Below are 57,671 nucleotides of genomic sequence, written 5' to 3'. Positions count from 1 at the left end.
AGTAATTCATGAATAACTATAAATATGCGAAACCGCTATGTTTGATACCCCGCTTTGTTGGAGCAGATCAGCTTGAAATTAGGAGATAACCATCTTACTCAAGCGCTCGTGAATGAAACGGGAACTGCAGGTCTCCATCACTATTGTTCTCCCTCCGCGATCCAGTCGCCCTGAAGTTGTTTCTCCATCAAGCATCTGGCATCAACCATGTTGGCAGGCACATTTGAGAGCGGGAAAGCACGCGGCCAGACACCGCCTCGGTAAGTTCCACCCTCTACCCTGCCGTAGGTTTCTTGGTAGGTTGTTGGTAGCGCAGGACTGCTTTCATACGCTAACCATAGCCGGAGCAGCAACCTCTTGTCTTCAGCAGTACTCGATGTGTCAGTAAATTCAGAACGCGCGTGTAGCAGGCGATGATTGTCCATCAGCAGCAAATCACCCGTTTCAAGCGACAGGTCCAATGATTGGCCTTTTTGCTCTAAGTAACGGTCCAACATGTTCATCGCTTGGCGTTGGTCAGCGGTGAGTCGGGGTGCATCGGGAAATCGCTGAGAGCCTTCAATGAAGCGTCGCACATAACGCGAAACGAAATTTCCATTCGAAGAGGAAAAAGGGGCCAGCATCGTCCACCCTCGCTCACCCTCTTGAGCGTCATCTCGCTTGTCAAACGGATACGGCTGGGTAAGAAGACGCGCTAGATTGGGATGAGAGCGTTGTAACTGATCAAACGCGGAAACCGCGCTGACCAACCGAGTTTCTCCACCATGACGGGCTGGATGGATACACAACAAAGCCAATAAGTCACACCGATCGGAATGGAAGGGTAACGCCGCGCGACTTTCATACCCTCGTTGTGTGGGTTGCGAGATATCACTGTGTTTATCGGTCACGTGTCCAATGAAGTCAAATTTATTACTTTGTGACACGGGTGCCCCAAATAAAAAGCCAACATTCAGCATCTCTTTTTCACATTGATTTAAACAAACGCGATCGACAGGGAGCCCTTTAATTAATATGAATCCGCGACCTTTTAAAACATCATCAATATATTTCTTATGATACTTTAATGAAGAGAACCCGTCCTTATCGTCTTTAATAGTTAGAATCCAATCTTCTACTTCACGGAGTTCCACCCCTTTCCAATTTAGGCCCTTTAGTCTATTCACTTTATATCCTTATAACTTTGTAGCTGTAACGCACTGTTTTAAAGGAATATTTATCACTTAATTCTCATGTATAACATTAGACTAAAGTCTATATTTTTAATTATTAATATGCTCATTAGCAATTAATCACCAAATAATTTATCAACTTAGTGAATTTGATATTTCTATCACTCCTTTAAATGTTTTATTTATTAATAATAAATAATCCTTAAAAATAAGGGGAAGATCAAATTTTCATATTTGATTGTTATTTATTTCAGTTTTCTGTGTAGCACTTTTTATTAATTATGTTATTTGTAAAAGAACAGTGACGTTTGTTAATTCGTTATTAATAAAGGGAGTGAGCAAGTGGCAAATGAAATAGATTTCGGCAAAACAGCAAGTGACTATGTGCAGCATCGTGAAGGATTCCCACCGGCATTACTTTCTCGTTTACAGCCTTATGCAATAGGCCAATCGGGCCAATCAATTCTGGACATTGGGACTGGGACCGGAACGTTAGCCCGTCAATTCGCATTGCAAGGAGCACACGTTTGCGGACTCGATGTGGCTTCAGAATTGATTGAGCAAGCGAAGACTCTGGATCAACAAGCTGGAACGCGGGTGGATTACCACGTAGGCAGCGCGGAAGAATTGCCGTTTGCAGACCAGTCGATGGACGTCATCTCGGCTGGTCAATGCTGGCATTGGTTTAACGCAGCTCAGGTCGCGCGTGAATGTCGCCGCGTTTTGAAGCCAGGTGGCGCCTTGGTCATTTGTCATTTTGATTGGCTCCCACTCACCGGCAACATGGTCGAGCTGACCGAATCGTTGATCCTCAAACACAACCCAAATTGGTCGATGTCAGGCGGTTCGGGACTCTACCCGCGTTGGTTATCTGATGTCGCAACAGAGGGGTTTGAACATTTAGAGACATTCAGCTTTGACTGCACGATTCCATATTCGCATGAGCGTTGGCGTGGCCGGATCCGAGCGAGCGCAGGTATCTCGGCCAGTCTTTCCCCTACCCAAGTGGATGCGTTTGATGAAGAGCATCAAACGGCACTGGCCGCTAAGTTTGCCAACGACCCTATGGAAATCCCTCATCGTGTTTGGGCGCTGATAGCGCGTAAAGCGTGGAGTTAAGATTGTGGCAATGAAACACTTCCCCAAATTGATCGATGCAACATTGCGAGAAGGTTTTCAAGCCCCTGATGTGCATTTTTCTACACAGCAAGTCTGCGAGATAGCCCAACGCCTAGTAAACGCAGGTGCGGATATGCTCGAAGTCGGCCACCCCTTGATCTCCGAGGAAGCGATGGCGCATGTCAGCGCAGTCGTTGGCATGGATTTGGGGGTCCCCATCTTGTCCCATGCACGCGCTCACCCTGACGATATCAATGCCGTTGCGCGTTCGGGGGCTGCTTGGGTCGGGATATTTCTTGGGGTTAATCCAATGACTGAACGAACGCGGCTTACCGGCAGTAACTTTCCTGCGCTGCTGGATAAGATCGCCGCATCAGTCCACGAGGCGAGGCAACATGGCCTACGAGTACGCTACACCATTGAAGACGCCAGCCGAACACCACTCGACCGCTTGCTGACCTCATATCGAACAGCAGTGGAAGCGGGAGCCCAAAGACTGTGTTTTGCGGACAGTGTTGGCTTACTGGAACCGAAACAGACTGGCTTATTCATGAGTACGTTACGTTGTGAATTTCCTGACATTGAGCTGGAAGCCCATTTCCATGATGACCGCGGCTTGGCGATGGCCAACGCCATTCAAGCTGTCGAGTCTGGGGTGGACTGGATCTCAGTGTCAACAAATGGGCTGGGTGAGCGCTGTGGTATCACCGACCACGGGGTGCTGGCAGTGAACTTACATCACCGAGGTGAGCGCACATTGGAACAGGGGCAAGGAGAACAGCTGCATGCGCTGTCAAACTATGTCGCGCACTGCAGTGGGCAACCCATTTCTCCTGCCTCTCCTATTTTTGGCGATCACGCTTTCACTCATACGGCGCGATTGCATGTGAAGGCCGTAAAACGCGATCCAAACAGCTATCAATGGATTGACCCTGTGCAATTTGGTCAAGCCTGCAAAATTTCTAAACAAAACGTAAGGAGCAACATAGTGACAGAGACAGTAGTCAACGAAAAAACCGCCGGTTGGGACATTGTAGGGGGATTGTTTTGGGAAAAAGGCCGCAAGTCTGCAAAGCCGAGTGAATCAGAGCTCGAACTGTTCACCGCTGGGATCAAAGCGGGCGATAAAGTCGCAGTGATTGGCGCGTCAACCAAAGATTTGGTCGAGCACCTGATGGCTAAAAACGTCGACGTGACCGTTTACGATTTTTCCAAAGGCATGTGCGAGTCATTGCAAGAAGCCCTTGCGCCGAATGCCCCACCTATTCATGTGTTAGATATTACAGCGCCATTAAACAGCGACTTAATCGGATACCACGACTATGTCCTGAATGACCGTTTAGTCAATCGATTTACCACTCAGGAAGCAGAAAAAGCGCTAATGAATATGGTGGCCTTGGCCAAACAAGGAGAAGTTCGAGCTTCCGTCAAACTGGGCTTGTATGCCATGGATGAAAAGATGATTGAGTTGGGCAAGGGACGCCAAGTGCTCGATCGTTTTTATTGTGAGAAAACCCAAACCATCGATTTTTCGAAAGCGGGAGATATTTTGGAAGAGTCTCTGGTTCCCCATGGAAACATTGATCGCGAGGTACTGTTGCAATGGTACCGAAGCCGCGGAATGGAAACGCGTTTCTCCGATGAATCGCTTAAGCAATTGATACAAAGTTTGACGTTCGACGATGGTTCGCAAGTCGCAGTGAAAAACCAGTGTCATTTCCCAGACGCTCAAGAAACCATCATGTACAGCTTAAAGTCGGTGTGATCCATGTGTGGAATTGCGGCCGTTAGTCTTAAAAAAGGGCGAGAGGATCTCGCCTTGGATCTTCTCAAAACCATCAATCAACATCAGCACATGCGGGGGCCTGATGGTCAAGGATTCGTGCTTGATGCCAATGCAGGCGTCGGCATGGTGCGATTGAGAGTGAGAGCAGACCAATCAGAAGCTGAACCAATCCGCCTCACCTCTCAATTGACGGCGGCCTACAATGGTGAAGTTTATTGGCACAATGGGCAGGTCCCGTCGGGAGGTAAAGGGGAAGTGAGCGCGCTCATTGACCCCCATGGCGAAGAGGTCGATGGTATGTACGCCCTTGCCTGCTTGTCTCATCCGGATGGCCAATTGACCCTACAACGTGATCCCTTGGGCATAAAGCCGTTGTGGATGCGTGAAACGGAGATCGGTATATTGGCGGCGTCTCATCCCGAGCCCCTTTATACCGCGGCCCCGGTGGACATCGCCCCCATCAATGTCCAACAGTTTCTAGCGTTCGGTAAACCCTTGCATCAGCAGGGCTTAGTCAGTGGGGTGACACAATTGGAGCGTGGGCATTCGGTGACGATACGCTCAGGTGAGGTCGTGAACAAACGCCCACCTCAGGCCAAGTCTGCACCTAAGTCGCCCGTGACAGCCCAACAGCTGCGTCGAGCCCTATCCGAATCCATCGAACGAACATTGGTGTCCGATCGGCCGTTAGGTCTTGCAATCAGTGGCGGGCTTGATTCCACTATTCTGGCCTACGAGCTTGCTCAACGGGGCGTCGAAGATCTCAAGACGGTCAGTGTCCGCGTTGAAGGCTGCGAGGACGGCATTGAAGATCTGAGCGCGCTGCGGGGTTTCTCCAAGGTGGTGTCGACTTGGCAACACCACTGCGTGACGGTCACTCCGAGCGATTTCGCCACTGGGCTGGAAGCCGCTTCCCACATCCTAGGGGAGCCGACTGCCATGTCCTCGGTCCCCTTATACATGGGACTCGCTGATGCGGCTCAGCAACAAGGCATCGTGGTACTGCTGCTGGGTGAAGGCGCCGATGAGCTGTTCATGGGGTACCAAAGTTACCAAAGCGTGGATTTTACCTCGCCCGATCCCCTTGTGACTTTTATGTGTTCGGCGCAAAAAGAACACTACTTGACGCGTTTACTGGGTACACCTCAAGTCGACGCACTCAAGGCGCAGTTACAACGCGCGTACCCAAGCGAGTCAACGCTCTCTGCACTGGAGCGACTGCGTGAAGCCGAACTCGATTTGAGTCTGGGGCCGCTGTTACATCGAGCGGACCAGATTTTAATGTCACGCTCAATAGAAGGTCGAACGCCGTTTCTCCACGGTGAGGTCCCTTACCTCGCGATGTCGTGCCCACCTCAAGCAAACCTCAGCTCAGGACAAGGCAAGATGTTATTGAGACAAGCCTACCCTGAATTGATGGCGCAGTCGGGTCCCTGGCAAGTCAAGCGGGCATTTCGTGCTCCAGTACACGACTGGCTGTGCGGCGTATTACGACCTTGGGCCACCGAGGTCTTAATGGACTCCCGCCAGGCTTTATCTGTCTCAGGGATCCGCCCAGACGGTATTGCCACGGTGTGTCGGGGGCTCAAAGGGCGTGACTCTGGCGCCGCAGCCATCGCTGTGCCGCTGCTTAGCTTAGCCTTCTGGCTCAACAAGGTTCATCGCTAATGGAGGCGAGCATGCAGGATTGGTTACGACGGGCGAATACCGACGAGCTCTCAACCATCGAACAACAAATGCGAGGCGTTGGAATCCAACGTCATGAGATCCCATGGAGAAAAACGGCGCTGACTGCGTTTCAGTGCGGTCCAATGACGGGCCCTCAAGTGCTCTTGCTGCATGGGGTCACGTATTCATCGGCAAGCGTTTTTCATCTCACGATCCCGGGCCATTCCGCCAACGAGTATTCCTTGATCTTACAGCTGAGTGAGTCGCTAGGTTGCTGGTGTCTGGATTTTTCTGGCTATGGGTTTTCCCCCTCCCCATCGTATTCCGCCGCGGAAACCATCGACGATTATGTTGAACAAGTCGGCGAAGCTGTGCGCTATCTCCATCAAACCACGGGCCACAAGCCCGTGCTGGTAGGTTGGTCATGGGGCGGCCAAGTCGCCAGTCGATATGCAGGGCGTCACGGAGACAGTTTAGCGGGCTTTGTCTATTGGGGCGCGATCTGGGGAGGAACGGGTCAAGCAGAGTTTGTTAAATCGACCCCCAAACCCACGGCCCCACGTCGGGTTAACACCCGCCAGCATGCAGGGGCCGATTTTAAAACGCCCAATACGTTTGATCCTGAGGTGCGTACCCAGTTTATTGATTGTGCGTTACGTCTCGATCCGACCAGCCCCACAACGGGTTTGACGGAGTCATTGTACAACTTACCTTTGCATGAGCCTCGGGATATTAAAGTCCCCACCTTGGTCATTCACGGCGAGCACGATTTTGTCGCGCAATTTGACGATGTGCGTGACTATTTTGATGCACTGGCAAGTCCTATCAAACAACATCGGATCATCGCCCAAGCCGATCACAACGTTCAATACAGTAAAAAGCGTCACACCTTGGTTCGTGAGCTGAGGGACTTCAGCCACCAGTGTGACCCGCTCAGCTTGAATGCATAAGGAGATCACCATGTCTATTTTAATCTTAAATCGTTCAGCGATGTCCTACTCGGCTTACCATGAGTGGTTACCTGAACGCTCACTGCATTATTACACCGCGCCAGGAAGACGAGACCTCGCACCCGCTCAGCAAGCCTTAGCCGACGCCCACTACGCATCAATCAAGGAATTTGAGGACTACGACACCTCTGACGCACTTGAATTGGCCGTACTCAAGCAACATGAGCAACAGGCGTTTACCGCCATTGTGGCCATGTCAGAATGGGACCAAATTCGTGCGGGGCGCTTACGCGCACGGCTGGGCTTGGCGGGGACAACGGAGCAACAGGCGCTCTATTACCGTGATAAATGGCTGATGAAGCAGACGTTGAGCGAGCAAGGCGTGCCGGTGACTCCGTTTAGTGCCATCAGCAATGTCATAGAAGTATTACGCTTTGTTGAGCAAGTCGGTTATCCCATTGTCGTGAAGCCGCGGCTGTTGGCCGCGTCGATGGGGCTAACGGTTTTGCAGGATGAACAGCAACTGCGTGAATTTGCTCAGTCAGGATTCGGTCCCAGCATGGAGGCGCAGAAACACCTGCTCGCTGAGCAGTGGGTGGATTTTGACACTGAGTATCATGTCGATGGTCTGATCGAAAATGGGGAACTGAAGGTCATCTGGCCATCGCGCTACATTGGCGATGTATCCGTCTATGATGATGGTGAAAGCCTGTTCGGTGGTGTGCTCTTATCACCCGATGATCCCATACGTAAGCCATTACAAGCCCTGATCGAACAGACGTTAAGCGCGTTACCACCGCTCTCGACCACCACGTTTCATGCCGAGGTATTTCGTACTCGAGATGGGCAGCTTTTGGTCAATGAAATTGCCGCACGAACTGGCGGATTTCGTATCAACGATTTGCTCAAGGCCAGTTTTGGGGTCTGGCTCAATCGAGAGTGGGCTAAGGCCATGGCAGGGGGAAGCGGTGACTTCCCGATTGGCCATAACCTCACTCGTCATCCGGAACGATTATCAGGGTACCTCATGCTCAGGCCGAAACAAGGCACGATCGTCGCTATCCCTCAAACATGCCCACTTGATGACATCTATGATTACCGCACAGCGGCATCGGTCGGCGATCACTTTAACGCGACAGACTCTTCCGGTGAGCATGTAGCATCGGTGGTGGTCACAGGCGACGACAGTCACGCGGTGATGGCACGCCTTCAAGCCGTACATCAGTGGTTCTATTCAAACTTGGTTGTTGAAAACAAATAGCAGGAGTCAACAGATGGCAATAGTGATTTTACATCGAGCCGCCCTCGCCTCATCCCCTTACCACGAATGGCTAAAAGACAGCCAGGAGCCGCTGTTTCTCATCACTTCGCAAGAGAAACTGGACGCCTTTTCAGAAAGCTTGGAGATGCTGCCACAACACGCTTACCAGTCAGTACACGCGGTAAAACACTACGACACGAACGGTGAGGTGGAACTGGCGGTGCTAGATATCGCCAAAACTCATACCATTCGGGCGATTGTCGCTCAAGCGGAATTCGATGTTGAGCGGGCGGCGCGACTGCGAGCCTATCTGAATATCCCCGGTCAAGACGAACACAGTGCGCGCTGCTTCCGCAACAAGGTGACGATGAAAGCCGTGCTCCAGCGTGCCAACGTGCCTGTTGCTCCCTTTTCGGCGGTGCAGAGTGTGCATACTTTACTCGATTTCGCACAGCAGTACGGTTTCCCGCTCGTGGTCAAACCGCAAAATGGGGCGGGCTCGTATGGCGTCACGTTGCTGCGTGATCAATCTGAGTTAGACCATTTCATCGCCCAAGGCTTTACTCCCGCGTTGGATGTCGTGCCCAACCTGATGGTTGAGCAGTTTGTGCCAGGCCGGACCTACCACATTGATGGGATTGTCGTGCAAGGGAAATCCTACACGATCATTCCATCCTGTTATCACACCGAATCGCTGGATTTTCAACACAACGACGGCGAAGCCACTGCAAGTTATACTTTGGCCAAAGACAACCCGTTGACTGAACGTTTACAACAATTTGTTCAATCGGTGTTGGATGCCTTATCCACGCCGGACACGACCACTTTTCATGCTGAAGTGTTCCATACGCCAGACGATCAGCTGGTTCTGTGCGAGATTGCCAGCCGGACTGGAGGCGCTCGAATTGGCGACGGTCTCGAAGCCGCCCTTGGGTGCAACCTCAACGAGTTGTGGGCAAGACAGGAGTGTGGCCTTGCGACACAAAACTTGCTGCGCCAGATCAAGGACAAAGAAGCGACGCGGCCGATCACAGGCTGGGCATTGATTTCCCCTAAGCCTGGCTTGGTCAAACAGATCCCAAGTGAATGTGGCTTAGCGGAAGTGGTTGATTATACGGTTAATATCTCTGCTGGGTGCACCTTACAAGCACCTAAGGCGGCGACCGAGAGCATCGCCAGCTTTGTCTTTGTCGCAGACGATGAGCAGCACGCGTGCCATATCATCGACAAGGGGCGAGCGTGGTTTCATCAGTACAGTGAGATAGAGGGGTTGGCAGAACATGGTGTTGGCTGACTCTAAGCGTCCCTTTGAATGGTTTCTTGCGATTCGAAGTCTGGGGTTATTGGCGGATCAAATCGCCTTGTTGGCGATACCCGTCGCCATTTACATGATCACCGAAGACGTCGCTTGGTCAGGGATGGCGGTGATGGTGCAATGGCTGCCACGTATCATCGGCTTGCCTTTCCTCGGCGGATGGATCGATCGCTGGAAACTGCGTTCCCAGTACGTCGCCATTGATGCAGTGCGCGCCGCTGGCGCGTTTGTCTTGATCTGGATCGAGCAGCCCATCTTGCTGATGAGTATGGCCGGGTTATTGTCCCTGCTTAATGGCTACGCTTTTCTGGTCCTTGAATATTCCGTTGCGACCCAACTGGATAAAGCGCAGCTGGCGCGTAATCAGAGTTGGCTTCAAGTGATCGAAAACACGACTCGAGTCGCGGGCCCCGCCGCCGGGGGCTTATTGTTGGCATGGGGCAGCATTGAAGGGGTCATGGCGATGTGCACCCTTTTATTTGCCCTAGCGGCTGGCATGACTTTGGTCCGCTTTCCGGAACAAGAGGCACGTGCCAAGCCGGACTCTGTTTCTGGCGTGATCGAGAGTTTTCGTTGGATCTGGGCCTCAAAACCACTGACAAGGCTCACGGTGCTGACCATGGGCACCAATTTCATTGAAGGGGCGGTGTACGCGCTTCTTCCTGGCCTCATCCTCACGCAATACGGGCAAGGCCCTGACATGGTAGGGTATTTAAACGGTGGCAGTGCGTTGTGTGTGATTGTCTTCATGGCGCTAATCACACGCTGGGTGAGCCACTGGGATTTAGTTTGGGTCGGTCATCTGTCGTTGGTGATGTCATCATTGCTCGTCGTATGGATGGGATTATCGCCCAGTTTCGTCGCTTTTTGTCTGTTGTACACCGGATTCATCGTCATGCGGTCTTTGTTTGTGCTCTACCTGCGAACGGAACGGGTTAAATACATTCCCACTGAGAATTTAGGTCAGGTGCTGGGGGCGATGGTCGCGATCATTTTGTGCACCATTCCGATTTCGGGTGGCGTGGTCGGGGTGCTAGCGAACTGGCTGAGTATGAATCAGGTGTTGTTGTTGTCGGTTGCCGGCTCGATGACCATTTATGTGTTGGCTTGGTGGTTGACGCGAGAGCATCACACCGTCAAGAACGTTCAAAACGAACCGCAGGATTGATATGGAAATCAGGACAAAAATTATCCGAGGAGGGTCCTCGAAAGGGGTGTTCCTCGACGCCTCAGAAGTCCCACCAGCTGGCCCGACACGAGATGCGATGATATTGCGTCTTTTTGGCACCCCAGATCGGCGCCAAATAGATGGTCTTGGGGGAGCAGATAAGCTCACCAGCAAAGTCGCGATCATCGGCCCATCAAGCCGAACGGATTGCGATGTCGCCTACTTGTTCGGTCAGGTGGGCACGGAGCATCCCACGGTCGATTGGCAATCGAACTGTGGCAATATTAGCGCGGGTGCCGCCCTTTACGCGGCTCATCAAGGTTTGGGAAACGCCTCAGAAAACCATCGCTTGATCCGTATTGAGCAGAGCAATACGGGCCGAGTACTTGAAGCCATGGTACCCGTGACAAATGGTACCCCACTCAAAACCGGCGACTTTGCAATCGGCGGGGTACCGGGACAGGGACCTAAAATTGATCTTGATTTTCGTGACTTCTCTGGCTCGTGTTTAAATCGCGGCTTGTTTCCCACTGGAGAGCGTCGCTCGCTTGTTGCCGTTCCTGGGATTGGCCAACTCGAAGTAACAGTCGTGGACATGGCCAATTTGCATATCTTTGTACACGCAAATGAGTTAAACATCCGCCCCTCAGACAGTCTAGACACCTTGCAAGCCAATTGCGGCTTACTTGAACGCCTCGACAGTCTAAGAGCGACAGTTGCATTAGAACTGGGGTTCTTCTCTAATGCCGAGTTAGCATTGAGTTTATCGCGTAATATGAACCCGTTAGTGCACATCATTGATAGTGCCCACACTTATCGCGCTGGCAGTGGCCAGCCAATTCCTCAAGGTGATATGGATTTATTGGTTCGCTCGTATTCACGTGGTCAATTTTCCAAAGCGTTTCCAGGCACAGGAGCGGTCGGAACTGCGGTCGCGGCGTGTATCGAACATACTGTGCCCTATTTAGCTCGAATTGCGTCTGGATCCGAGACGCCTTGTCAACGTGTCTCGCTGGGCCATCCAGGGGGCACGATGTCCATTGATGTAGGTGTCAACGAGAGTAATGGAGAGCACCACGTTACGCGAGCTCAATTGGGGCGAACAGCGCGTCTTCTAATGTCAGGGATCGCATACTTGGATTAGTAGATGGGATTGAGGGAGCGTTTGCGAACACGAGATTTTGCGCCGATTGAATCAAATGCAAGATAGATGCTGCATTGATATCTTTTATGATCGCGCAATCGTACTCGATCTGGTTATCAACCTTGAAGGCAGAGCCGCCAACAATGCCCTTGGGAGAGCAAAGACTAAAATTTGACTAGGGCGTGTTGATCTTTGCTGTAGATTTCTTATTCAGCAATACATCGGTAGCCACATTAACATGAATGCCAGCGATAACATGCTGGCATAATTCCTTTCTAGCTTGTCATCTCTACTTGAAATAGCTCGGTAATGCTTAATTCTCGCAAAGGCATTTTCAACCAGGTGACGATACTTGTATAGACACCAATCCATATTGGCTTTGTCTATATCCTGCCCGTAATTGCGTTTAGCAATTACCGTTTCTCCGCCATATTCCTTAACAAAAGTACGGAAAGGTTCGCTGTCATACCCTTTATCACAAACGATGGTATTAACTTCATCGAGTTGTTCAACTAAGCTTTTGGCATGCACTATATCGTGGCGTTGGCCTTCTGATAAATCAAAGCAAATCGGCAGGCCACCACTATCCACAGCTAAGTGAATTTTGGTTGAGTTGCCTCCGCGAGTTTTTCCTATTTGCTCAGAGCTTTCAGTAGCTGAACCTGTACTATGTTGTTCAAAAAACACTCACGAAAGATCAACATGCCCTAGTCATAAGTATTGCGCAGCTCTTATCCTAAGTAACAAATCCATATTTGAGTTTCAAGATTGTTTTGGTGACCACTTTGATGTCCACTACATTATCGCATGTTGATATTGGAGCTACTGTAAACCTAACCTCATTTAAGGTTGAATCTGAATTTCCCAGAAAAATGGTATGAATGGCGGTAAGATTAACCGAAAATTTAATAAATTTTACGGTTGCATCAAGTGGTTAGTGCGTGGGTATTTTTTCTTCAGCTTTTTTAGCTCTTCTGGATTGTTTTTCTCTAGCTCTTCCTCATATTCATCCATATGTTTCGAGAGCCAAATGTGAATTTTTTGCGCATAGAGAGCAAAAACACCAATAGCTAAACTCAATGCGGATACAACACTTAAAAGCAACATCCTAGTCCTCTCATTGTTTATATAGACGCGCTAATTATTACTAGCGAACAATCCTATCAGTTCCTCTATTGTAGCTGTCTTCCATGAACCACTGCTCGTTTATAGCATTTACAAAAATACGATGCTTGGATTAGTTTTAGTGAAACAAAGCCAGCTTGCCATTAATTGAAAAGATTATGCAACTAGCAAACGTCGAAACATTTCCGTGTTAAAGTTATCAAACTACGTCATTTGTCACCTATTGTGTAAATGTAGTTAGATTCGGAGGTACTTTAATGTTCAGTGTTGCTTATGCAATGCTCGGGGGTGAAAAGAGTAAAGCTCAGAGCGTAATCGATTGTCTAAAAATTATTCGTCAAGGACTTCCTGTTGAAACGCTGGATAGAGGAATGTTAACTCTTGGTTTGACTAAGACAGATTACGCGAAAATTATTGGCGTTAATCTGCGTACTCTCCAGCGAAAAATGAAAGAGCCGAACGCAAAGTTAAGCCCAACTGCCAGTGAACATGCTCTTATGCTTGCTGCAGATATGGTCAAAGAAGCAGATGAGTATTTTGGTGATCGTGATGCGGCATTACGCTGGTTAAATAAACCCAGTTTGGTGTTTGAAAACGAAGCACCACTTTCACTCTGTGACACAAAAACTGGTATCATTCTGGTGACAGAAGAGATCAATAAGTTGAAGTTCGGATATATGGCTTAACTGGAAACCTACCGATGGTCTGGTCATTCTGACATAGCAGGGAAAGTTGGTCTGTTTGGTTCTGCGACATAGCTCCTTAGATACACTATGATTGGGTACAAGCGTGTTAGTTACAGTCCATGTAGCGTATCTCTGCCTTACAAAGTAGGCTTCATCCGGAAAGAGATGGCCAATGACTCAACATATCAACCTGATTTTATGAGATAAAAGTATCTCAAGAAAAATCACCATACTTGATACGATTTAATGCATCTAAATCGCGTTTTAAATCACCTTTAAGCACAACTTCTAGCGGAGTTAGACCAGATAGCGCTGGAATTGCGGAAGTTAACCATTCTGCTTTCAAACCAGAGTCCTCAAACACATCCTCCATTTGCTCTTTTAAAGTAGGGTCTTGTGAAAGAATGTACTCTATAGACTTCGACTGGGTATCATCTTCAAGTTCAACTTTGCGTAAAGTCCATGAGCCATCGTTATTGTCGAGCCATTCGATTTGATCGCCTTCTTCCCATTGCAATTCTTCTTGCAGTATTTCTGGAATGTTGAAGAAAGCTTTACCATCACAGGTCTTCTCAATTTTAACTTTCATTGCTGCTTGGAACCTTATTCTATTCACATGGTGATTTTATGACACGCTTACTCTAGTTTAGCAAAAACAGATTGCCACTAATTGGAACGAACATGCAACTTGCACAATTATGGGCTAGAGTTTGTCCAAAAGGCTGTTGCCCAATTGGATTGCAACCAAGAACATTACTCTTTCTTATCTAAAAGTGAGCAGACTCTAAAAAGGTTTGGGGCAGAGGCGATTTACGAAATAATCAATTTTTGGCTACTTCCTCTCGACTGAGCTTGCCATTGAGTAGTACTTGCGTGAAGTTGTCAGGTTTTCTTTTGCATTCTGCTGTCCATTAGTCATTGTACTCTCCCGCTTTTAGAAGTCTAAATTCAGCGCTTTCTTGACGGGTAGTGATAAAATTACGCGTATACCTTCTAGGCTAATTTCGCTCAGTTTGTTATTTAGTGCTTCATTCTCTTTTCTAAGTAACCGGACTAGTGCATCGACTTCATCTCGTTTTTTTGCAGCGAGCCCATTAGTCTTGTTTTTCCGGTAGGTTTCGACCCGGTTCTCCTTGTTTTTGGCTAGTCCTTTATTGCATTTATCCAGTGCTTCACGAAAATTAGACGACCACTTCACGCCGCGATTTAGATCGAGGTAGGAAGGTTGCACTGCAATTGCCTTCGCCACCGCACTAATCCTGATTTGCCAAAGACTAGTCTTCTTGAAATCCTCTGGTTTTCGGTGGCTCTTGATGTATGCTTGGCGCGCTTTTTCAAGCGTCTGTAGTGCTTGCCAAGCTTCTAGTGATTTGTTTTCGGCTGAGACCCAGTTAGGTAGCTCTTCGGGCTGTTGCTCGAACTGGGCTTGCAGGTGCATTAGATCTAGACTCATGCTGTATTTTCCTTAGTGTTTAACGTCGCCTGTAAGGCGTCAATAATGCGTTGGTCCACGGACAGTTTTTTCAGGTGCTTGAGGGCATTTTTAACTGTTGTGAATGCAGGCTCACGCCATGCTGCTGGAGCCTCTGGTGTCTCTAGAAGTTTGATGTCATTGGCTATTCCAAACAAAATACCTTGAACATTACCCTCTTGAGATAGGTTGTTCACACAGTCAAGGCACAATCCTACGCAGGCATTTTGTCTCTGAGGAGAACCCTCTACGGCGCATTTAGCACGGTGTTGGTTATGCTTGAGTAGAATGCAGAACCCCCATGGATTTGATTTGATGTCTTTGATTTCTTGCTCGGCAAATTGTGCTACCAAACCATCAATCTGCTCAGTGGCAACGACCTGAGTTTTGGCAAACGTCCTGCGAAGCAGGGTGTTGAGCTTACCCGCGAAGCCTCTGCCTTTCTTCTTCATATAATTACTCAGCAGAGTATTGATGACGCGCCTCTTAACGGCATCATGCTGTCGGCGGTTGTCTTTATTTCGAATGTAAGCGAGCCACATGTTTTGACTAACATGTTTAAATTGTGAACGTATCATCCAGCCTACGTCACCGTCGAAGCGACGGTATACCGCCTCTGCCCAGATGTGTCGCAATGCATGCGGGGTTGGATAGAGGCACTCCTCCACTATTTCGTTTTTCACTGCTCTGGTATAGCTTGCAGGGAAATCTATTGATGCTGCGCGAGATCGGATATCTTGTTTTGTGGCAACGCATAAGTGTTTGTCGAGCAGTTGTTGCATCGAGCTTGGCAATTCACCGCAGCAATAGCGCTCAAGTAGTTTTTTCGAAGCGTTCTTGTCAAGAAAGAAAATGACACGGTCTCGCTCTTCACGAGCTCTGCGATGCGCTTAGATAAGCAGACGGTCTTGAAGTAGGCGAGCCCAACCTTCTCTTTCACTTTCCTTGGACAATTGGGTGAGTTGTTGTTTTTTCTCATGAGTTAATACTTGAGCCTTTGCTTGTGCTTGTAGTTTGTTGAGGGCTTGTGCTTTGTCTAATTGAACAAAGGGCGTGTAGTAATCAACGAAGTGGCGCCACAGGTTTGCAACACGATTCTTGATCGTCTCACCAGATTTTTCCGGTGCTTTGAGGTTGTGGCTCGGGTAGAGGGCGGGACTTCCGGAGGAAGCCATAGTCAACTGCACCAATTGTTGCGTAGCCTGATAGGTGCTTTGGGTGATTTCGCGGTTTAGCTTAGCCTCACCATGCGTCTTTGGTACTACCCATTTTACACTATAACGAAAAGGTATGGTGTGTTGGTCTAGCGCATCACGATTGCGTGTGATGTGGATATCTTGAAGCGACCAACCGTACTCTGATTCACGCCAGCCGTTTAGCGAAACCACTTGCGTTAAGCCAGCATCGGTGACCCTTGCAATAAATTCATGCAAGTAAGTGGATTTCACCCCCTCGCGTATCACTAAGCCAAGGTCACTAAACCACTCAATTGTAGGCAAAGCACTATCGACCTCGTCATGCAGCACCTGCCAGCGAGAGCTCACCCAGTTCTTTAAATGTTTCAATCCCTTAAATCTAGGCTCAACGATTTCAGCTAACCATTTGTCGTGCAGAGCGATAGTCTCATCCGAGCAAACGTTATGATCAGGGTCTAGTTTGTGCAAGAAGACTATCACGACCTGGCGTAGCCAGTCCTGCTCATTCAGCGAAGTACCGTCAAGATTGAAATGCTTTGCCATTGCACACAATGGTGCTCTTTTTTACATGGGAACGATCAAACTAATGCATGGTGGGCGTTGCTTCTGCACGCATGTTCAGTAATCGGAGAACCAATTTGTCGACCGCTCTTTTTTTCGTAAAACTGAGGTTTTCATACGGTTCAGTGTCAAACAAATCGCACATTAAACCGGATTGTCCGTTTTGGTTTACATCGTGTGTTTCGGTGACAAAACCAGAACCATCTTCATTGCGTTGAATTGGCCAGAAGGTGCATGTTTCGTCTACACGGTTATTGATCAAAAACACCATATATTCTTGACGTGTAGACGACATCGAAGGTCGGATGTCGGGGTTGGTACTCATCCAAGCTTCTAGAACGAACGTGTATTTGAGCACGTTGAGTTTACCCATCAGTACGCGCAGCGCCATGGTCATCTTTTCTTTGCTGTCTTGGTCTGAGATTGGAAACGAATAAATGCGAACTTTGCCATCAGCACATTCCAATACGATTGATGGATCAGCAGTACTTCTTGCCTTGAGTAGATCGTTAGCGACGATTTTTTGATTATTAATGTCCATATTTGCCTCTCTTTGCGTCTTCAGGAGTCGGTCTGATTTGTATCAGTCGTAAGTAATTTCGTATTCATTGCCCTCTTGCCATTTCGTTTCAGTAATGATGTAACCGACTCGGTTAACCCAATGGCAACCATTCACAATTACCCACTTACTGTCGACAGGCTCACGCAGCTCATCTTCTTCTTCGTCGATATCAATCTCGATGATCGTCCAGACTCGACTTGCGTCGGTTGTTTTGATGGTTTCTAGGTCGTTGCCATAGGTTTCGAATGAGATGCATTTGTCATCAAGGAAGATGGCGCTACCTCCATTCTCATTGATGATTGGTTTAAAGGATTCCACCCATTGTTCAAAAGTCAGGTTGTTCATGCTGCATCTCCGTGATTGGCGTTAGGGATACTTTATTCGATGAATGGAAGGGTTCCCCCATATTGGAGTTCAGAGTCGATATCGTTTGACTTGCCAGAGTGAGTGGGGGGAAGAGAGAGGTTGAACCTATGCTTTGGTTGTCATTACACATAAACGAATGGAGAAATCACATGGCAATGTTTTGGGGCAACGTCTGGTATCAAGTCATTCATGATGAGCTCGCATATTGCGGCATTCTTATGCTATCGAAGTACCCAAGTGCTCATGGTGGCTACGACAGTCAAGGCAACGAGATTGTAGAAGTGCTCATGCCTTCGTTACCTGAAAATTCAGGCTTTTCCTTCATTGAGCATAAAGACCAACGATCAGCGATGCTGGCCTGCAAAAGTCATATCTTAGATAAATCCAGAACGGATCTGCTTGCTCACCTGTGGGTGGTCAATGACACGCAATGTGATCTTGATGAGTTTAAGGTTCAGCTGAAATCTGACCCTGACCATGTTCAGTATTGGAAATCGAAAATTGCCACCAGCAAGGAAACCATTGAAGACTTTCAACTTAAAGCCAAGAACTTGAAGCAAATTCGTAAAAGTAAAATCAAGGAATTCCTCGAAAGCGAAATTGTGGACATCGCGACAAAGCACACTCACGAACTGGCATAACCTAACTGGAACGGGGCGTGGGCAGCACCCAGTCCCTAACGTTTTAAATTGGAGATAGACATGAAACAACCGTACTTAGTCGTTACTCACGCAGAAGGTGTCGAACCAGAATCATACCTTGTTTATGCCACGGACGAAGACATGGCATGGAATAGGCTCCTTCATTGGCTTGAAACCAACCAGTTGCTTGATGGAGCGACCGAGCAATACCTAGACCATTGCAAACTATTGGATGACATGCACAGAACAGCAGTTGAAGCTCCGAATGAGGTATGTCAGTTCGATGCTACGTATGAAGCGCTGGATTTCGAGTTCTTAGAAGCATTCGCTCGTGATTCCCTGCCTGAAACGGAAGCCGCTGTTTTGTCGTCATTGATGGAAAAACTCAAAGCTGCTCATGAAGCTCGTTATTACTAATTGACACCTTGTTCGATTCTTGCTCTTAAGACCTTGGAGAGCATGACGTGAAAGTTGATTTGTATCTGAACTTACATCGCTCCACCGATACGACGCGTGTGTATTCTATTCGGTCACGAGAGAAAGAGTCTTATGGAAAGGTGATTGGCTACTCTTCCTCAGTGTCATTGATTGACTGTGAGTTTGTCGTAAACGAGAAGGGGCAAGCAAGGGTTAAACGAGAGCAATCAAAATTGGTGCATGCCTTCATCCGAGGTACGCTAATTGATTTTGAGCCTTTTGAAACAAACGCTGCGTCGTATGTTGGCTATTGTCCCTATCAATCACAAGCTCCCCACTTTTATTGCATTGAAACGGCGAAATTCAGCTCATCTGAAAACAACACGCCGATCTATCGTGCTATACGTGTTAACTGTTTGCCAAACTATGTGTTAGCCATTCAGTAACTACTGATGTTTGCTGGTGGCTTACATTCAAGGACTTAGGCAGTCGCATCGAAAGCACAGGCATATGTCATTGGACTTCCCCCATTTTAATTCACCTCCCCCCGTCTTTTTTGTCCATTCAAAGCGGCAGGTATAGACTCATTCGAAGCAACTAAGTGAATAACACAAGGGATTGAACATGGAACAAGTAATTGCAGCACCTTAAACGAATCAGACCGATAAAGCAGCGATATCAACAGTACCTAGCTAACAAAAAATGAAGTGCTCAATACTAGTTGTTACTTTTTATACCAATGGGAAGACTCAGGGACTCCAACAATAAACTCAGTAACGACTGGATGCTGAATCACTTGAGTAGAAACTCATTTCAAGATCTACAACTGAGTAATTACGTTAACGCAGAAGTGGACAAAAATCAGTTTCGGCAAATCGAATATTCGAAATTCATGAATAACTTAAGGTATGACAAAGTGAAAAGAAGCCCACGGATCGAAGTTAAGAAAGTGGGCAAAATATGGGTGACATGATGATGTTCAAAGTAAGCAAGTTAATAATAGGCACGCAAATGCATATTGGCAACAGTGTTTCTATGACCTACAGCTCGCTTTTGGACAAAAATGCGTTTCGGCAAATCGAATATTAGAAAATCATCAATAACTACAGGTATGGCAAGTTTACTTGTGAAGAGCTAGCGCGATGAGTAGCATCGCACTAGCAAAAGTATTGGTTTAGATGCGTACTAAGTGCCGTTATGGTAAATCGAACGCCTACGCACCCCCAATCAATTCCTTTAATCCCACTGAATTTATGTTGACTATTAAAGATAAACGGGGATAAATCAACGCACATAAATGGCCTGTCGCCGTATAGAAAACGTTAGCAGTTAAAGGAGGTACGTGGTGATAATTTGGGGCTCGAAAGGACGAGAAATTGTCGAGGGGAAAGGTTCTTTTTTTCTCTCCAAGGTTAAAGGAATCTGAATGATTCCTTACCTGAATGATCGCGGCATAACTACGTCAGAATGAGTCGCTGACTGATCTAACTTTTGCTCTACAATCTAAACACGAGTGTTTGTTGTACACTTTCATTTTGTTTTCGGGATTTTAGATACTCTCATCCTGCGAAATGCCTAAATTGACCTGATTTGGGCTTGAACTAGAACATGGTGGACCAGCTCTGACAGCTGCTCCCCAGCCCTAAAGCGAAGAAACGTTAAACGGTGCCCACAAAGAATGCACTCAAACAGATCAACCTTCACATACCCTTTCAACATGGCGGCGTAGCCGGGCATTTCAGGTGCGTCTTTAGACGCGATCCCTAAGGCATCGTAGACCTTAGAGAGCATCTCACCACGAAGTCGGTTTGATAGAAAACCGAAGTATCGAATCATTTTGAAGTGCTTATCTGGAATATGCTCAATCATGCGCTCTATCAGAGCTTCTGGACTCAAAATGAGGGATTCCGTTCGACCATTCCTATGAAGTCTTCGATAACATTACTTAGCTGATCATCCTCTAGGGAGACTCGGAGAGAACCACGTACAATTTGATCTTCAATACCATAACTTTTGGCTAGTTTTAGAACTTGATCATTCACTTTCTTGTTAGGAGCAAAGTATTGTAAATTTACTGTCGATTCAGCGAGGTCGAGTCCACAAAACTTGCCACGAATATACAAAGAGTCATTTATGTCTAATCTGACAGTCTTAGCAAAGTAAATACCGATCAAATCACCAGTATTAAAGCTAGTGTTTTCAACATTTAAACCATGACGCTTTAGATATGGAATTAAGTCAAGCTCAAGTCCCAACGCAATAAGGTTTTTCAACGACTCATTAGAGGTAAGCTTCTCTTGAAACAACAATTTTTTGAAACAGTCTAATGCTGATTGAGTTGGTACGGGGTTTTGTGCATAGAGCTTTTGTTCAATAACTTTGTCGTAGACTTGATGGAAAGATTGCATAAGTTGATACCAGTGAAAAATTTTCATTATTATATGGAGTGACACACCCTTAATCTACCTCGATCCAGAAGTGAAAGGCACACTTCGTTCAAACTTTGGCGCTGCGTATCATCGAGTAAAACTATAACCATCCAATCACACTTGGCAAAGCCCGCCCAAGTTTAAGAGCGCCTCATAGACAGAACCTTAAGCATTAAGCTCAGCGTAAATTCCGTCTAACGTAATGTTTTTTTTGACTTCCTCTGCGCGGACTTTTGAGCGTTCCTTGATATATAACTGGTAGCAGATTCGATTTTATTGCTGATTTCTGACCATGCGCCGTGACTGATACATTCAAATATTGGTAACAGCCAGACATCCACATTTTTTGCCGCTTTAAACAATGAGACCGATGGCATTATCTGAAGCGCAATACTACGCCTAATGATCAGCGCAAGTAAATTGGCCCAGATGAGCCCATCAACGATGGCCTTTTGTGCGGTGACAAATCGTTGCCAGTTGGTGTGAGACTTTAACTCTTCAAAAGGGCTTGTTGCAAAAACCTCACGAGCCGCCAGACTTTAACTATGATTCATCACTGAGCAACACGTTATGGTCAAGTCTGAATTCAAATGGCGACATTTCACCCCCGAACTTATCTTGTGGTGTGTCCGTTGGTATGGCACTACCGCAATGAGCTATGCAAACCTCAGTGATATGTTGTCCGAACGAGGTGTCTTCGTTAATCGCTCCACGATTTATCGTTGGTTCATTCACTATGGGCCTATCCTACATAAGAAGTTACGCCGTTATCAATTCACTCGTATTGACGCCTCCTGGCAGCTTGATGAAACTTACGTCAAGGTGAAAGGCAAATGGCATTATCTCTACCGAGCCATCAATAAACGTGGGGAAAGCCTGGGTTTCTTTTTCTCTCGTAAACGCAATAAAGAGGCGGCTTATCAATTCCTAAAACGCTGCTTACGCCGCTATAAAACATCCTTTCATCCCCCAAACATTGAATACTGATAAACATTCGTCTTATGGTAACGCCATTGCCCGCCTCAAGCGTGAAGGCCGTTTACGGCAAGATGTAGAACATCTGCAAGTGAAATATCTTAACAATGGCATTGAATCTGACCACGCTCCGATTAAAAAGCTTATCGAAGGCACAGGTGGATTCAAGGTGCGAAAGCGGGCCTGGGCAATGATTCAAGGTTTTGAATGGTTCCGGATGTTGAATAAAGGCCAGTTTGATTTTTGGTTACGTCGCGATGAACCAAAACTGAGGGTGCAGGAGAGATCCGTCTTCCTCAATGAACTCTTCAATATCTTTGGAATATACGAATGAAATGAAGTGCTCATATGGGAGCCTCAGACACATCTTCCATTTTTGCAACAAGCCCGTTCAGTCAATGAAGTGTAACGATTGAACTCGAATCTTGTGGTGCATATTGGACTAACCAGTTTTTGTATATGAAGTAGGATGAGACAGTGGATACATACTCATCGTTCTTCACGGCCCACTCCTGATAGGAGATGTTTAATGAAGTGGTTTTTTTAGCTGCGCAGTATTCCGCTTTTAAAAAGGCAGTGAGGGATTCGAAACTAAAGTCTCGGATCTGGTAATGTTCCAAAAACATAATGATATTTTCATCAAACGTTTCAAATGGATTCGATGAGGTGTTTAGCTCGTGCGTATGATGTAGTTGCATAATATTAACTTAGTCTTCTTATCTTTTTGTTAAACCAGACTAACGTATGGCTATAAACGTTTAGGAAATGTTTGGACTTACATCCCTATACTTTTAATCGGATATATCAACTTGTTTGCAACGTTTGACGTGGTTAGCTTTTTTCTTTGTTCAGTGCCTTATACAAAAGGCTCCACCCATCTTTCATTCAAAATTTGAATGGTTGTGGGTATTATATTTGTTTTTGTTATGTGATTATAGCATTCATTATAAAGTCGTTTGCTATACTAATGATATTGAACTTCCGTCCATGTAAAAAAGTATGCAGATGAGTTTGGTTCAAAATGTCAATTAACGGAAAGAATTTGAAGACTTAGTATAAATTTTTGAATAAAGGTAACAATGTAGCGACAGATATGGTTCACCCGGGAATTTTTCTAAGTCGTGTACTTCATTTCCTAACGCCATTTTAAGTGTTTCGTATTATAGCACTCACACGCATTAATATCTGTTCACCAAGCAAGACAGCTTCCATCAAGAAAATAAGGTACAATTTGCACTCATTCTCATAAAAGAGACAGGGAGGATTTTAGTAATCCCAACCTTACCTCCGTTTTTCAGTGTGAAGATGAAGCAAACCGATTTCGTTTCATGAAATTAAACCTCGAACCAACTACAGGTTACCCCCCGTTTAATCCATGAACCCTTTTGAATGCTTGGACGATTCATACATCGGGGGGATACGGGCAAAAGGACTTACATAATACTCCCATCCACACAATGAGAGAGGTAATTATGGAACGTTTTAAAGTTGTTGATTCAATTTCTAAGTCGTTAGATCGGGGTGAGACCACGTTCATTATGACTGCTAGCCCAAAGGGTAATGATTATGTGTATTCGGTTGGTCTATCCGTCAGCACGGATAATCAGTTCGAGATCGCCCTCACGGGTTTAAGTCCGGTTCAAATGCACTTCTTTGGTAATCATTTTGCTAATCAACTCAAAGAACGTGTAATTGAGTTAGATGAGCCTATCACTTATGTTGAAGAGGTATTCAATGTACCGGTTGCGTTGGTTAAAGTGTCTCAGGACTGTATGCTTGATGGGACGTTCACTATCGCTGAAACCACACTGGGTATGAATGACAAGCAAATTCCGATGTTTCAACTGGTTTTACCCGATCCAAATGGCCGCTTTCCATGGCAAGAGGGCGTTGATGCAAAGTGGAAGTCATATCAAAGTATCTTCTTCGATGTGGCTCAATTTGAAAAATTGTATATCTAAATACTGGCAAAGTCGTGTCACCATGATTCGACTTGTATTTGGCTAAGGATGGACACTATAAATCAATGAACAGGTATGTAATTTCATGTAGTAAACGGGCGGGATCTAAGTATATTCAGACCCGACTGTTTGGTCTGATAAGCCACTTCTAAAAGAGTACTTTTCCAGTTTCCTGTATAAAAATCCGAAAGGGCTGCACAGCAACAGGTGAAAGCACTATTGGCTCGAATCTATGGCTTCAGACGTGCTTTATTGATTTGTTCGAACACTCAGTTGTACACGAGTAAAAGTATCATACTAGTGTTTATCTAAATCATAGATCTTCTTGACTCTTCGCTGCTCTGTTGAGTCATAACGCGATAATTCTGACTTCTACCATACAGACTAATCTCTTTTTTAGTCAGTATGGATGGTTCCTATTTTAACCCAGTTACTTACTCGGCTTTTACATATCCAGGGGCTGGCAATCCAGTCGATTAAGGTCGATGAGTCTACTCAAACTGTTGACGTTTACTGTCGTCGAGACGGACGATTTAAAGTGACTGACCCAAAATCTAACCAAACTTGCACCATCAATACTTACGTTTGTCGAACCATTTATGACTTACCGATAAGTAGCCGTTGTTGTCGAATCAATTTTGAGCTTGGGCAAATCCGTACAACCTAAAGATCGCGACGTATTAAAGAGTGTGACTTTGTAGAAAAAGGTGTACGTTATTCCAAAAGATTATGTGAACAAATTAATGGCTTGTGCCGTCACATCCTCGCCAGTGCGATTGCGAGAGACTATGGACCTCGCTGGGAAACGATTAAGAATGTTGACAAGGCGGCGCTTACTCGTTTCGGTGTCCAAAATGTATAAGCAGTTGAAAGGGCTGTGATCACGGCTAGCTATATTGTTGCCATAAATTTACGGTAAAATATGCTATAGAACATCTTTTTAGTTTGAGTTAAGTCCATAATTTAAAATGAAATGTTATTTTTTCAATTGGGGGGGTAGTAAACTCCTTTATTAATCTACAAGCATTGGTTCTTGTAAGAGGTATTTGTAGGTGAAATAAAAGGATTCCAAAAATGAAGCGTCTTATTTTTCTAGCTTTTTGGGCTGTTGTACTGGCAGGTTGTTCTTCGTCAAGTATTGAGCCAAAAACTGAAGTTCAGCCCGTACCTTTCAGTGATGATAATAGCCTTGCATTAAATATTGCTAATCAAACATACTTGAGGCAGCCCTACACTTGGGGACTCGATACTTACCAAAGCCCACTGAAAGACTTCACTGAGGAAGAAATAAAGGCTATTGAAACTTCTCTAGAAAATAACCGTGGTGATGCTTCGTATGTAGCTTCGGCAATCTCTCTTGCTACGGGTAATTTGATGGGAGCAACAATTCACTTTGCTGGTGGCTCTTTGGAGAAGTTAGTAACATCTGACCATATAGCCTCAAGAGCTGGCTGGATCATAGCTGTTGATTCATCATTGTATAAAGATGGAGTTGCTGCAAATACAGCTGCAAATAAACTTATCGAAGATGCTGTATTAAGAACGTTGAAAGATAAAGGAAATATCCTTACTAATGTAGTTCTTCAGGAAGAAGGCACAGCAACGTTTGGAGGTAAGATTTACGGAAGAACAGGCTACGTTATTGGTGAAGATAAGAAAACCAGTTTTGGGCTTGTTAGTGATGATTACCAAAACAAAAATGGTATGAAGCTTGGTAAGACGAACTTAATTGATGCCGACTCTCAGTATGTAACTATCTGGAACACACCATCTCTCGGTCTTGGTTCAATTTATCTCTTTCATGACAATAAAGTTCAAGGGTATGAGGGGGTAGAGGGCTACGAGCAGTACGTAAAAGACGTTACAGCTAAATTACCAAAAGGGTTTTACTTCTATCTCCCATCTTTTCCACAATCAGGTTATCGCGTTGTCGAAAATATAGAAGACTGGGCTTGTTCAACATGTGGAAAGAAGTTTTCATATCGAATGCTAAACATTCATGTTCCTGCTATATACACACAAGGCAAGAAATATGAGTTTATTAAGCCTCAGATGCAGGATTAAAATTCATTTTCTAATCAAGTAAGCGTCCCTAAACCTTTTTGGGGCGCTCGTACAATCTTCACACCTGGCCAAAATTCTGTTGAGACAACGGCCAGTAAGCTTCATGAATCGTCATTTACTTTTGAGCATGTTCTGAGTGAGTCTGCCCACCCCGTGAGTTAAGAATCGAGCGGGTGGGAAGTCATTCCACTGAAAGTGGAATGACAGAAATAGAAAATATCTGTTCGTACCGCTGCCTATTGAAAGCTTGGTTTCTCCTCTATACAAAAGAACCCCATTTTCACCTTAGAGCAGGCTTCCAAAAAAGCTTCTGCTTCCTCCCGACTGACCGTGTAATTATGGACATGGAGCGCTTTGTAATGGGTTGGAGTGATAACGTCAAAATGCTTCAGTACCCATTCGGGCATTAAACATTTGATTGAGCGTTTCATGGTATTGATCCCACCACCTTTAGCGCCAAGCTCTTTCATTTTGTTTTCTAGATATTTCCCTTCGGCCACTATTGCAAGAATGCGTTCATCCGATGTATCAAGTGAGTAATGTGGAATTTGAACTAAATGCTGGTGGTCTGAATGACGATTTTCTCTGGGCCGTTGGTTTTGGTTGGGTTGGCTTGATAAGTATCGTTGTAACTCAACTTCAGGTGAAAAATTGACCATTTCTTTGTGGTGCTCAGTAAGATCCCCATCGATCAGACCACGTGATTCGTATAGGCGTTTTAACTTATCAGCCACTTTCTTGCAGCATTCCGCATCGAACTTGTTCGTTTCATGGTCCGTGAGAGACACTTTGTGCAAAATGGTATGTGCGTCAGCTGTTGTGTCGCTGTCGAAAGATACAGGACGAAGATGCTTCAAACTGAGCTCCTCGGCGTGTGTATCAGGTTCATTTCCTGTTTTCTTATTACTCATAATGACACCCAACCGCATTAAGAATTAAATAAAAATTTGAGATTTTTCAACATACTAATTAATAGTAATTAAGGGTTTTCGTATTGGCAAATCACCAAATAAGATATTGCTGTTTACCGAACTTTGTGTATAGCCATGGTTAATGTAAGGTGTTTTGTAAATGGTTGTTTTGTATGTTTTTTGTTCTCACATATCAATGGCTCGAACTTTACCTATGCATAAGTATATGATTTTTATGGCTAAATTCTTGATTGGGTTTGAATTGCGTCACAATTATTGGCACGGGTTTTTCGATGAAGTCTGTTTACATCTTCTCAACAAATGTGCAATGCACTTCACAGTTTGAATTCCCAGTTAATGATTTTCACTCGGGTGAAGACGCATCCGAGATAAGAAATTTCCCATTTACTTGCCTGTCTTTGTCTGACCCCCATTACCATATTATGTTATCGTATACGGGCGACGTTTATTTTTGCCATCCCTCCACCAGCGGCGAACCGACGTTCTTGCACCACCTTGGCAGTAGAGGCGGAGTGTTGGCTGTCTTTCATTGAACAACGAACACTCCAGTTGTCTATCTAAGCTCCATCTCGCTGCCTGAGTTTAACTTCATGGCGGTTTTCGCTAACACCTCGGCCCAGAAATCGGAACTCAGGAGTTTCATCATGCTGAACTTAGGCTTGGTATAGTTCTGTATGTCCGTCACTTGGTACTCATCACGCAGACTTTCACGGATCTCGAAATGCGTTTGAATGTCGTCGGCAAATCCGATTTCAACGGCCTCTGAACCTGTCCAAATGTAGCCAGTGAAGATGTCCGGGTTGTCCGTTTCCAATTTCTCGCCACGACCTTCAATTAACGCCCCTTTGAACTCCTCAAATAATGGCTGGAGGACATGTGACTCTATGTGCTCTGTTGCTTCAGGGTTCTCGGGTAAAAACGGGTCTAGCAAGGCTTTGTTTTTACCCGCTGTGTATGTCCGTCTTTGAACTTGAAGTTGTTGAATCAGTTTGTCGAATCCCCAGGTATCCATTCTGACGCCGACACTGCCGATCAACGAGTTTTTATGGGCATACACTTTGTCTGCCGAGGAGCTGATGTATAAACAAGCCGACGCACACATTTCACCTATCGAAAAATAGACCGGCTTATTGGTGGTTTCTCTCATGGAAATTAACGTCCTATGTAATATCTCGGCCTGCACTGGGCTACCACCCGGTGAATTCGCTTCAATCAAAATGGCATGAGCCAATGGATCTTTCATGGCTTTTCTTATGCTTTCTGACAGGATAGTTCCATCAGCTGTCGGACTGCCTCTCTCTACAGCTCCCTCCAGTTGTATGAGCGCTATGTGAGGAACCGGCATGTTGAAATAGTGGCTTCGATATATGGTTTGACCGACCGCGAACAACACACCAAAAACAATGAAACCGACCTTAATACGATTTAGGTTGTGAATAGACCGGTATCGCAGCGTAAACTCTTTGAGGCTTTCTCTCAATGACTTTGGTTCTTGATTCTTCTTTTTAAATATCCGCATGTGATTGATTACCTATGTCTGTTTAAAAGCGTTGGAATTCACGCATGATAGTGGTGGTTAACAGGATGCATAAACCAATGAAAAATAGGGGTAAATATCGCCAGAACTCGCCATCAATGATGGGGACAACAAGGAATACCCACAGTGAAAAGAGAATGATGAATATCATGCGAAAGGCCATGGCCGCTATTTTCACGTTGTGCTGTTTAAAGGCGTAGATTCGCTTACGATATTCGTAGTAAGAATCACTCATGAACGCGAAGATAAGCACCCCACCTAAAAGAAGCCATTCCATGAGTACGTTCAGGCGAAGTATGCTGCGATACCACCACATCTTTGTGTTATCAACCAGCCGCTCTGAGATACCTGCGATAAACACCCCGGACCCATTGGTTTTTTTAGGTTTAATATAAAATCTATCAATGACGTTGGAGATGCCCGTATCGACCATCGTCGTCTGGTATTGACCGTTTACACGGTCGAACACTATTTCTGATTGCTCTTCGGTCATTGTCGACTGGACAATGGACACCTCATCGATGACGTCGGCTCTAAATTGCTCTGCTGACATACCAAACCAGCAATACAACAAAGAGAAGAACCAGATCATAAACCCTAACCTTACCCACGGGTTTAGTATTGTGACACCATCACCGAGTAAGGCTTTGTTACCTTCGTCGATAAAAGATTGGGTATCATGCGCCATGAGCAGCCTCCAATATCTTTTCAGGTTTGAGTAACAGGTCTAACAAATTCACCGAGCGAGGATCTTCGAAGGCGTAGGGAGCGATACCCATTGTATTGAGTTCAGGACGACCGAAGAGTTGAGGGAGCAGTAACAGGCTCAGTTGGCGACAATGTTTCTCGCTCTCTGAGGTTAGTTTTCTGTCAATGACTTCCATGCAACATACGCGGCTGGACGTAGCAAAGTCTGAAAATGAACAGCGAATCGGGTCCCAGATTAGGTCGCAGCCTGACTTTGTGTCTTCTGACGTGACCATGACTTTGAACAGTTCGGAGGTTCGGTCAAACACTTTCACAAAGATGTGCTTGAAGGCGACTTCTTTACCGTGCTTCTCATAATGCTCATCCCATGTGTCGGCCATCTCTCGCAATACCACATCAAGTAAGAGTTGTTCTTCTCCTTCATTGAAAGAAGCTGGCACAACGTCACCGAATAACCTCACTACTCGCATTTGAACCTCACCAAGAGACGGCCAAATAAACGCTTGATAATTCAATCGCTCGCTCAACTCTTTATCGATCGTTCGATTCAGATAAACGCTGGCAGTAATTTTTTTGAATTTGGTCGATACTTTCATAATCTTTCCTTAACGTGGCTCTACAGGCAGGCGGAGTAGGGTTTTATTTCCATTTGAGAAGCTGCATATAGCTTGCAAATTGGGTAAGGCCGATACCATGAACGGTGGAAATAAACTGCGCTCTTCTGATGACTCACGTACACCAGAACCTGAATTGAATGAAGAGACGGAGTCTTGTGTTGAGGCGCTGTTTGAAATCATCTTTTGATGCTTTCTTAGATCGGCAGCCCCCATCTTTTCTGATACATATTCACGAGTTACTTTGCCTTCACATCGCATGGCGATGGTATTGGCACACAGCTCGGTTATCCTATCGGCGGTCGCTTGCGAGGTTTTTTCTACGATGTCGGGCATGGACTGGGTACTTAAGTACAGTTCGTATTTGGATTGTCGACCGACGGCGAGTAAATTTAGTATTGGATCATTAAGCGCGTTATGGGCTTCATCAACCATAAAGCAAACCTCTGGCTCTTCTCCTGTACCAAAGTTATAACGTTCAGCTGACGATGCCGCTGCAGCTGCCGACACAAGCTTCGATAAGGTGCCTGAAATCACTGGGTCTGTTAAACCGTCTGTGGCGCAGTACAGCACTCCACCTGTGTTTGATAACTCGCGTAAATTGACGACGTTCGGTTGGTTGTCCGATAAATTATTTAAATCAGGGGACAACAATGTATCTAGAGGCGCCGAGCAAAGTTGTTCCAGAATTGCATTCAATGAGCCAGTTTTGGTGCTCACTTCAGATGATTTTTTATGGAAGGCGTCAATGATCCCTGAAAGTTGAGAGCAAGGTTTGTCTTTGGCCATGACATCGGAATAATACATGATCATGTTTTCAAGCCAGTCTTGCGATCCCATGGCCTTGATGCGACCGTTCATTTGGGCTTTCCAGTCCACACCTATTTCTTGACTGAAGTACGTTTCACACGTTTTCTCTACGAGACGAACTAGACCTTCACGCAGGTAGTAATGAAGGGTACGAAGTGTGAGTCGTTCACCGATGTATTCCGCTGCCTGAGTAATTTGGTTTACACGTTCCCAACAGAATTGTTTAAAGACTTCCCCAGAAGAGCCGCCCGTTGGAATACATTCAACGACACGGGTTGCCAGTTCCGATGTTCGGTTATAGTTGGCTAGGCAATCAACAACGACAGACTCAGATGGCCGTGCGGGGGCAAAATAGTAGAACTGGTCCCCTTTACCCTGACGCTCCATCTCTGCTTTCAACCCATTTCGCATTTCCGGCGTATTTTTGGGGTCGATGACGATGAGCAAGCATTTTCGCTTTGACCATAGTTTGTTTAATGCGATTAACTTCAACAATGTTGTTTTGCCTGAGCCTGGAACGCCGTAGATGATTGTGTGTGCGCGGCCTACATCATAATGCACAGTCACATCTTTCTCGTTGCCCAAGGCCATGAGGAATGGCTCCCCACCTAATGCTTCGTTCAGATCAGGGTTATAGGGGATAAACTTCCTTAAATATAAAGGCACTTTTTGGTCGCGGCGTGCAGAAGGGAGGGCATTGATTTTATACATATTGATGGCGTGCTCAGGCCCCCAATTAAAGCCGGTCCCTAAGTACATACGGTCTTTGTATTTCTCTGCCTTCTTTCGAGTGTCTTCCAAAGACTCTATATCCAGTTTGTTTGAACACAATCGAGCCTGCATCTTTAGAATTGGCCATGCTTCAGAAGATCGTTTGGCGGCCATGACAAAGCTGGTGGCCATACCTAACCCTGTCAGCATCACCGTATCGGGAGCCGGTGTCTCAGTGAATAGGTTGTACAATGCTTGATATCCACCAGCGACACTGAAAAAAGCACCCGAAGCCAGCCATGCGCGAGCTTGTTGTATCTCAAACACTTCACGGAAGTAGTCTTGAATATCGTCATACAGGGGTTTTGTGTTTGACTTAAACATCAGAAGCGACTCCATTAGCAATTAAGTTCAATTCTTTGGCGAGGTTTGAATCTAAAATTAACTTCTCTTGCTCGCTGTTAATGGTGAGCTTTCCTGCAAAGAAATCGAGGTTATCCATCCGCTCTGGCCTACCATAGTCATTGAAATTTTTAATTTGATCTAAGAACAGTTTTTCGCCCACACCGAACAGTTCTGCGAAGGCTTTGACGCAACTGCTGTCCAACTTGATGTGCTCTGTCGCGTCAATACCCAATATTTTCCCTGGCTCTATGTCATCTCCGAAGCGGTCAAAAAAGGCCGTCGTATTCATTTCCATGTTGGTCATCTCTACAAGACAAAGAACCCACGTTTTGTGCGCGTAGATTGCATTTCTTGAGCTGTAGCTGACAATGGAATCACCATCGGTCTTACCATTGGATAGCGCCCATGCCATCACATAACATAGGGTTCTTAGGTCTTTATCAGACACATTTTTTAAAGCGGAAGCTCTTTGCGGTGCTTTTTGTGTTTGGGACTTACGCCCTTTAGCTGCGGTGGCTAGAGGTTTGGACGACGGTGCCTGAACCGGTTTGTCGTCAGCTGCGTTGATGTTCATGCCATCCCATACACTAGGTGCCGCATTGTTTTCTTCCACTGACTGATTTGTTTCATTTTCGAACACGATTGTTGGCCCACTTGTCTTTGACGGTGAGTTTGCATTTGTGGTGTTCGCCTTAGTCGCTGCTTTTTTCGTCGCTGGCTTTTTCGTTGCTTGAGGTTTGGGTGCTGGTTTCTGTGCAGGAACGTTTTTCTGAGCAGGTGTCGCTGTTGCTGGCTTCCCATTGTTGATCGTATTGGCCGGTGCTGGTGCATTGATCTGCTGCGGGGTCGTTGTCGGAGATTGATTTTCGGCAGCTTGCATGAGTTCTTCAGGTGGTTTTGGTAGCCCCGGCAAATTCAACGAACGAGCTTTATTACGATTTACTTGGGAGCCTTGTTCTGGGTCCAAGTTATAAAGGGTCTGAAATGGGTTATCTTTTGGCTCGGTATAATCCAAGCTGCCTTTGGCGTCGATTGTTAAGCGTTCACCCATGCTAGAAAATTCGATGTAACAGTCTTTAAGGTTAGGTGGGCGTAATTCACCTTCGAAGACCAAATCTGGATAACTGATACGAACGATATCCACTTGTCGCATCTTCCCTTGCTTCGCTGTAAATGTGAGCCTCACAAAGTCTGACTCTTCATGCATCGGCTCCACAATACCTAGCTCTTCCATCTCCTGAACCACGATACCAATGTTCGATTCAATTCTGGCTAGGTGACCCGAGTTGCTAGAATTAGCGTTCATGTGGCTGATGATGTCTTGCACGCCATTTCGGTAATCGAGGTATACCTCCCCATCAATGACATACATGCGAGCACCGATTTCATTGACTTTGTTCCAACGGTTTTTTCGTAAATCTCGGATGGCCGAGATAATGCCGTGACTCTTACCGGCTTTACGCTGTCCGATGAGTTTGTGGAATTGGGTTCTACGATCTCGTTCGGCACTGAGCGCATCGGCACGGCGCAATGGTTTCTCGATATACCCTTCCTTACGGGCATAGTTCTGCAGCGCGTCAATGATTGGGCCTGAAAGGTTATCGTTAGATTGATATAACCAGCGCTTTGCTGTGTCACTCAGTACTCTGTCTAATAACAGCACTGACAGCTTCTCATGGTAATGGTTAGCACGGCGTGGATTCCAGCTAACGGTGTAGCGGTCAATACCGTACTTTTTACTGAATTCGTAAATGGTTTCAATTTGTGGGTTCCAAGTGGTATCCAGCTCTTTCCCCGAAATCCTCATGTCAGAAATGACTTTCCCTGCATCATGCAACAAACCTGTCAACCATGCGGCAAAGCGCCATCGCGGTTCTCGTAGCATCTCCTCATCTTGGAATCCGATAGCCAAAGGTCGAGAGCCCTTCGACATTCTTAAGGTCATTAAGGCAACATCTAATGAATGACGAAGTAGGCCGCCAACTTCATTGTGATGATGGTACTCACTAGCAGGCAGTAGGTGGAAAAATGAAATCACAGAACGGATCGCATGCATGTACGTGTTCATAAAGCATGGAGTCAGGCTTTTATCTGTACCTTCGAGCATGCCTACGGCAAGGAAGGTTTCCTTAATAATGCCTCTATAAGCGAATAAAATGTCCCCCTCCGTTAAGACAGGGACACCATCTGGCGTCGGCGGGTATTTGATCATGCTTGCGACTTCTTTCTGCAAGCGAGTGATCTCCTGCTGCTGCTTCAAAATAGTTTCACTGGCGAACTCCTCATGTAGCTCACCAGTTTTCAAGCGCAATTTCTCTTTTACGATAATTGCACTTTGAGTTAATTTTGATCTGACGCCATCAAACATTCGCATTAAGCTGATTCCTGTAGTGACTCATCGGATTTTTGAGTTATTACGGCTTGAATTTCTTCCGCACTCAGTGGGTCTTCGTCTTCGCCTAATATCTCAGCGCCACCAGCATGAATATCCACCGGTTCTGCTTCTTGCTCAGTTTCAGCTTCATTCAATGGAGCCGACACGTTATCTGGCTGCTCATCGGTGACCTCTTCAACCACCTCTACTGGTTTCAACTTTTGATTGATTTGCTGATTAACGCGTTGGTGTGTTGTGCCACGTCCAGTGTCTAGCGAGCGAAGTTGGTTGGTAATACGGAACACGTCGTTAGAGAAGCGTGACATCGTAGAAGCGAGTTTGATTTTCGCGTACTTGTAACGTTCTTCGTCGACATCGCCTACCATCCAAAGTACTTCCATGACCGCCATCGAGTTGTCGAATTTTCGAATGACCTGCAACACGCGTTGGAAGACAGGGTGGGTCACATCGATGACGACTTTGTGGTTATCTGGTACTTCGATTTCAGGAAAAGGTACATTGCGATTTTGTTTGCGGTATTTACGCTTTACTGCATCAGCCTGTCTTGCAAACTCACCTTGACCTTCTTCCAAATGTTCAAAGTTGGTTTCAAAGATAGACACTACCGCATCACGGTTTTCATCGTTGTCTTCGGTGGACTCGTACAGCGTCGCAATTCGTTGTGTTGCGCCAACCAATTGACCGCCTTTTTGACCTAAGTAGCGGTACATTGTCTCGCTTCGACACACGATTGAAACGGGGATGTGGCGTCGCATTTGCTTAAATTCAGCCATGGTGATTCTCCTTAGAGATTGATGAGTTCTGGGTAATGGTCAGCGATGACCTTTTCTAGCTCGCCTATTTTTCGGTTGTATTCCCTGCTTAGTGGGAGCCCTCTATCTGCAATGAAAATGCTGAGTAATACGCGTCGTTCCTCTCGAAGCGTTTTATAGCGCTCCCTTAATCCGAGGTAACGTCGTGTGGGTGGACTGATAATTTGCTTAAATGTTAGGAACAGCTTTAATTCCCAATCCCTCATGTATTTTTTACATTGTGATTTGGAAAAAGGGTGGGTCAGCACTTTGTAGGGAATCTTGTTCTCTGACTTGTTCTCGTACTTCGTCGCGAACTTAGGAATTTCATAGTATTTCTCTGAATTCGGAATCTTCTTATCGGGATCAAAGTGATACGCCTTCTTTTTTGTTGTTTTGTTTAAGCGGCTCATGTCACGCATTCGAAGTTCAAAACACATCACCATCTCCCAACCGTCTCTGTCTTTGGTGTAATACTTAGTCCCAATCAGTACATGGCCTGTATTGGCGAACGTGCTTCTACGATGGTAAGAATTGTCTTTGATAATTTTATGGTTCTGTTCGAGCTGAGGTTTTCGGTAATACTTGTCAGCTAAGTCTTCCATTTCGGCTATAAGTTCACCGGCTTCGGCATAGACCGCCTTCAGTTCCATTGCATTACGTTTTAGGTTCTTGGTGATCAAACCCAATTTTAAATCTGCATGGATATCGTCTTTTTTAACCTGAACATCAGCCTCAATGTCCTCAGTAAGAACATCAAGTTCGGCTGTTAGAACGTCAAGGACATCCGTCTGTTCATGCATAAAACCTGTCTCCTTCCCAAATGGGGTATTGGTTGATACTGCATGAATTAAATCGACGTTTTTTCAAATAAGGGACGAATTTTCGCTAATAGATTTCAGAATTGCTTTCCGAATAGGGCAGGTCTGCGGGTGTTTACTTTGGTATGAACAATGGTTCAATCATGAATGTCGTAGCCACGATTTTGAATTTGTTTAGCCTAACGCTTTGTCTCGCTACGACAGGGAAGGGGGACTAGACATAACCAGCGTTCGTGGAATTCAGCTGGTGACTAACGATTCGAGCTCGTGCAGTCGCTCAACTCAATTTCTCTGAATGACATTGGAACTAATGACTTTCCACCAGCTCCTCGGCTGTGAACTGGCGGATAACCAGCACCCCAGAATTTGTTCCGGCGCAGATGTCGATTCCCATGTCTTGCACTGACACGGGATGATGTGTCCCGGCACTAGCGCCGGTTTATCACCCGAGAACCTACTGGTTACGAGTATCACCTGGGCTCGCTGGTATGAAAATTATCAAACTCAATGTCATTGCCTGACACTGAATGCAATAAAACCTGGCACCAGCCCCTCGGCTGGCCAGCGCCCTGGTGTTCGCTCCGGCGTAGATTTCGATTCCCACATCTTTGAATGACATTTCAGTTGCGAGCCAGCCACCGGCGCTCAGTTTTCTGCTGGTCATCAGCACCTCGACGTTATCTACCTCTTGGACAGGCACTGGGAGACGAACATTTCTGGGCCGAATGTACTCTTAGGCTTTTTAATCAGGCAAGAGCCTCGGTTATCACCCGAGAACCTGCTGGTCACAAGTATCTCCGGGGCTCGCTGATAAAAAAACTGAAACTCAATGTCATTGCTCGACACTGAATGCAGTAAACCCGGCACCAGCTCCTCGACTGGGAACCGGCGGATGACCATTACCCAGGTGCTCACTCCGGCGTGGGTAACGAATCCCATGTCTTGCACTGACACCGGATGATGTGTCCCGGCACCAGCGCCGGTTTTTCACCCGAGTGCCTGCTGGTCAACAGGCGACGCTGGTATCAAAAACTGAACCTCAATGTCATTGCCTGACGCTGAATGTGGTAAACCCGGCACCAACTCCTCGCCTGGGACTCGGCGGTTGACCAGTACCCAGGCACTCGCTCCGGCGTAAGTATCATTTCCCCGTGTCTCGCACTGACACGGGATGTTATGACACGGCACCAGCGTCGGTTTATCACCCGAGAACCTGCTGGAGATGAATGCACGGACCGGGGCTCGCTGGTAACTAATATCCAAGTTCAATATCTGTGACCGACACTGGACGTTATGACCTGCCACCAGCTCCCTGCCTTGGAACCTGCCGATGACCAGCACCCAGCCGCTCGCTCTGGCGTGGGAATTAATTCCGCATGTCTCGCACTGAAACGGGATGGCATGACGCGGCACCAGCGCCGGTCTTTCACCCGAGAATCCGCTGGTCATCGTGAGCTGAAAATCCGTCAATGAAAATTGGCTTGAACACCATTTTCTAGATTGTTTAGTAATTAATTCATATTCATTGTCATCCCGTGAAATTGAACCGTCTCGGGCAACGACTCAATCTTGGGTAGTACCGATCGGCTTGAGATGATTTTGGGATATTTATATTTATTTTTTGTTTTTAAGAAGGGCTGTACCGCTCAGGATTGGATTTCAATGTCTTGGTTAGACTCTTTACGGTTAGCCAAGTGGTCATTGATTCACTCTCGGGCTGGGTCGAATCATATTCATGGGATGTCACGGTCGATGAAAGATGCTCGGGCAAGGTCGATTTCGTTTCTTAGGGTGTCACGGTCAATGAATGATGCTCGGGCAGGGTCGATTCCGATTCTTAGGGTGTCACGGTCAATGATTGATGCTCGGGTAGGGTCGATTCCGATTTTTAGGGTGTCACGGTCAATGATTGATGCTCGGGCAGGGTCGGATTCTGATTCTTAGGGTGTCACGGTCAATGATTGATGCTCGGGCAGGGTCGGATTCTGATTCTTAGGGTGTCACGGTCAATGATTAACTCTCGGGCAGGATCTTTTCTAAATTGCCATGCGCCAGCGACCTCTCCCTTGGCGGGAGCCTTTTTTTAGCTCCCCCTTTATAATACTACTATACGGAGGGTGGTACACCACCACTGATATATGACTAAAGGCCGCATTTTTGCGTGAATTTTCCTTGTCACCAGTCACTTTTTCGTCTTTTTGATACCACCCCATGTATATGTAGGAGATATGACCACCACACTCATAAAATCCTTATTTTCAAATTCCCTACATATATTGAGGGGGGGGTCAGACATCCAGTTTATTAGCAGGTGCAAATGTTTTCGGAGGTTCAATTTTAATCGAATTTTGATACCACCATTGATATATGTAGGGACAGTGATGCCAAATTCTGAAACGAACTATCGTTTCATAGTGGTTGATTAGCAGTGAAGATCAGAACTAGATTACTTTCGTTAAGGCGCGTCATTGAAAATAAGGATTATCAGTACCGCTCAAAATGTGTATGTCGGTTGATGGACGTTCTTTTGAGTAACGATTTTCGATTTCTGGCTAATTGCTTTCAAGAACGCGCAAATTTTCCCATACAATTCCCAATCCCACCAAAATAGAAACGATGTTATGCAATTTTTGTCAATTGTTTCTACAAATGTCATTCCTTAACCGATTTATTACGGTGTTTATCAATATTTCCCAAGCATCTCGATTTACCTCATACGCAATACAATTTTATTCGATTCATGCACGATATTTTTCAACAACTAACAATAAACATGAAAAATACCCTCACTAATTGCTAAACCATCATCAATTTTTGTGTATCACTAGGTTTGACATCAAGACAAATGATCGGAGTGATTGATTATGAACAAACAACTGGAAGTTGCAGCGATAGATGTAGGATTTGGAACCACCTGCGTTGCATCTGAAATAACAGGCGATCACTGTTATTACCATTGCTTCCCATCAAGAGCTGTAAAGGTGAATCCTACAGAGCTGAAGCGACTGGAATCGTTTGGCACAACTCAGCGAAATACGGTTTTAGTCAACATTGACGGAAGTAGTTATGAAGTGGGGCCGGGAGTTTTGTCTAAAGCAACTGACGCCAACGAAAGACTTCTTAATAAACGTTATATCTCAAGTCCGGCTTACAAGGCGCTGTTTATCGGTGGCTTAAGTCTATTAAAAACGGATTGCATTGACTTGCTGGTGGCTGGTCTTCCATTAAACCAGCTGGATCGTAAAGATGAACTACTCAATTTTATGATTGGTGAACATCATGTGGATGGGCGAGTGATCCGTGTAAAACAGGCACATGTATTGCCGCAGCCACTTGGCGCACTTACTTATCATGCAAAGTCTGAAGCAATGAAAATGAACTGCGGGATTATGGAGGCGCTTGGGAACCGTGCGAGAGTAACTGTTGATCCAGGTTATGGAACAACCGACTTCTTGACTTCTACGGGGCTTACAATCGACGAAGAACGTACAAAGGCATTCGAACTAGGTCAGGGGAAAATTCTCAGAAGCCTGAGCACCTACCTGTCTGAGGTTTTGGGTACGTCCATCAGCACAGAGTTGGTAGACAAAGCATTCAACACGAAAAAGCTCGAAATATTTGCCGAAACGTATGACTTCCCTGTCGCTAATGATGTCTTTGACTGCTTGCCGCTGATTGACAGTTTGTGCAATGAAGCAGTCGATTTACTTACTAACATGCTTGGTGAAGCATCAGACATACAAGAGTTTATTGTGTCTGGTGGTCCAGCTCCAGATTTCGCGAGAGCACTAGAACGTGCATTTCCGAGACATACTGTGAAGTTAGTCGAGAAACATGAAGTTGCTGTATGCCTTGGTTTTGCTGAGTTAGCTAGACAAATCGCGGGTGTTAATTCAAACAAGGTTGCGTAGCTTATGAGTAATAGTATCGATGTTAACCTGTCGACTTGGGTGGAAAGGGGAGCTATCGAGGTCCCCGATAGTCCTAAGTTTAAGCGCATCATGTTGCGGCGAATACTAAACAAAGGCGCAGTGATTAAGCGATTGCACGAGTCGAACTGGGAAAAGATATCATCACAAGTTGAGCTGACAATGCCGTTCAACGGCGAGAAGGTTAATGAGCGATTTAGAATATCTAAACGTGATTTCCCAGTTTTGTTGAGCGAATTGAATCATTGTGAAAACCGAAGTTGGTTACTACCGATTCTTTTTCAATTGGGGCTGTTATATCACCAATCCGGTGAAGCAATTATTAATCGATTTTTGGGTAACGTGAACACCAACAACGAACACGGTTCTTCACAGAACTCTCCACAGATACCTGAAGCTAAATCACCACAGACAGACCCTGCAGATTTGGTATCTACGGAACTGGTTGATAACTTGACTTCAAGCGGATTAATTAGTTGATTTTTTTTGCACGGCGCATTTTTCAATAAGTCAAGACTTAATATTGAGAATGTGTATATTTTTTTTCAATCATTGTTGAGATTTTATACATCTATGCAATAATCCAAAAGGTCAGTAAAACAAATTGCGTATTATGGAATTCGTAATTTTGTATAAATGAACACAACGTCAATACTGTAAACGCAACCTAACAACGCTCGTGGTGAGCTTAGTAAGGTGTTTGAAAGGTCAATGTTGGGATCGCTCAAACCGCGTATAAGCATGGAAGATTTACTTATGAAACGTCTAGGCCACATGGCAGCCGTGCGTGCAATTTCCGCTCGCATATTGTTAGCTGCACACCAATCTGTTTTAACTAACAGAGAATGCTCCGCTCCAATTAACTTTCTGACTAACATCGACGTAGATCGATTTATAAGCATCGAGCCCGATACTCTAGAGAAGTTTGTAGAAACGCAGCATCATATCTTTACCCTTGCCCCATTACGTTCTGGCTGCACTAACCAAACAGGTTTATCGGTTCTCAACACCGCAATTGAAACAGGCCAGTTTGAAAACTATCGAACACGATTGAACGCTTATCTCAATGTCACTTCTGAATCTACACCTTCTACTGATGAGGTGAGTTTTCAGTGCCAATCTCTAATTCTCGCGATGCACAACCTCGCTCAAACAGATCCGCATTCTGCCATGATTGAGCTAATGGCAACTCAACAAGAAATCATTAAGTTTGCTAGTTTTGAGTTGTTTCAAATTGTCAGGTTCACATCTGCCGGTATCAATCCTTTCGTATTTCACGAAGGTACTGAAACTGAGATGTTGAATGCCTTAGAGACTCATGAATTTCAAAGTCACAATGTCGGCGTAGAGCGCATTCGTATGCGTACCTTGACCGATATGATCTAAATTCAGTCTGTTCACAATTTGAAAGGATAGTCATATGTCCGAGATACAATTATCCACAGCGTCTCAAATGGCGCTGAAATTGGAGACGCGAGCACTCGATCTTGTACGCTTTGGTGCAAACGCAGCCACAATTAAAGACCTTTTAGGTTCAGTGCCTAAGTCTGCTCAACATGAGCTTGGCCGAATGCAGACAGACTTTAAAAAATCAAGAATGGGTAAAGATGCGAGCTTTCTTCATCAAGTACCGGAAGCGTTTTCCATCTCGAATAAGCTTTGGGCTTATTATTCAATCCTGTCCAATGACCCATCAGTTAAATTGCCGCTTCAAGACAATATCGACAAGATGCTTGATGCTTATGCAAGAGTATTTGATGAATCGAGTGAAGACATACGTGCTTACGTGAATTTCAATCGATTTGTTCAACTCCTTCATCGTATCGGTGACGGTACGATTCACATTTTCAAATGTCAGTGTGGGACAAAATATATTGGCCACACTGAAAGACCTGGTACTGGTTGTGCTCATTGTCGTGCAGAAAGAGCGAGAAATCGTCGTAAAGCCAAAGCCGCTGAGGTATAGATTATGAAATCGAACTATCTAGGCTTTTCGATGTTATGCGCCCTTACATTTGTAGCTACCGCGACGGCAGATGCAAATTTCGTCAATGATAAAAGTGCCGCTCAAGGTTGGCACTTTTATGGGGAGCCTGAACCAGAAGAACCCAAAAAGCCCGAGCCTCCACCAGTCCCTATAGCCCCTCCAAGTGCAACAAAATCTGGTCCTGAACCTATGTCGACGAAATGGATACGAGCGCACTTTATGGAGTTTGTTGGTGAAGCGATTAATGATCCTAGTCCGGATAACATCCAACGAGCCCGATACATGCAACGTGTGATTATGGACAAGGCGACTGCTTTTAGGGAAGCGTGGATGAAAGATGTCATCAACAACCCTCTTCTTGATGAAACACAAGCAAGGCCAACATCGAGTTTTGCTCTTAATGCTAAGAATGAAGCTAAGAATCGTGCAGAACAAGAAGTGGTACAAGAAGTAGCAAAACAAGCAGGGTTATGGTTCTTTTTTGAGAGCACTTGTGATTACTGTAAACGCCAAGCACCAATTGTCCAACGCCTCATGAGCAAATATGGCTTTAATGTAAATGCGATCAGCATCGATTTAGCGCCAATGGGAAATGGTATGTTTCCTGAGTATCAACCGGATACCAAGCAGAAATATAAAGAGCTAGGCGTTCAAAGAGTGCCAGCTTTGTTTTTAGTTGGTAATTCCGGTGAGTTTGTAGCGCCCATTTCACAAGGTATTGTGACTGAGAGTGAAATCGTAAGATTGGTTCTTATTCAGGCAAAGACAGCCAATGTGATTTCAGAAGAACAATTTAACGACGCGTCGGCAGTTGAGTCACTACAGCAAATTACACGATTTGAAGATATTGATGAAGAAAGAGCCTTAACAGACGCAAACTATCTAGTTGAAATCTTAGAATCGAACCTCAAAGCACAGCAAGGTTACTAGCTTTATCGCGGTTAATTGGAGCCTGTTCATTAGTTAATGAGCAGGCTTTTTTATATCAGTTTCACGTTAATTACCGAAAAAAGGCTCCTTATTTGAATTTTTTGTACTGGCGTTAAGTAACACTAATCCTAGTTCTCTATCAGGATATGGTCATGAAGCTTATACCAGTGGTTCTACTGACATTCAGTACATTAGTGATGGCTAACAAGTCACAAAAGCCCGTGATTACGTCATCAAACACTACAAACTCCCATCAATCGACAACTCTACAAATAGTAGAAATGCCCGATTACGAGCGGCTATTTGGCGCTATTACGTCGAATAAAGGCGACGTCAACGCGTTGAAAGTCAGCCTACTAAATTTCTATTCAAGCTTGCTCCCAGTTTTGCGTTATGAAGCTCTCGTACTTGAGGTGCCTGAAGCTTTGACCGCTTATAGCTCTGCAGAGTCAGCAAGCTACGAACTCGCCAAGCTTCACCTTATTGACCCTGAAACTATAGAACCAAGTGAATATCAGTTTTATGAGCGAGTAGTGGTTGAAGATAGCTACGAAATTGCGAAGGAGTTGGTTCTCAATGTGTTGCCGTTTATCCCTCCCTCTGAATCAGCTCAACAGAAAAGTTTGACAAAGAATGTCAATGCACAAGCGCAGGAGGCAATCAATTATGAAACGTATTAGGTCTTTTATCGTTGCCGCCTCGCTGACGTGCTCTATCAATGTGTTGGCCAACCCAATGCAAGGCGTCTTCAATGGCTACTCGACAGGTCATGGCATTGTCGACTACGAAACCAGTAACAAAAACGCCATCGCGCTCGGTTCATTTTCATACCGAGTTAAGAGTCATGATCCAAATATTGTGAACTTTCAAGGTCCTTCGATGAAAGCCGGATGTAACGGGATTGACCTTAATCTGGGTTCATTTTCAATGATCAAAGATTTAACTGGGATGCTTCAAAACTCAATGAGACAAATTGCAGCGGGTAGTGCGTCGTATGCCTTCAACCTAGCTTTAGATGCTCTGTGTCCAACGTGTGCTGCAAACATCAAAGCCTTGAAAAAAGCGATGGATGAATGGAACCAATTTTTCAAGAACTCATGTGAAGCGGGTCAGGCATTAATGGCCAATGCGGTCGGCCCATACGAACAATCAATCCGAGATACTTTGGCAATCAGTCAAGTCGCAAACTCAACGGGCGTTGCGACAGATTCAGCTGATTGGTTTCAAAACATGGTCCCAGGCACTTCATTGCTTGAGCTCTCCCAAAAAGTTCAGAATGGTGAGGAATTACTGACAGGTAACCTGCTAATTAACGGCATGAGAACATCAAAAATGAATGTTGGTGCCTCTGACTTCTTCCCTAGATTTTCGGAAACCGTCATGTCTCTAGTTGGGACAGAAATCCGTGATGTTGCTGATAACACTAACCCTGACCGCCAAGGTGTCGAAACCTCTTCAATTGCGACAACTCCCGTACCAGCGACATTGACTTTGCTAGATATCGCTTTTGGTGGATTTGATACTCAAGAACAAGTGACAAGGCTCAAGTGTAATGACGGTAACCCAGATACGGTGGCCAGCTCCAAATGTCTCGATATTACCCAAGAAACGATTGATTGGATGCCGTTGAACAAACAGTTCTTAGAGGCGTTGGACGGTACGACAGACGGAACTTCAGGCGTATTAGAGGTGTATCGTACAGGTGCTCGCGGTGCGAATGATTTTGGTCCTACTCAAAAAGCAGTCATACAGGGTGGCGGTATGGATGTGTATGGCTACATAGCTTTACTCGCGACCAAATACAGAAAAAGTTCAGAGGTCCAAGGTTACTACGAGGCAATTGCTAATGAATATGCGTACAACTTTGCGATGCAATTTTTCGCGTCTGCTCGTGCGTATTTGGATGCGGTCGCAGTCGCGGCAAAGGCCGACAGCGATGCTAATGCCCTAGCCTACATCAAAGAAGCAAGAGAAATATTGAACATGCAGATGGACATTGTGGACCGTCACTATGAACAACAAGACTCTAAGAACCGTTTGCATATGTTAGTTGAGAAGAGTATGGAGAACTAAGTCATGGAATTTCTGATATATACCATTGGTAATTTTGATTGGGCTAGACAAGTTTTCCTTGGCTTGTCGATGGCGTTCGATCCATCAACAGGTGATTTTGGACAGCCTAACTACTTGTTCGGTCTTGGATTAGTTCTTTCCTTCTTCGTTGCAGCCTTCAAACAATTCTTTGAAAAGGGTCAGGTTGGTGGTGAATTCTTAGGAACAGTGTGCAAGGGCTATCTTATCTGGATGCTGTGTTTCTACCCGAGGGTCGACATTGTTGTCGAACATGCTGGTACGGGTGATTCAGCGTATTTCACTGACATTCCTGTGGGTTTGGCGATAGGTGGGGCTGTAACGACTCAAGTACCTATCGCGTTTATCGATATTTTGAGTGACATCTTTGTGATGCCTCAGAACTCAGGCACACACTTAGACGCACTTAGAACGCTGGTGGCCATTGAAGGGTCTGTAAATAGTCCGAATATTCGTACTATTGGACATGCAGATAGTGATTTCATACGCAGCATAGACAGTTACATGAATGGCTGCTTGTTCAAAGACATGGAAGTTGGTGGAGCCTATCAAGAGGCGAAGGTTGGTAATGTATTGACGAATATCGATGCTTGGGCCGCGATGGAGGTGAGCTCAACGATTTGGTACATCGACATGTATCTTGAAGGTCAACCGTCGTTCATGTCGTGTAAAGACGCTTACACTGCACTGAGCGCGTACATTGATAATGACCAATCGAAATTAGCAGACGGACTCGATGAGTTAAATGAAGGGAAAGGCATTTCACCGTCACAAGTAAGCTCTGCACTTCAGCAGTTGGGCTCTGCATCAATGGACAGCTACACATTTCAGATGAATAACTTCCTTGATTATCACGTCAAAAAGAACGCTCTGGGGTTAGATGCTAGTCATTCTGCACGAGGCCAACTTGTTGACGCTATGGAGTATCAAGCGAAACAACAGCGTCTTTTCACTATGGCAGGTGACAGAAACTTGTGGCTTGAAATGGCCCCTGCCACCATCTCATTTTTTGAAGCGTTCGTGTGGTTTGCAGCACCACTTATGTCCTTCTTTATCATCTTTGGTGAAGGGGGCTTTAAGATCGCCGCGTCATACATGCGATTCTTAGTTTTGGTTGGATTGTATCCATTCGTGATGATTCTGATTAACTTCTATCTCGATTGGTCTATTCAAAATGCGTTGGAAACGTCGTTCACTGAGCAAACAGCATACACCATTGGGGGGTTGTCCAACTTCTATTCCGAAGCGCGAAGTTATATAGCGACCGCTTCTTACATGACGACAATGGTTCCTATGTTGGCTTATATGCTTTTGAAAGGTGGCGAATACGCAACCGTGAGTATGGCTGGCAAGATCGGGGGAACCGCACATGTTAATCCTAGTGCTGTCGCTCCAGATATTGCCGTTGGTGCCAAAAATGGCTCACTCAGAATGGGTAATCACAGTTGGACTATGGGTGATAACGGTGTGGTTCATTCAACAAATCAAATTCAAGATCAAAATATGCCAACACTCGGTGGTATGTCGAATATGACCAGTAACTTGTCCCTTACATCAAGTATGGCAGAGTCGCGAGTTCAATCAGCCCAAGCTTCGCATCAACAGTCATGGGGCAAGCTTTCTCAGCTTATGACGCAGATTCAAAAAGGGAAAAGTGCGAACGGTAGTGATTCTAGTCAATATTCTGAAAATGCTCAATTTGCATCGCAGGTTCGTGAAGGTTTACAGAAAAACACCAATCTAGATACACAAGAAATTACTCAATTGATGGGTAAGTTAATGATGGGTGGTGGTGGCGCTGCTAGTGCTAACTACAATGCGGATAGCTCGGAGAGTTCATCGTCTCAAAATACTCAAACTACGAAGGATTCAACACAAATATCTGACAGCACACAGCATTCCAGTGGCTCAAATAACAAAACTAACCAATCTACAAAAGTGGGTTCTACGGCGGATGGTCGACATGGCCGTGGTCGTGTCACGACCACCACTCAAACAAACGATGTTACCAGTAGTAAGTCGGATAAAACGTCGGTGACCGATTCGCAAAGTAAGGATAGAAGTAACAATAAATCGAACCGAGTATCTAGTGGTAACAAAGGTGATATCTCAGTTGGTCTTGATGGCCGAGTTCAGGTAAACGCAGAAGGCGGGTTTAACCTTACGGAACGTGAGGCAGAGGCATTGCAGGCAAGCTTAGGTTACGTAACCAGTGAACAAGGCGGCACCAATGCTCAATACACCAGTCAAGAAGCGATTCAAAAGGTTCATGGTCTTTCAAGAACGACTGGTTGGGGCGAAACGGGACAAAATGCTATTCAAGACATGAAAAGTTATACAGCTGCGAAACAATTCCAAGAAACGACGCAACACGCATTGGGAGTTGCAAAAGGTTTGAATCAAAATTATTCAACCAATTTTACAAATGCGGCAAACAATAAGGAATTTAAAGAGTGGGTGGCTAATGGTTATAACACCGAACGTGAGATGGACAACATGAGCCCAGAGGAGCGTAGAGTCGTTGAGGCCAATGCTCAGGCCCGAAACCTCCAAATACAACGTGATGCATCTAGATACTATAACGGAGATGTGGGTCGTGCTGCAGCAGTACTTTTCTCAAGTGAAATGGTTAATCAATATCAAGAAGTGGCGAACGCTAAAGACATGAATTCAATGAAATCGGGCTTGATGGATATCTCGCAGAAATTCAATGAAGCCGACTTCTTGATTGGTGACAAAGCACTTAATGATATGTCGAAAAACTTTGCCACGATGAGTAACAATTTAGGGTCTGTGAAAGATACCACCAGCAACTCAGCTGTAGCAGGCATTCCGGAAGAAATTCAAAGACACCAGCAAGGCTTTGAGAAAACACGAGATGAACGACTGGGTGAGGTTGGTACATTATTGACCACCAAAAATATCAAAGATGATCACGAGGAAAATGTTGTTAAGGCTCGCGCCAATGCACCAAAAGTTGCGCCTGAGAAAACAGATGAAATTAAGGCCATTGAAACTGCCACTGATACAGTTAATCCAACTCCAATTTCTCAAGAAGTTAAGAGTGCTGCGAAAGATGCTGGTGGATTAGTAAACGACGTTGCAGCGGGGCTAGTTTCTCAGTTTCACTCTGCGACAGCGCAACAGCTATCAGAGCCAGCCGCAGAAAATATGAAGCACTTAGAATCTCCATTGAATAAAGGTGCTGATTTATTAACAAGACCACAAATTGCGACTAACCCAAGTGCTCGTGATTTTGGACTCTCCACTAATTCCGAAGGTGTGTATGGTGCCGCTGTGATCGCGTTAACCAGTGATGAGAACACGCTCAATAAAGATGGGTTACTCAGTGACACGGAAATCAAGCATCACAATAATGCGGTTGGGAATATAGAACAACTAAGAACGGAAATGTCTGAGGATGAGTCATTTGCCAAAGAAGTAGGTGGACTTGCATCGGGCAAATACACCATGAAAGCGTTAGAGGACTATAAACTGTTTATGGGTGGCTCTGAGGACGGATTCAGAGACATTGATTACAACAACGTTGCTCATGTTGCTTCAACACTTGGTACATCCCTTACTGATGAGCAAGTTTCGAATCTATCAAATCAATCTGAGGTCAATAAGAATTACGATGTCGTAAATGGCAAATTGTTATCTAAACATTATCTGCAGATTGGAACAGAGGATGGGGCTGAACACCAGAAAGCTTACCACGCAGCTAAAGATACACCGAATGAAGTGAAGTTGTCACAACTTGAAACGACAGGTAAAGAGCAAAACGAAGCTGCAATTAAAGAGGGCCAATCTAACGGAACAGCGCCACTAACGGGTGTTAATGACACCGTAGCGAAAACAGCAATGCCGGGTTCTGTACCGTCAAATGAGCCATCACCAGTACCAAGTTCAATGACAAAATTCGCTGAAACTGCAGCGCAAAGCTTGGCACTTATGGAGGCATCAGAGAACAGTGGTATGAGTGACGAACAGAAATCACAAATCTTCGACTCCATTGACAGTAATACGATTTCTGTAAAAGAAGGAGCTCAACTGTTCAATGCTGTTAGTTCAGGTGAAATGACGGCTAATCAGGCAATTACGTCGTTGCAAGAGAAAGAGGAGATGCTTGCTTCAACAGAAAATACACAACCTGATGCTCAACCAACAGAGGCAAATAATTCAAAGGAAACAACGACACAACCAACCCAAGGCAATGATCAAACAGGTTTCTCCAAACTAGCTTCAATGGTTGTTAGCGCATTACCAAGTAACCCATTGCCGGAAGAGGACAGTAATAATCAGCCTACCCAAGTTCAAAGTAATCAAGAGGTAGCTCCTGATAATAAGTCAGCCGAAACGGTAGATACGTCGAAGACCACTGACACTGTAGCTACGAACTCACGCCCTGAAAGTTCAGCACCACAGTCGGTGGCTCAAACGGGTACAGTAGCGCCAGCAACGCAAGTGGCAAGCGCATCACCGCAGAAAGTGGATGAGACAGTACCTACGAACTCACGCCCTGAAAGTTCAGCACCACAATCCGACTCACAAGCGGCAAATGTAGCGCCAGCGACACAAGTGGCAAGTGCATCACCGCAGAAAGTGGACGAGACAGTACCTACGAACTCACGTACTGAAAGTTCAGTAGCACAGTCGGGCAATGTAGAGTCAGGAACACAACTGGCGAGTGCTCCTACTCAAAAGGCAACTGATGCTGTTGCAAATACACAACGCCCTAATACTTCAGAGAAGGAGACAGGAACAAATCAGACCCAATTGGCGAATGCACCCACTGACTCCAATAACGGCAATCAAGGCGCGGGAACTATTGAGGACTCTCAAAATGATTACAAAATGGGGAATCAAACCAAACTAGCATCACTCAACGAAAGTGATCCAAGTTCGCCTTCTGTTACCGGAAGCGGTTCAATGGACCTAGCATTATTGGAGTCTTCACAGTTCAGTGGTATGGCTGATGGAGATAAAGAGATTGTGATGGAAGCTATTGCTAGTGGCCAACTTACTGCTGATGAAGGCATTGAAGTGTTCAATGCAGTTCAAAGTGGAGAGATTAACTCTGATGAAGCTATTCAGATAGCTAACGGGACAAAGGAATTGCCGAGCGCTCGTAATGAAATGTTGGCTTCTACTGGTTCTAGTCAATCTAATAGTGACCTTACTGCGAGCTCAGATAGTGACATGGAATCGGCGCGTACAGGTGCAGACAATGAGTTCATCGCTAAAGAAAGCGACGGACAATTAGCGTCAACGAACATTGAGGCTCCAGTATCAGGAGCGGTCGAGCAGCCAAGCGCTGAACAGTTTGAAGCGCAAGTGGCGATGGATACTCCTAACCAGTTTGATACATCGGTAGCACCAACTGATGGCGGAGAAATGAACTCAACCATGCGCGAGGGTGAACAACACTTAGCGTCAACGAGCTTTGAAGCGCCAGTATCCGGAGCCGAAGAGCAGCAAAGCACTGAGCTATCGGGTACGCAAGTAGCGATGGATACTCCTAACCAGTTTGACACATCGGTAGCACCGAGCGATGGTGCAGAGCATGACTCTATGATGCGAGAAAGTGGTACTCAACTAGCATCAACAGGATTTGATGCTCCAAGCGATGGAAATATGGACCCAAGTACGTCTGACGCAAACTTAGGAGATAATTCGAATAAGTTGGATATTGCGACAGCTTTAACTACTGGCGACAAGACAAATCTTGAAATGGATGCCGATGAAATTATCAATGGCGACAAGCTTGATACTGTAGTTGGCTTGGGAGGTTCAGTAGGAGAAATCGATGGTGACGTGAACTATGACCAAGAAACAAAATATACATAATGCCCATATTGATGACGTTTAATCGATATTTCTAATAACTAAACCCTATTGGTGTATACAAACTCCAATAGGGTTTTTTTTAGGTTTCCGAATGAAGATATATTCCACAATCGCATTGATGATCATGTCGTTCGTTTCTGAAGCATATGAGGTTTCAGGGAGAAGTTTATTAATCATGGATGCGCAAACTACGGTTGGCTTAGAAGCTTTAGGTGTGGAAGCCGCTAAAGTTGATGCGTTGGAACGAGTTGAGCAAACCATTTCCAAGGGAGACAAATATGGACTTGTGTATTCTTACCAGCCATCCATTCAGAATCTTATTGTCTTAGCTCAGGATAAAGTTGAATGCGATGTTGGCATTTGCTTAGAAACAACCATTAAATTGATAGTCGATAAACAAATTGCTAAGGCTATCAGTCAAAGCCTTCATAACAGTGCTAGTGGCATGTCGCAACTTGAGTCAAAGCCCAAAGATGTACTCAGTGCGCAGCTAAACCAATTTACATTGATAGAGTCACGCCACTCTCGGTTACCAATTGAGTTCCGCGCAGAAGACGGAATCTATTCTCAGTGGTTAAGGCTAAGAGCAAAGGAGCAAAAGGAGCTTGTTAAACGTATCAAGGTATCTACGATATTTAAGGATACGGAGTTCGTTCCACAAAAAGTTAAGCTGAATAAGGTGCCTGTGTTTGATTCCATAGGAGAGCCATCAACGTCTCAGTACATTGCCTATTCGTTTGCCCTACCTGGTTCCGAGCAGATGAATGATCTCGTAAAAGCCATTCCATCTTTAATCTCTGATACTCGGTATGTGACTATGAAGATGAGTGTCCCAGAGCTGTCCATAAAGCAGGTCGAATATAGGGCTAAGTATCATTGCATGTTATTCGCATCGGCAGATGATTACTTATCACATCAATCGCTGACAACAGCTCAATTGTTTCACCGAGAGCCAGAAGTAGCAATCAACGTGTCAGGAAAGATAGTCCATATAGGTCGTGGGTACTATTACGAAAAAGGTTCCGAATCTGATTCAGTATTCAAGCGTTCAGGGATACCAACCTATTGTGAATTGCTTAATGGAGAATTGGTGCTTCCTAAAAATACAAAGCAGACAACTTTGTTGGGGTCCCATGTGACGGTGTTTAGTACTGTTCGTATCCGGGAGGTAGCCACGGATTTCCATGCGGATGAAACGAATATTGATGATTGGCTTCTCGTTGATTCCAACTTTGATAAAGCATGGATAGAGTCACGTTATACAGATGAGATTAATACGATCCGACAAGGATGCATTGATGCCGTGTGTTCTTCACAGGTTATAACCCCTAAACAATTCATGTTGATGCTTAATGGCGAACCCCATGTTGCCTTCTCTAAAGTCGCAGCCGGAATGAGATACCCATTTAGAATTGAGCGCTATCAACCAACGTATCCTCTTGTTGTTCCATACGTGGGCTTACAGACCGCAGGGTATGGTACTGCTTTGAGTTCGTTAACAGTGGAGGAGTGATGTATGGGACGTATGTTTATTTTGTTGTTTCTAATGTCTAGCCTAGTGACTGCAAAGCCATTCGACGCAACTGTAGAGCGCGTAGTTCCGAGCGAGCAAGTAACGCAGGCTCTCTTTCAGCAATTGAAAGATGAAGCCGCGTATTTAGCTGTCTCTAATGCGGATTTACGTGGTTATGTAAAGACGAGTCAAAGTTATAACGGCGCTTATCTGGAGACATTGAAGGTTCTACTACCTCTAGTAGCCGATGTGGATGTAGTTAGTCAATCAGTGAATAACTGCACTGGTGCTGATTTTAAATGTGTATCACTGACAGTCAATGTGGATATAGACAGAGGAGAGTTCCAGTCTCAGCTTGAAATGATAAAGAATGATGAAGTTTTAAGAAGAAGTCTGGAGCAATATCATAGGGAGCCTGGTCATCCTCTTCGAAAGCGAATTACGATGTTGTCTTCTCAGATCGAGAGTTTGAGTAAACGCGGTGAACAGTCTGATTTGGTTAATTCGCTAAAGGTGCAGCTTCATGAGAGCCAGTTGGTGGAACGTGATATTAAGTCAATGCGTATTGTGACTGAAATTGCACGGCATTATTCGGATTTCATTATATTTACTCAAGTTGAAGGTATCGAGCGCATTTCTAGTAACAGAGTGAAGGTTACATTACGTTCACGAGGCAGCTCATATGGCAATCATGACTTTGATTCTCGTTTAGCGGCAATTATAGATAGTAACGGTTATGCAATGGACATGTACCATCGAGTGGTGCATCAAGGAAATGTCTCTTCTCGTATCAGTCTAGGAAATCACTTTGATGATGGCCACCAGCTAAAAGTGCGACAGCTTTGTATTGAACCGAACTCCTTTGAATCTCATTCACCGGTTCTACAGGCTTTATATGACAGTGACACGAAACTTACGCTTCCGCTTTATTCACAAAGTAGATTTGTACGAGTTGGTAGCTTCAAGGGTGAACCTGTACCAAAAGAAACAAAAGTGGATAGTTACTCTTACTGTATTTGGGATAAATTCGAATACCAATATTCAGTTGAATTGGCGGATAAAGAAATAGAACACTTTGCGATGTCAGGTAGTAGGTCAGCGACCAGTCGTCTCACTATTGGCATAGAACCGGAACAATACGCTCAGATGTCGCCTAAGCAATGGCAAGCGTATCTGGATAGCAAAGGCTTCCTTGGTGTTATCCACCAGAAAAAGACTCGTAGGGTGTCACAGGGCGCAATGTTGCAAGCCTTTGGCAACGATTCAACGCTATACAGTGAGAATGTGATCATCGGTTGTAATGCGGATACCGGCGACTGTCCAGACCGAGCAATACAACACTTCTAAATACATTCCCCCCACTTTTGGTACGCAACATAATCATTCCTAGCTTTTTTGTTGTATAACTAAAGTATGCAACAAAAGGAGATTACAATATGTCACGTAGAACTGAGCAACAAAGTCACGATGATTTTTGCAATAGAATGCAAAACAATCGCCGCAGAAACTCTGGTGTAAAGAAGCGCGGCGTAGCGCACCGTCATCCAGTCCCAGAAAGAGAAGAAGACCAATTAGTTGAAGGTGTTCCTTACTATGTTTGGATTGGAAATGAGATGGATCGAGTGAATGCGCTTGTGGACGACGATTAATGTCTTGCTGCATGTCCAGAACACGATCAGCCCAAAGGTATCGTTCACACCCATTTGACAAGTGGTGTTAGACCTGAACATGCACAGACATTGAAATCGAATGTCAGAGTTAACTTTTGAAAGGTAAGGAACCGATTCTTTACCGTCCACTACGACATATCATCCCTTCTGTACAGCTATACTAATCTTACACACCTCCTAAACACTCAAATCTCTTTCATTAATTAACCAATTTAACGCGGTATTGCTCCATTCTTCCTTTATACCTTCGGTGTAAATGAATGAAACGGAGATGCGTATGGATTCCGATCTAGTCAATGGATATTTGAAAGAGCATCTATTTCCAAAGATGACCAAAGAAACAATCGATCAAGCGTTTGGTCACCTGGTCCCAAGATTAGGTGCTGGTGAAATGGTCGAGTTGTTATGCCCTTCCTGTGGCAACAAGGGGACCCACTTTTTAGGCACTGGTAGTTTCAATTGTGAGTCTTGTGGACCTACTTCGATTATCGACGCCTATTCAAACGACCACTCAGTAACACCACATCGCGCCATTATAGAATTATGTCGCCTAGCCGGTTTGAATATACCTGCTGACATTTACCGTGAACTCACACCTGAAGATATCAAATTCACGGATATCGTTATGGACATCGCGAGAATGAGAGTCTTGCCAAAAGAAGTGGAAGAGTGGGGGCTTTCAGTGGATGAACGCAATGTGCCTGACCATCTATCCTGTATTCCAGACGCTGAACAATTTATCGAATATGTGAACGCTGTTAACGGTTGGGTTCCCAATGCCGTTATTGATGCCATCACTGAGTTTCAAGGCGAACCCATCTTATTGTTCGTTAACAAAGGTCGCTTAGTGTTCATTAAACTCAATGGATACAGCTCCGCGAGATCACCATTCATCCGGTCTTACACAAAAGGCACTAACAAAACCAAGCGAGTGTTTGTCTCAGATGATCCACTGTTTATAGATATGTGTTGGTCTAAGGGCCTATCCGCATATTTTATCAATCCAAATTTTATGACCCCGAGAGCGATTGAATTTCTGAGTGATGAATTCAAATCGAAATCGGTGGTTGCCGTGTGGACCAAAACCAAATGCCAAGATTACGTATTTAGCCGAGATCAAAAAGTACATCGGTACGATTGGTTTAGTCGTAAGGTTCCAGGTTCTTATCAACGTATTGCGGAGTTAATTCAATGACTATTTTTAATGCAAAATATCAAGCGACGGTGCCTGTTTTAAATTTCGTAAGAGGCTGGGTCATTGTCCTTATTGGGTTTATGTTTTACACCTCACTGGTCAGCTCATCCCATAGTTACCACCCACCGGTGCAAGAAGTGATATTTCTTTGCCTACTTGCCGTCTGCCTGTCTTGGACTGAATTTGTAGAAATCAAAGAGGACACGGTTGAAACTTACTATCGCCATTCGCTACTCACCTTCATAAAAACACCAAGGTTCGTATATGAGATCCAAAGCGATTGGTCTTTAGAAGCTAGGCCCAGTTCATTTGGGTACACAATATGGACAGCCAAGAACGATAACGCTTTAATTCAGATATTTCATACTGGCCATGTGTCTAATTGCTATAGCAAGAACTAAACTGTTCGTAAATTGTTGTATATAGCAAGTATGTTTGACCATTAGAGATTAAATGTATGAATTCGAAATTTGCTTTTTTTTTGGTAGCCTCAATGTCTTTCACTGTCTCTGTGTCAGTTGTCGCGTCTGAATCAGTGCAAGAAGGCGAGGGCAGTTTGAACCAACAATCCCTGAGCCAATTGGTAGAACAGCACGGGGACAAGACTATCGGTGGTTATGAACGGATGAATGAAGATGGCAACATTGAACAGTCTATTTATTCGGTGTCTGTACTCTTGGTCGATGGGGCGGTGAAGGCTGATCTTCATGATAGTGAGCCGGTTAACTAAACGTTTGTAAAAGCACCCACCAGCTCGGTCATAGTTACTTTTTGCATTTCTTGCCTTAGTGGTGGGTTGCAGTTTAGTCAGTGTACCAAAGTCGTAGGCAAGTAAATCTACTGTCGCCAGTGTTAATTTTAGTCTCATAAATAGATTCAATATTGACAATTGAAACTGCGTGTTCAACTAACCAGTTATTTAATCGCTCATGTGCGACATCAATAAGAAGTTCGTTAGCTGTCGTTCTCGTGTTCATACCACATCCTAGAACATTAAATTCGATACGCTTTATCATCATTTTCCCTCTACGTTAGCTGTACCAAGACGCGTTGGTCTTGCGAATCCCCTCATAATCAGGCGTAAAAACAATGAGGTAGACGCGCATCGCCGTCTTTGATCTAATGAATATCGCTGAACACACATTTCGAACAAGTGGGTTAACAATGCGCGACATTCAGATTCTACAACAAACCATACAAAACCAATGCTCCTCCATTCACAAAAAACGCGTTAGTTCTCTGATACTTGCTACAAAAAGTGTACTTGACGGTTCAGACTTAACGCTGACTAAACTAGGTCGGANCTTGCGAATCCCCTCATAATCAGGCGTAAAAACAATGAGGTAGACGCGCATCGCCGTCTTTGATCTAATGAATATCGCTGAACACACATTTCGAACAAGTGGGTTAACAATGCGCGACATTCAGATTCTACAACAAACCATACAAAACCAATGCTCCTCCATTCACAAAAAACGCGTTAGTTCTCTGATACTTGCTACAAAAAGTGTACTTGACGGTTCAGACTTAACGCTGACTAAACTAGGTCGGAAACTGGAAACTAATACCACGGTAAAACATGCGATCAAACGCGTTGATAGACTGCTTGGAAATCGCCAACTACATCGTGAAAAAGACCTTATCTATAAATGGCATGCCTGCTTAATAACGGGCGCTAACCCATGCCCTGTGATCCTTGTTGATTGGTCTGATGTTCGTGAACAACTTCGTTATATGACGTTAAGAGCATCCGTTGCACTTGATGGTCGAGCCATCACAATCTTTGAACAAGTTTTTGAGTATGGCCAATACAATTCACCGAAAAGTCACCAAACATTCCTCGATAAATTGCAGAGTATTTTGCCGAATAAAATCAGTCCGATCATCGTTTCTGATGCGGGTTTTAGAAATACTTGGTTCCGCCAAGTTCAGGAGAAAGGTTGGTTTTGGTTAGGTCGTGTCCGAGGTGAAGTATCAATCAAACAGCCCCAAAAACCTTGGGTCTCAAATAAAACCTTTTATCCAAACGCTGTCCATAAACCCAAATATCTTGGCCACTGCTTATTAGCAAAGAGATCACCGATATCTTGTGAAGCCTATGTTTACAAGGGATTAGAAAAAGGCAGAAAAGCCCAGCGCCATAGCAGAACCAGCCAAAAACACTCCGCTACACATCTCTATCAACGCAGTKCAAAGGAGCCGTGGTTACTCGCTACCAATATCCCTAGACATATCTTAAATGAAGTACAAATTACTAACCTGTACGCCAAGCGCATGCAAATAGAAGAAGCTTTCCGCGATCTAAAGAGTACCGCCTATGGGATCGCACTTCGTCACAACAGAACTCGTTGTACTAAGCGATTGGATATCCTACTTCTTATTGCGTTGCTCGCTGAAATCTTGATGTGGTGGAATGGCCTCATTGCAGTACAAGCCAAGTGGCATTTTGACTTCCAAGCCAATAGCATTAAACACCGCCGAGTTCTATCCATACCTCGTCTAGGAAGAGAGGTACGAAATCATCGACGATATCAAATTAACGAATCCCAATATCAATGGGGAATGTTCGAATATCAAAGGCTCACACACAACGCAGGACTAGGGCAATTATGAGGGGATCCGTCAGYGCCTCACCAACTTGAGCGTTATAACATCTCAAGCTCAATGTGCCGCTAGTCAGTCCTTTATATCGGGACATTGCCGTCTCAGAGATTGAACGGTCGTGGTAGCCAGAGTCAGTTTTCC

45 protein-coding genes and 5 pseudogenes are annotated in these 57,671 nt (G+C 45.2%); 29 read left to right on the top strand and 21 right to left on the bottom strand.

Annotated elements, in window-relative coordinates; genetic code table 11:
* Positions 1-140 precede the first annotated feature (140 nt).
* Positions 141-1,133: a TauD/TfdA family dioxygenase gene (locus L1D55_RS09785; RefSeq protein ID WP_239917297.1), complete on the bottom strand. Its 993-nt coding sequence runs from the start codon at positions 1,131-1,133 to the stop codon at positions 141-143.
* Between the two features lie 381 nt (positions 1,134-1,514).
* Here L1D55_RS09785 and L1D55_RS09780 point away from each other — a divergent pair, with 381 nt between their 5' ends.
* From L1D55_RS09780 to L1D55_RS09745, 8 genes are read left to right on the top strand one after another with little or no spacing between them, the layout of a single operon-like run.
* Positions 1,515-2,291 (top strand): class I SAM-dependent methyltransferase, encoded by a 777-nt coding sequence (locus L1D55_RS09780; protein ID WP_171321802.1) that lies wholly within the window; start codon positions 1,515-1,517, stop codon positions 2,289-2,291.
* Between the two features lie 10 nt (positions 2,292-2,301).
* Complete coding sequence (locus tag L1D55_RS09775) at positions 2,302-4,056, top strand: LeuA family protein (protein WP_239917339.1); 1,755 nt, start codon at positions 2,302-2,304, stop codon at positions 4,054-4,056.
* Positions 4,057-4,059: 3 nt separating this feature from the next.
* The gene (locus L1D55_RS09770; RefSeq protein ID WP_239917296.1) at positions 4,060-5,745 is read left to right on the top strand and encodes an asparagine synthase-related protein; all 1,686 of its coding nucleotides are present in this window, start codon (positions 4,060-4,062) and stop codon (positions 5,743-5,745) included.
* Positions 5,746-5,756: 11 nt separating this feature from the next.
* Entirely contained in the window at positions 5,757-6,695 is a 939-nt protein-coding gene (locus tag L1D55_RS09765) for an alpha/beta hydrolase (RefSeq protein WP_239917295.1), read from the top strand.
* A gap of 10 nt (positions 6,696-6,705) precedes the next feature.
* Positions 6,706-7,956: an ATP-grasp domain-containing protein gene (locus tag L1D55_RS09760; RefSeq protein WP_239917294.1), complete on the top strand. Its 1,251-nt coding sequence runs from the start codon at positions 6,706-6,708 to the stop codon at positions 7,954-7,956.
* A 13-nt stretch (positions 7,957-7,969) separates the two neighbouring features.
* Positions 7,970-9,250: an ATP-grasp domain-containing protein gene (locus L1D55_RS09755; protein WP_239917293.1), complete on the top strand. Its 1,281-nt coding sequence runs from the start codon at positions 7,970-7,972 to the stop codon at positions 9,248-9,250.
* Positions 9,237-10,439 (top strand): MFS transporter, encoded by a 1,203-nt coding sequence (locus tag L1D55_RS09750; RefSeq protein ID WP_171321790.1) that lies wholly within the window; start codon positions 9,237-9,239, stop codon positions 10,437-10,439. Before L1D55_RS09755 ends, L1D55_RS09750 begins: the two co-directional genes overlap by 14 nt.
* Position 10,440: 1 nt before the next feature.
* Entirely contained in the window at positions 10,441-11,583 is a 1,143-nt protein-coding gene (locus L1D55_RS09745; protein ID WP_171321788.1) for a PrpF domain-containing protein, read from the top strand.
* 210 nt (positions 11,584-11,793) lie between these two features.
* Here L1D55_RS09745 and L1D55_RS09740 read toward each other — a convergent pair.
* Together L1D55_RS09740 and L1D55_RS09735 are read right to left on the bottom strand one after the other, a co-directional pair.
* Positions 11,794-12,258: pseudogene (locus L1D55_RS09740) on the bottom strand (IS5 family transposase); the annotation flags it as partial.
* Between the two features lie 240 nt (positions 12,259-12,498).
* On the bottom strand, positions 12,499-12,690 hold the full coding sequence (locus tag L1D55_RS09735) for a hypothetical protein (protein WP_239917292.1): 192 nt from the start codon (positions 12,688-12,690) through the stop codon (positions 12,499-12,501).
* A 275-nt stretch (positions 12,691-12,965) separates the two neighbouring features.
* Here L1D55_RS09735 and L1D55_RS09730 point away from each other — a divergent pair, with 275 nt between their 5' ends.
* Entirely contained in the window at positions 12,966-13,394 is a 429-nt protein-coding gene (locus L1D55_RS09730; protein ID WP_239917291.1) for an antitoxin Xre/MbcA/ParS toxin-binding domain-containing protein, read from the top strand.
* 214 nt (positions 13,395-13,608) lie between these two features.
* Here L1D55_RS09730 and L1D55_RS09725 read toward each other — a convergent pair whose 3' ends face one another.
* The 6 genes from L1D55_RS09725 to L1D55_RS09700 form a co-directional block, all read right to left on the bottom strand.
* Complete coding sequence (locus L1D55_RS09725; RefSeq protein WP_239917290.1) at positions 13,609-13,983, bottom strand: MbcA/ParS/Xre antitoxin family protein; 375 nt, start codon at positions 13,981-13,983, stop codon at positions 13,609-13,611.
* A 345-nt stretch (positions 13,984-14,328) separates the two neighbouring features.
* Positions 14,329-14,847, bottom strand: a complete 519-nt coding sequence (locus L1D55_RS09720; RefSeq protein ID WP_239917289.1) for a hypothetical protein — start codon at positions 14,845-14,847, stop codon at positions 14,329-14,331.
* Positions 14,844-15,659: a hypothetical protein gene (locus L1D55_RS09715; RefSeq protein WP_239917288.1), complete on the bottom strand. Its 816-nt coding sequence runs from the start codon at positions 15,657-15,659 to the stop codon at positions 14,844-14,846. The genes L1D55_RS09720 and L1D55_RS09715 overlap by 4 nt, the downstream gene beginning before the upstream one ends.
* Before the next feature lie 96 nt (positions 15,660-15,755).
* Positions 15,756-16,604, bottom strand: a complete 849-nt coding sequence (locus L1D55_RS09710; RefSeq protein ID WP_239917287.1) for a hypothetical protein — start codon at positions 16,602-16,604, stop codon at positions 15,756-15,758.
* A gap of 40 nt (positions 16,605-16,644) precedes the next feature.
* Entirely contained in the window at positions 16,645-17,163 is a 519-nt protein-coding gene (locus L1D55_RS09705; protein ID WP_239917286.1) for a hypothetical protein, read from the bottom strand.
* Positions 17,164-17,205: 42 nt separating this feature from the next.
* On the bottom strand, positions 17,206-17,529 hold the full coding sequence (locus L1D55_RS09700; RefSeq protein ID WP_239917285.1) for a hypothetical protein: 324 nt from the start codon (positions 17,527-17,529) through the stop codon (positions 17,206-17,208).
* A gap of 170 nt (positions 17,530-17,699) precedes the next feature.
* On the opposite strand from L1D55_RS09700, the gene L1D55_RS09695 reads away from it, so the two are divergent.
* Genes L1D55_RS09695 through L1D55_RS09685 form a run of 3 tightly spaced genes read left to right on the top strand, consistent with a single transcriptional unit; the run spans position 17,700 to position 19,054 of the window.
* The gene (locus L1D55_RS09695; RefSeq protein ID WP_239917284.1) at positions 17,700-18,191 is read left to right on the top strand and encodes a hypothetical protein; all 492 of its coding nucleotides are present in this window, start codon (positions 17,700-17,702) and stop codon (positions 18,189-18,191) included.
* 60 nt (positions 18,192-18,251) lie between these two features.
* Positions 18,252-18,608, top strand: coding sequence for a hypothetical protein (locus L1D55_RS09690; RefSeq protein WP_239917283.1), 357 nt, complete (start codon positions 18,252-18,254; stop codon positions 18,606-18,608).
* A 47-nt stretch (positions 18,609-18,655) separates the two neighbouring features.
* A complete protein-coding gene (locus L1D55_RS09685; RefSeq protein ID WP_239917282.1) occupies positions 18,656-19,054 on the top strand; it encodes a hypothetical protein in 399 nt (132 codons plus the stop codon).
* A 1,129-nt stretch (positions 19,055-20,183) separates the two neighbouring features.
* On the opposite strand, the pseudogene L1D55_RS09680 reads toward L1D55_RS09685, so the two are convergent.
* The 3 genes and pseudogenes from L1D55_RS09680 to L1D55_RS09670 all read right to left on the bottom strand — a co-directional run.
* A pseudogene (locus L1D55_RS09680) lies at positions 20,184-20,534 on the bottom strand (transposase); the annotation flags it as partial.
* Positions 20,501-21,016 carry a hypothetical protein gene (locus L1D55_RS09675; RefSeq protein WP_239917281.1) on the bottom strand — a complete coding sequence of 172 codons (516 nt, stop codon included), beginning with the start codon at positions 21,014-21,016 and terminating at the stop codon, positions 20,501-20,503. The gene L1D55_RS09675 and the pseudogene L1D55_RS09680, both read right to left, overlap by 34 nt.
* A 186-nt stretch (positions 21,017-21,202) precedes the next feature.
* Positions 21,203-21,540 (bottom strand): annotated as a pseudogene (locus tag L1D55_RS09670) (IS4 family transposase); the annotation flags it as partial.
* 67 nt (positions 21,541-21,607) lie between these two features.
* Between L1D55_RS09670 and L1D55_RS09665 the strand changes: the two are divergent.
* The 3 genes and pseudogenes from L1D55_RS09665 to L1D55_RS09655 all read left to right on the top strand — a co-directional run bounded on the left by L1D55_RS09665 (position 21,608) and on the right by L1D55_RS09655 (position 26,037).
* A pseudogene (locus tag L1D55_RS09665) lies at positions 21,608-22,346 on the top strand (IS6 family transposase).
* A 1,138-nt stretch (positions 22,347-23,484) separates the two neighbouring features.
* Positions 23,485-23,973 (top strand): DUF4262 domain-containing protein, encoded by a 489-nt coding sequence (locus L1D55_RS09660; RefSeq protein WP_239917280.1) that lies wholly within the window; start codon positions 23,485-23,487, stop codon positions 23,971-23,973.
* A gap of 1,074 nt (positions 23,974-25,047) precedes the next feature.
* Positions 25,048-26,037, top strand: coding sequence for a lipoprotein (locus L1D55_RS09655; RefSeq protein WP_239917279.1), 990 nt, complete (start codon positions 25,048-25,050; stop codon positions 26,035-26,037).
* 236 nt (positions 26,038-26,273) lie between these two features.
* On the opposite strand, the gene L1D55_RS09650 is transcribed toward L1D55_RS09655, so the two are convergent.
* The 8 genes from L1D55_RS09650 to L1D55_RS09615 all read right to left on the bottom strand — a co-directional run bounded on the left by L1D55_RS09650 (position 26,274) and on the right by L1D55_RS09615 (position 35,743).
* The gene (locus tag L1D55_RS09650) at positions 26,274-26,948 is read right to left on the bottom strand and encodes a hypothetical protein (RefSeq protein WP_239917278.1); all 675 of its coding nucleotides are present in this window, start codon (positions 26,946-26,948) and stop codon (positions 26,274-26,276) included.
* 574 nt (positions 26,949-27,522) lie between these two features.
* Positions 27,523-28,488, bottom strand: a complete 966-nt coding sequence (locus L1D55_RS09645) for a S49 family peptidase (protein ID WP_239917277.1) — start codon at positions 28,486-28,488, stop codon at positions 27,523-27,525.
* A 22-nt stretch (positions 28,489-28,510) separates the two neighbouring features.
* Positions 28,511-29,194, bottom strand: coding sequence for a DUF4400 domain-containing protein (locus L1D55_RS09640; protein WP_239917276.1), 684 nt, complete (start codon positions 29,192-29,194; stop codon positions 28,511-28,513).
* Positions 29,184-29,810, bottom strand: coding sequence for a hypothetical protein (locus L1D55_RS09635; RefSeq protein WP_239917275.1), 627 nt, complete (start codon positions 29,808-29,810; stop codon positions 29,184-29,186). The genes L1D55_RS09640 and L1D55_RS09635 overlap by 11 nt, the downstream gene beginning before the upstream one ends.
* Before the next feature lie 9 nt (positions 29,811-29,819).
* Positions 29,820-31,733: a conjugative transfer system coupling protein TraD gene (gene traD / locus L1D55_RS09630; RefSeq protein WP_239917274.1), complete on the bottom strand. Its 1,914-nt coding sequence runs from the start codon at positions 31,731-31,733 to the stop codon at positions 29,820-29,822.
* Positions 31,726-34,128, bottom strand: a complete 2,403-nt coding sequence (mobH, locus tag L1D55_RS09625) for a MobH family relaxase (protein ID WP_239917273.1) — start codon at positions 34,126-34,128, stop codon at positions 31,726-31,728. The genes traD and mobH overlap by 8 nt, the downstream gene beginning before the upstream one ends.
* Positions 34,128-34,922, bottom strand: coding sequence for a hypothetical protein (locus L1D55_RS09620; RefSeq protein WP_081230202.1), 795 nt, complete (start codon positions 34,920-34,922; stop codon positions 34,128-34,130). Before L1D55_RS09620 ends, mobH begins: the two co-directional genes overlap by 1 nt.
* 11 nt (positions 34,923-34,933) lie before the next feature.
* The gene (locus tag L1D55_RS09615) at positions 34,934-35,743 is read right to left on the bottom strand and encodes a hypothetical protein (RefSeq protein WP_239917272.1); all 810 of its coding nucleotides are present in this window, start codon (positions 35,741-35,743) and stop codon (positions 34,934-34,936) included.
* 2,882 nt (positions 35,744-38,625) lie between these two features.
* Here L1D55_RS09615 and L1D55_RS09610 point away from each other — a divergent pair.
* The 14 genes from L1D55_RS09610 to L1D55_RS09545 all read left to right on the top strand — a co-directional run bounded on the left by L1D55_RS09610 (position 38,626) and on the right by L1D55_RS09545 (position 57,539).
* Positions 38,626-39,672: a ParM/StbA family protein gene (locus tag L1D55_RS09610; protein ID WP_239917271.1), complete on the top strand. Its 1,047-nt coding sequence runs from the start codon at positions 38,626-38,628 to the stop codon at positions 39,670-39,672.
* A gap of 3 nt (positions 39,673-39,675) precedes the next feature.
* Positions 39,676-40,170, top strand: a complete 495-nt coding sequence (locus L1D55_RS09605) for a hypothetical protein (protein WP_239917270.1) — start codon at positions 39,676-39,678, stop codon at positions 40,168-40,170.
* Between the two features lie 276 nt (positions 40,171-40,446).
* Positions 40,447-41,076 (top strand): hypothetical protein, encoded by a 630-nt coding sequence (locus L1D55_RS09600; protein WP_239917269.1) that lies wholly within the window; start codon positions 40,447-40,449, stop codon positions 41,074-41,076.
* Positions 41,077-41,110: 34 nt separating this feature from the next.
* The gene (locus L1D55_RS09595) at positions 41,111-41,656 is read left to right on the top strand and encodes a hypothetical protein (protein WP_239917268.1); all 546 of its coding nucleotides are present in this window, start codon (positions 41,111-41,113) and stop codon (positions 41,654-41,656) included.
* 3 nt (positions 41,657-41,659) lie between these two features.
* Complete coding sequence (locus L1D55_RS09590) at positions 41,660-42,607, top strand: conjugal transfer protein TraF (protein ID WP_239917267.1); 948 nt, start codon at positions 41,660-41,662, stop codon at positions 42,605-42,607.
* A gap of 152 nt (positions 42,608-42,759) precedes the next feature.
* Positions 42,760-43,287, top strand: coding sequence for a hypothetical protein (locus L1D55_RS09585; protein ID WP_239917266.1), 528 nt, complete (start codon positions 42,760-42,762; stop codon positions 43,285-43,287).
* Positions 43,274-44,680 carry a conjugal transfer protein TraH gene (locus L1D55_RS09580; protein WP_239917265.1) on the top strand — a complete coding sequence of 469 codons (1,407 nt, stop codon included), beginning with the start codon at positions 43,274-43,276 and terminating at the stop codon, positions 44,678-44,680. Before L1D55_RS09585 ends, L1D55_RS09580 begins: the two co-directional genes overlap by 14 nt.
* A gap of 3 nt (positions 44,681-44,683) precedes the next feature.
* Positions 44,684-50,548: a conjugal transfer protein TraG N-terminal domain-containing protein gene (locus L1D55_RS09575; protein WP_239917264.1), complete on the top strand. Its 5,865-nt coding sequence runs from the start codon at positions 44,684-44,686 to the stop codon at positions 50,546-50,548.
* Between the two features lie 91 nt (positions 50,549-50,639).
* Positions 50,640-52,061 carry a hypothetical protein gene (locus L1D55_RS09570; RefSeq protein WP_239917263.1) on the top strand — a complete coding sequence of 474 codons (1,422 nt, stop codon included), beginning with the start codon at positions 50,640-50,642 and terminating at the stop codon, positions 52,059-52,061.
* A gap of 3 nt (positions 52,062-52,064) precedes the next feature.
* Entirely contained in the window at positions 52,065-53,408 is a 1,344-nt protein-coding gene (locus tag L1D55_RS09565) for a hypothetical protein (RefSeq protein ID WP_239917262.1), read from the top strand.
* Between the two features lie 89 nt (positions 53,409-53,497).
* Positions 53,498-53,710 (top strand): hypothetical protein, encoded by a 213-nt coding sequence (locus L1D55_RS09560; RefSeq protein ID WP_239917261.1) that lies wholly within the window; start codon positions 53,498-53,500, stop codon positions 53,708-53,710.
* 298 nt (positions 53,711-54,008) lie between these two features.
* Positions 54,009-54,926, top strand: coding sequence for a hypothetical protein (locus L1D55_RS09555; protein ID WP_133152576.1), 918 nt, complete (start codon positions 54,009-54,011; stop codon positions 54,924-54,926).
* A gap of 493 nt (positions 54,927-55,419) precedes the next feature.
* Positions 55,420-55,656, top strand: coding sequence for a hypothetical protein (locus L1D55_RS09550; protein WP_102423505.1), 237 nt, complete (start codon positions 55,420-55,422; stop codon positions 55,654-55,656).
* A gap of 683 nt (positions 55,657-56,339) precedes the next feature.
* Positions 56,340-57,539, top strand: a complete 1,200-nt coding sequence (locus L1D55_RS09545; protein WP_239917260.1) for an IS4 family transposase — start codon at positions 56,340-56,342, stop codon at positions 57,537-57,539.
* Here the strand turns inward: L1D55_RS09545 and L1D55_RS09540 are convergent.
* Positions 57,508-57,671: pseudogene (locus L1D55_RS09540) on the bottom strand (IS5/IS1182 family transposase); the annotation flags it as partial. The gene L1D55_RS09545 and the pseudogene L1D55_RS09540 overlap by 32 nt on opposite strands.

This window comes from Vibrio sp. Isolate22, assembly GCF_022398115.1.
In the GTDB taxonomy this organism is placed as follows: domain Bacteria; phylum Pseudomonadota; class Gammaproteobacteria; order Enterobacterales; family Vibrionaceae; genus Vibrio.
This window is presented reverse-complemented; position numbering and strand designations above follow the sequence as displayed.

Bases quoted from the DNA above. Each gene is read 5' to 3' on its own strand.
- L1D55_RS09705 (WP_239917286.1), bottom strand. From the start codon at position 17,163: ATGGACATTAATAATCAAAAAATCGTCGCTAACGATCTACTCAAGGCA.
- L1D55_RS09600 (WP_239917269.1), top strand. From the start codon at position 40,447: ATGAAACGTCTAGGCCACATGGCAGCCGTGCGTGCAATTTCCGCTCGC.
- traD (WP_239917274.1), bottom strand. From the start codon at position 31,733: ATGTTTAAGTCAAACACAAAACCCCTGTATGACGATATTCAAGACTAC.
- L1D55_RS09770 (WP_239917296.1), top strand. From the start codon at position 4,060: ATGTGTGGAATTGCGGCCGTTAGTCTTAAAAAAGGGCGAGAGGATCTC.
- L1D55_RS09655 (WP_239917279.1), top strand. From the start codon at position 25,048: ATGAAGCGTCTTATTTTTCTAGCTTTTTGGGCTGTTGTACTGGCAGGT.
- L1D55_RS09775 (WP_239917339.1), top strand. From the start codon at position 2,302: ATGAAACACTTCCCCAAATTGATCGATGCAACATTGCGAGAAGGTTTT.
- L1D55_RS09575 (WP_239917264.1), top strand. From the start codon at position 44,684: ATGGAATTTCTGATATATACCATTGGTAATTTTGATTGGGCTAGACAA.
- L1D55_RS09650 (WP_239917278.1), bottom strand. From the start codon at position 26,948: ATGAGTAATAAGAAAACAGGAAATGAACCTGATACACACGCCGAGGAG.
- L1D55_RS09710 (WP_239917287.1), bottom strand. From the start codon at position 16,604: ATGGCAAAGCATTTCAATCTTGACGGTACTTCGCTGAATGAGCAGGAC.
- L1D55_RS09605 (WP_239917270.1), top strand. From the start codon at position 39,676: ATGAGTAATAGTATCGATGTTAACCTGTCGACTTGGGTGGAAAGGGGA.
- L1D55_RS09755 (WP_239917293.1), top strand. From the start codon at position 7,970: ATGGCAATAGTGATTTTACATCGAGCCGCCCTCGCCTCATCCCCTTAC.
- L1D55_RS09765 (WP_239917295.1), top strand. From the start codon at position 5,757: ATGCAGGATTGGTTACGACGGGCGAATACCGACGAGCTCTCAACCATC.
- L1D55_RS09660 (WP_239917280.1), top strand. From the start codon at position 23,485: ATGGAACGTTTTAAAGTTGTTGATTCAATTTCTAAGTCGTTAGATCGG.
- L1D55_RS09645 (WP_239917277.1), bottom strand. From the start codon at position 28,488: ATGCGGATATTTAAAAAGAAGAATCAAGAACCAAAGTCATTGAGAGAA.
- L1D55_RS09580 (WP_239917265.1), top strand. From the start codon at position 43,274: ATGAAACGTATTAGGTCTTTTATCGTTGCCGCCTCGCTGACGTGCTCT.
- L1D55_RS09640 (WP_239917276.1), bottom strand. From the start codon at position 29,194: ATGGCGCATGATACCCAATCTTTTATCGACGAAGGTAACAAAGCCTTA.
- L1D55_RS09700 (WP_239917285.1), bottom strand. From the start codon at position 17,529: ATGAACAACCTGACTTTTGAACAATGGGTGGAATCCTTTAAACCAATC.
- L1D55_RS09615 (WP_239917272.1), bottom strand. From the start codon at position 35,743: ATGCATGAACAGACGGATGTCCTTGACGTTCTAACAGCCGAACTTGAT.
- L1D55_RS09635 (WP_239917275.1), bottom strand. From the start codon at position 29,810: ATGAAAGTATCGACCAAATTCAAAAAAATTACTGCCAGCGTTTATCTG.
- L1D55_RS09550 (WP_102423505.1), top strand. From the start codon at position 55,420: ATGTCTTTCACTGTCTCTGTGTCAGTTGTCGCGTCTGAATCAGTGCAA.
- L1D55_RS09620 (WP_081230202.1), bottom strand. From the start codon at position 34,922: ATGGCTGAATTTAAGCAAATGCGACGCCACATCCCCGTTTCAATCGTG.
- L1D55_RS09735 (WP_239917292.1), bottom strand. From the start codon at position 12,690: ATGTTGCTTTTAAGTGTTGTATCCGCATTGAGTTTAGCTATTGGTGTT.
- L1D55_RS09690 (WP_239917283.1), top strand. From the start codon at position 18,252: ATGAAACAACCGTACTTAGTCGTTACTCACGCAGAAGGTGTCGAACCA.
- L1D55_RS09745 (WP_171321788.1), top strand. From the start codon at position 10,441: ATGGAAATCAGGACAAAAATTATCCGAGGAGGGTCCTCGAAAGGGGTG.
- L1D55_RS09590 (WP_239917267.1), top strand. From the start codon at position 41,660: ATGAAATCGAACTATCTAGGCTTTTCGATGTTATGCGCCCTTACATTT.
- L1D55_RS09750 (WP_171321790.1), top strand. From the start codon at position 9,237: ATGGTGTTGGCTGACTCTAAGCGTCCCTTTGAATGGTTTCTTGCGATT.
- L1D55_RS09675 (WP_239917281.1), bottom strand. From the start codon at position 21,016: ATGCAATCTTTCCATCAAGTCTACGACAAAGTTATTGAACAAAAGCTC.
- L1D55_RS09555 (WP_133152576.1), top strand. From the start codon at position 54,009: ATGGATTCCGATCTAGTCAATGGATATTTGAAAGAGCATCTATTTCCA.
- L1D55_RS09695 (WP_239917284.1), top strand. From the start codon at position 17,700: ATGGCAATGTTTTGGGGCAACGTCTGGTATCAAGTCATTCATGATGAG.
- mobH (WP_239917273.1), bottom strand. From the start codon at position 34,128: ATGCGAATGTTTGATGGCGTCAGATCAAAATTAACTCAAAGTGCAATT.
- L1D55_RS09565 (WP_239917262.1), top strand. From the start codon at position 52,065: ATGGGACGTATGTTTATTTTGTTGTTTCTAATGTCTAGCCTAGTGACT.
- L1D55_RS09595 (WP_239917268.1), top strand. From the start codon at position 41,111: ATGTCCGAGATACAATTATCCACAGCGTCTCAAATGGCGCTGAAATTG.
- L1D55_RS09720 (WP_239917289.1), bottom strand. From the start codon at position 14,847: ATGAGTCTAGATCTAATGCACCTGCAAGCCCAGTTCGAGCAACAGCCC.
- L1D55_RS09585 (WP_239917266.1), top strand. From the start codon at position 42,760: ATGAAGCTTATACCAGTGGTTCTACTGACATTCAGTACATTAGTGATG.
- L1D55_RS09760 (WP_239917294.1), top strand. From the start codon at position 6,706: ATGTCTATTTTAATCTTAAATCGTTCAGCGATGTCCTACTCGGCTTAC.
- L1D55_RS09730 (WP_239917291.1), top strand. From the start codon at position 12,966: ATGTTCAGTGTTGCTTATGCAATGCTCGGGGGTGAAAAGAGTAAAGCT.
- L1D55_RS09610 (WP_239917271.1), top strand. From the start codon at position 38,626: ATGAACAAACAACTGGAAGTTGCAGCGATAGATGTAGGATTTGGAACC.
- L1D55_RS09725 (WP_239917290.1), bottom strand. From the start codon at position 13,983: ATGAAAGTTAAAATTGAGAAGACCTGTGATGGTAAAGCTTTCTTCAAC.
- L1D55_RS09560 (WP_239917261.1), top strand. From the start codon at position 53,498: ATGTCACGTAGAACTGAGCAACAAAGTCACGATGATTTTTGCAATAGA.
- L1D55_RS09570 (WP_239917263.1), top strand. From the start codon at position 50,640: ATGAAGATATATTCCACAATCGCATTGATGATCATGTCGTTCGTTTCT.